Source organism: Agromyces mediolanus (assembly GCF_023715325.1).
Lineage (GTDB): Bacteria > Actinomycetota > Actinomycetes > Actinomycetales > Microbacteriaceae > Agromyces > Agromyces mediolanus_A.
The window spans coordinates 1-56630 of the sequence record NZ_JAMBNX010000012.1; the positions used below are offsets into that span (position 1 = coordinate 1).

Here is a 56630-nt window from a genome sequence, read left to right on the forward strand (position 1 = left end):
CCGCCCGCCCGCGCGCGACGATGACGGTGGCCGGCCATAGACTCCGCCGTAGACTTGGAGGTCGAGCCGGCGCATCCCGCCGGGCAGGAGGAGACTGTGGCGGCACGCACCGCGGCACGCGCCGCACCGAAGGCGAAGGCGGCCATCCCGCAGCTCGCGTGGAACGCCGTCCGGCCGGCCCCCGTCGTGCTCGTCGCCGGCGCCGAAGACGTGCTCGCGGAGCGCGCGATCAGCATGCTCCGCGACTTCCTCCGTGCCGAAGACCCCGCGCTCGAGGTGAGCGACCTCGAAGCCGATGCCTATCGTCGCGGCGAACTGTTGACGCTCGCGAGCCCGTCGTTGTTCGGTGAGCCGCGCCTCATCCGGGTCTCCGGGGTCGAGAAGGCGAGCGACGACTTCCTGCTCGATGCGCTCGACTACCTCGAGCAGACCGCGGAATCGACGACGCTCGTGCTCCGCCACCGCAACGGCCAGCGCGGCAAGAAGCTGCTCGACGCCATCCGGGCGGGCACGGGCGGCGGTATCGAGATCGTCTGCGCCGAACTCAAGAAAGACGCCGAGAAGCAGGACTTCGCCGCCACGGAGTTCCGTGCTGCCGGGCGAAAAGTGACCCCCGGCGCACTGCGCGCCCTCGTCGGGGCCTTCAGCGACGACCTCGCCGAACTCTCCGCCGCGTGCCGGCAGCTCATGGCCGACGCCCCGGGCGACATCGACGAGAAGCTCGTCGCCAAGTACTACGGCGGCCGGGTCGAGACGACGGCGTTCACCGTCGCCGACGCCGCGATCGCCGGCCGGCACGGCGAAGCGCTCATCGCCCTCCGGCACGCGCTCGACAGCGGGGCCGACCCCGTGCCGATCGTCGCCGCTTTCGCGATGAAGGTGCGCACCATGGCGAAGGTCTCGGGGGCACGTGGCGGCGGTGCGCAGCTGGCATCGTCGCTCGGCATGGCCCCCTGGCAGGTCGATCGGGCGCGTCGGGACCTCGCCGGCTGGGACGACGCCGGCCTCGCCCGCACCATCGAGGCCCTCGCGACCACCGACGCGGCCGTGAAGGGCGCAGAACGCGACCCGGTGTTCGCGCTCGAACGGCTCGTCGGCATCATCGCCTCGCGCGGCCGCGACTGATCCCCCTCAGCGCCCCGCCCCCTCAGCACACGCCCCGGCCCTGCCCACCCAGCACCCCCGGCCCCGCTGCACGCGAGTTGCACGATGAATCGCTCGGCGCGCCACTCCGGATGGCGCTCCGAGCGATTCATCGTGCAACTCGCGCCCGCGACCGAACCGCCGTGGCACGCCGCCGAACGGGCCCGGGAACGACGAAGGCCCCGCCGGAGCGGGGCCTTCGAGGTGTGCTGCTGCGACTCAGAGCGCGGCGGCCTGCTTCGCGATCGCCGACTTGCGGTTCGCGGCCTGGTTCTTGTGGATGACGCCCTTCGAGACGGCCTTGTCCAGCTTGCGGTTCGCGACGCGAACGGCGGCGGTCGCCTTGTCCTTGTCGCCACCGGCGATCGCCTCGCGCGCAGCGCGGACGACGGTCTTGAGCTCGCTCTTGACGGCCTTGTTGCGCTCCTCGGCCTTGCGGTTGGTGCGGATGCGCTTGATCTGCGACTTGATGTTTGCCACGTGGATTCTTTCGTTGTCGTGCGGTACGGGATGTGCCGCGAACGGTAGAGGGGCCGCCGCGACGTTTCGTGCGGGGTGGGACCCACACGCAAGCCAACAGGCAACGATACCAGCTCCCGGCTGGCTGCACCAAAGCGAGCAGGTGCGGCTCAGCCGGGAGACCGCGCGTCGCGCGCCGCGGTTCGCACGGCCGCCCGCCGCTCGAGTTCGGCGACGGCGCCGAGCACGACGGCCGTGAACGCCTCCGGGCGGCTGAGGCTCACGAGGTGGGTGGCGCCCGGCACCACGACGAGGCGGCCGTCCGTCACCGCGCGGGCCAGCCGGCGCTCCTCGAGCCGGAAATGGTCGAGCTGTCCGTTCACGAGCCACACCGGGCAGCGCACCGCCGAGAGGGAGGCCTCGAGATCGATCGTGCCGACCGCGGTGAGGGTGGGGCGCATGACGTCGAGCGCGACGCCACCGGCGACGACGTCGCGGGCCGCCGCGGGGGAGAGCATGAGCCGCACGAATCCGTCGTTCAGGGCCCGTCCGCGATCGGGCAGTCGGCCGATGGCCTCGGCCAGCGCCAGGTACCCCCGCAGGCCGGCGCCGCGGGGACGGGTACCGCACGACGCCGCGACGAGCCCGTCGAGGAGCTCCGGATGCCTCGCCGCGGTCTCGATCGCGAGGTAGCCACCGAGGCTCAGGCCGACGAGCAGCCGGGGGACCGCCGCCCCGTCCGCCGCCCCGCGTCCGTGCCCCTCGCGAAGCGCTTCAGCGATCGCGTCGATCGCGCCGTCCAGGGTGAACGGCTCGCCGATCCGGTCGCCGTGCCCCGGCAGGTCGATCGCCACCGCCTCGACGTCGTAGCGCGCGAGCGCCTCGAGCTGCGCGCGCCACATCGTCGACGAGGTGCGGATGCCGTGCACGAGCACGACGCGGGCGCGGCCCACGCTCAGCCCGCCCTGATCGCACCGAGCTCGCGCGCCCGCGCGACCGCGGCTGTGCGGGACCCGACGTCGAGCTTCGTGAAGATGTGCACGAGATGGCTCTTCACGGTGGCCTCGCTGAGGAACAACGCCCGGCCGATCTCGCGGTTGGAGCGCCCCTCGGCGACGAGCGTCAGCACCTCGGCTTCGCGCGCGGTGAGGCGTTGCTCCGCCCCGTCGGCGGCGGCGAGCCGGGAGGACACGGCCGGGGCGAGCGCGGTCTCGCCCGCCGCCGCGAGCCGGACCGCGGCGAGGAGTTCCTCGGGTGGCGCGTCCTTCAGGAGGTAGCCGCTGGCGCCGGCCTCGATCGCGCCGAGGATGTCGGCGTCGGTGTCGTAGTTCGTCAGGACGAGCACCCGCGGCGCGGCGGGGAGGGCGCGGATGCGCCGGGTGGCCTCCGCACCTTGCAGCTCGCCCGGGAACTGGAGGTCCATGAGCACGAGGTCGACGCCGTCGCCGGCGAGCCGGACCGCCTCGGCCGCGGTGCCGGCCTCCGCCACGACGACGAGCTCCGGGTCGGCCTCGAGCATCGCCCGGATCCCGGCGCGGACGACGGGATGGTCGTCGGCGAGCATCAGCCGGATCATGCGGGCACCACCGGGATGCGCACGACGACGGCGGTGCCCTCGCCCGGTGCCGACTCGACGTCGGCGGTGCCGCCGAGCCGCTCGGCGCGGCGCCGGATCGCCGGGAGGCCGAATCCCTCGCCCGCCTCGGCCTTCCGAGGGTCGAAGCCGATGCCGTCGTCGACGACGTCGAGCGCGACCTCGTCGCCGAGGAAGCTCAGCGTGAGCTCGGCGTGCCTGGCCCGCGCATGTCCGACGACGTTCGCGAGCGAGCCCTGCGCGATTCGGAGGAGGGTCGCCTCGACCGCCATCGGCAGCGCGGTCGGCTCGCCGCTCGTCGAGAAGCTCGCCCGCACCGCGGCGCCCGACTGCTCGGCCTGCGCGTTCGCCGAGGCGACGAGGCGTTGCAGGGCGGCCGGCAGCCCGCGGCCGTCGAGCGGGGCAGGGGTGAGCTCGCGGATGAAGCGCCGCGTCTCCTGCAGGTTCTCCGCCGCCGTCTCACGGGCGAGTTCCAGGCGTTCGCGGGTGCGGTCGTCCTGCACGTCGCGCTCGGCCGCGTGGAGGAGCATCTGGATGCTCGACAGCCCCTGTGCGACGGTGTCGTGGATCTCGCGGGCGAGCCGTTCGCGCTCGGCTTTGGTGCCCGCCTCCCGGCTCGCCGCGGCGAGCTCCTCGCGCGTGGCCATGAGATCGAGGATGAGCGCCTGGCGTTCCCGGGTCTCCTGGGCCATCGCGCGATAGCCGAGTCCGATGACGATCGCGACCCCGGCGCTGATGAACGGGCCGAGCACGCTCCCTGGCTCGAAACCGAGGTGCATCGTCGTGCTGGCCACGGAGATCGCGAAGGTGACGATCACGAGGGGCACGGCGATGGAGGCGGCGAGCACGTGCAGTTCGAGGAAGAAGAGCGGGAACGCGAGGAACGCCGCATCGGGCGTGAGTACGCTGAGCGCCGCCCAGAGCGCGAGCAGGCCGATGAGCCAGAGCACTCGCGCCCACACCGGGAGGTGCCGGTGCGCGGCGGCGACGCCCGCGCCGTACCAGGCGAGGAACACGATCGAGAGCACCGTGACGGGCACCTCGAGCCCGTCGTCCGCGACGAGCGCCCGGATCACGACGAAGAGCGTGAGCCCGACGACGAGCACGTGGAGCCCGGCGCGGAGCGCGATGAACACCGGGCGCAGCGCGGAGGGCTGCACCCGCGCTTCTGCGGGGGCTTCGAGCACGGCCATGATGGGCCTCAGCGTAGCCCCGGCGGCCTGACCGGGGCATCCGTCGAAAGTCGCACCCGAAGTCATGGGAGAATCGACCGATGTCTCCGAGAGCTGTGAACCCGCCGGTGCCTGCTGCCACCGACCCCGCGCTGATCCGCAACTTCTGCATCATCGCGCACATCGACCACGGCAAGTCGACCCTCGCCGACCGCATGCTGCAGATCACGGGGATCGTCTCCGACCGGGACATGCGGGCGCAGTACCTCGACCGGATGGACATCGAGCGCGAGCGCGGCATCACCATCAAGAGCCAGGCCGTCCGCATGCCGTGGGCGGTCGCCGACGACACCGGTCGCGATGTCGCGTACGCGCTGAACATGATCGACACCCCGGGGCACGTCGACTTCAGCTACGAGGTCTCGCGCTCGCTCGCCGCGTGCGAGGGGGCGATCCTGCTCGTCGACGCGGCGCAGGGGATCGAGGCGCAGACGCTCGCGAACCTCTACCTGGCGCTCGAGAACGACCTCGAGATCATCCCGGTGCTGAACAAGATCGACCTGCCCGCCGCCGAGCCGGAGAAGTACGCGCGCGAGCTCGCCGACCTCATCGGCGGCTCACCCGACGACGTGATGAAGGTCTCGGGCAAGACCGGTCTCGGCGTCGAGGCGCTCCTCGACCGCGTCGTGCAGCGCATCCCGGCCCCGGTCGGCGATGCCACCGCCCCGCCGCGGGCGATGATCTTCGACTCCGTCTACGACAGCTACCGCGGCGTCGTCACCTACGTGCGCATGGTCGACGGGCAGCTGAACCCGCGCGAGCGCATCCAGATGATGTCGACCAAGGCGACGCACGAGATCCTCGAGATCGGCGTGAGCGCGCCCGAGCCGACCCCCAGCAAGGGCCTCGGCGTGGGCGAGGTCGGCTACCTCATCACGGGCGTGAAGGACGTGCGCCAGTCCAAGGTGGGCGACACGGTCACCACCGCGGTGAAGCCGGCCGCCGAAGCCCTCGACGGCTACACCGAGCCGCTGCCGATGGTCTTCTCCGGGCTGTACCCGATCGACGGCAGCGACTACCCGGAGCTGCGCGAGGCCCTCGACAAGCTGAAGCTCTCGGATGCCGCGCTCGTCTACGAGCCCGAGACCTCGGTGGCGCTCGGCTTCGGCTTCCGTGCCGGCTTCCTGGGGCTCCTGCACCTCGAGATCGTCACCGAGCGGCTCCGCCGGGAGTTCGGTCTCGACATCATCGCGACCGCCCCCTCGGTGGTCTACGAGGTCACGACGGAAGACAAGAAGACGGTCACCGTCACGAACCCGAGCGAGTTCCCGACGGGCGCCAAGATCGCCGAGGTGCGCGAGCCGATGGTGAAGGCCGCGATCCTCGCGCCGAAGGACTACGTCGGCACGATCATGGAACTGTGCCAGTCACGACGCGGCACCCTGCTCGGCATGGAGTACCTCGGTGAGGACCGTGTCGAGATCCGCTACGACATGCCGCTCGGCGAGATCGTGTTCGACTTCTTCGACCACCTGAAGTCGAAGACCGCCGGCTACGCCTCGCTCGACTACGAGCCCTCCGGCGACCAGGCGGCCGACCTCGTGAAGGTCGACATCCTGCTCCAGGGCGAGCAGGTCGACGCGTTCAGCGCCATCGTGCACCGCGACAAGGCGTACGCCTACGGCGTGCTGATGACCGGGCGGCTCCGCGAGCTCATCCCGCGCCAGCAGTTCGAGGTGCCGATCCAGGCGGCGATCGGCGCCCGCATCATCGCGCGCGAGTCCATCCGGGCCATGCGCAAGGACGTCCTCGCGAAGTGCTACGGCGGCGACATCAGCCGCAAGCGCAAGCTCCTCGAGAAGCAGAAGGAGGGCAAGAAGCGCATGAAGATGGTCGGCCGCGTCGAGGTCCCCCAGGAGGCGTTCATCGCCGCGCTCTCGGGCGACACCGAGTCCAAGGACTCCAAGAAGAAGTAGGGAGCGCGTCATGAAGCGACGGAGCTCGTTCACCGACCAGTCGGTGACGTACGGGGCGATCGGGGCCACGCAGGCCCCCGATCTCCTCCGCTACCCGCCGGAGGGGTACCGCCCGGCGGAGGACAGCGTGAAGATCGGCTCGGGGCGCGAGCGCTTCGACAAGGCCGCGGAGGAGCTGATGACCTGGGGCGTCCAGCGCGGCGCCGGATTCGAGGTGCTCGACGTCACCGCCGGCACCGGCACCCAGTACACCGGCATCGCCTACGACGGCGAAGGGACGCCCGCGGCGGGTGCGCAGCCGCACACCGAGCAGCGTTTCGCCGCCGACGGCACGCCGTACCTCGCCGCGGGGATGACCGCAACGCTGCGCTCGCAGCGCCGGTTCGGGCACCACGACACGCAGGTGCTCGTGGTCTACGTCATCGACGAGCCCGACCGCATCGGCTTCGCCTACGGCACCACCGGCGGCGGCGAGGAGAGCGGCGAGGAGTCGTTCGTGCTCGAGCGCCGTGAGGACGACAGCGTGTGGCTCACGATCCGCTCGGTGCTGCAGACCGCGGGCGGCGCGCGCGCCGTCGTCGCGCCGGCTGTGCGCCGGCGTCGCCGCGAGCTCACCCAGCGGGAGCTGCGCGCGCTGCACCCCGCCTTCGTCTGAGCCGTGGCCGGACCGCTGCCGATCGGCGACCCCGCGCCGCCTGACGGGCTCCTGCCCGCGCAGTCGGTCGATGGCGCCGCCGACCGCGCGCTCGGGCTCTACGTGCACGTGCCGTTCTGCCGGGTGCGCTGCGGGTACTGCGACTTCAACACCTACACCGCGGGCGAGCTGCGCGGGGTGAAGCAGGCCGACTACGCCGAGCAGGCGGTCGGCGAGCTGCGCTTCGCCGCGGCGGCGCTCGAGGCTTCCGCGCTCCCGGCCCGCGAGCTCAGCACCGTGTTCTTCGGGGGCGGAACCCCGACGCTGCTCCCGGCGGCCCAGCTGGTCGGCGTGCTCGCGGCCGCTCGACGTGAGTTCGGCATCCAGCCCGGCGCCGAGGTGACGACCGAGGCGAACCCGGACTCGGTGGACGCCGCGTACCTCGCCGAGCTCCGCGCGGGCGGTTTCACGCGCGTCTCCTTCGGCATGCAGTCCGCGGTGCCGAGCGTGCTCGCCACCCTGGACCGCACCCACGACCCCGCCAGAGTTCCGCTCGTCGTCGAATGGGCGCGCGAGGCGGGGCTCGACGTCAGCCTCGACCTGATCTACTCGACCCCGGGGGAGCGGCTCGCGGACTGGCGCACGAGCCTCGAGGCGGCGATCGCCGCCTCACCCGACCACCTGAGCGCCTACTCCCTCATCGTGGAGGACGGCACGAAGCTCGCCCGCCAGGTGCGCCGCGGCGAGCTGCCAGCACCCGACGACGACCTCGCGGCGGACATGTACGAGCTCGCCGACGAACTGCTCGGCGGGGCGGGCTTCGCGTGGTACGAGGTCAGCAACTGGGCGCGCGGCGACGAGCACCGCTCTCGGCACAACCTCGGCTATTGGCGGGGCGACGACTGGTGGGGCGTCGGGCCCGGCGCGCACAGCCACGTCGGCGGTGTGCGCTGGTGGAACGCGAAGCACCCGGCCGCCTACGCCGAGCGGATCGCGGCGGGAGTCTCTCCCGCCGTCGGTCGCGAGACGCTCGACGCGGCGACGCGCGAGACCGAGCGGGTGCTGCTCGGCACCAGGATCCGTGAGGGGCTCGAGATCGCCTCGCTCCCGGAGGCGGGGCGCTCCGCGGTCGCCGGCCTCATCGCCGACGAGCTCGTCGAGCCGAGGGCGGCGCTCGCCGGTCGGCTGACGCTCAGCCGTCGCGGTCGGCTGCTCGCGGACGCGGTGGTCCGGCGGCTGCTCGACTGAGCTCGGGTGGCGCCGGAACGCCGAATCGCCCGCCTCCGCGGGGGAGACGGGCGATTCGAGGATGCTTCGATCAGCTCACGAACTTGATCGACATCGGGTAGACGTAGGGCTGGCCCTGGTTCGCCTTGATGGCGGCGATGATGCTGAACACGATCACCACGATGGCGACCGCGATGAGCACGAAGAAGCCGATGATGACGATGGACAGGATGCCGCCGACCACGCTCGCGATGAGCATGGTGAGCTGGAAGTTCAGCGCCGTCGCGGTGTGCGCGCGCACGAACGGGCCCTTGTCCTTCAGCAGCAGGTAGCCGAGCAGCGCCGGGATGAAGCCGAAGAAGATGCCGCCGATGTGCACGAGCGTCGCCCAGAGCTTCTCATCGGCCGGGCTGAGCGGCTGCGACTGCTGGTAGGGGCTGCCGGGCGGCGGGGCCGGCGGGCCGGGAGGCGGCGGCGTCGGCGGGGTCGGTGGGGTGGGCACGTCGGTCATGGAAGGCCTCCTGGCTGCACCGCCTGCGCGGTGGGATGGTCGGACGCCTCCATGGTGGCAGAAACGGCGCGCCGGACGGAAGGGCCCGTCCGGCGCGCCGCCGGTGCTGCTGCGGCCTGGAGCGGCCGGGGTCGACTACTTGATGAGGCGGAGGGCGAAGGGGTAGCGGTAGTGCTGGCCGTCCTTCACGCGCAGGAACGCGATGATCGAGAAGACGATCGAGATGACCCAGACGGCGAGCGAGATGAGGCCGCCGATGAGGATGATCGAGAGCACGGCGCCGATGACGTAGCCGATGAGCATCGTGATCTGGAAGTTCAGCGCCTCCTTCGCCTCGACGTTCGTGAACTGGCCGCGGTCCTTGAAGACGAGCCAGATGATGAGCGAGGGCAGGAAGCCGAGGATGCCGCCCAGGTGGGCGAACGAGGCCCACTGGATGTCCTGGTCCTGCGGGAGCGGCCCGGCGGTGGCGGCCGGCTGCGGGGGGACGGGCTGCTGGGGCGGCACGTTCGGGTCGGGCGTCTGTGCGTTGGGGTCGGTCATGGCGATGCCTTTCGGGGCTGGGGATCGGCCGCGGCTCGTGCTGACCCGTTCGGGGGACGGCTCGCGGACTCGGGATCACCGTAGCGCCGCGCGTTGGGCGTCGCAACGCCCGCGGCGCAGGATGTCGCGATAGGATTGGCACTCGAAGAACACGAGTGCCAACATGCGGGAGGAGGGGCAGATGGTCTCCGATCGAGGACTCGCCGTGCTCCGCGCGATCGTGCAGGACTACGTCGCCTCCCGCGAGCCCGTCGGCTCGAAGACGATCGTCGAGCGGCACGCCTTCGGCGTCTCCGCCGCGACGATCCGGAACGACATGGCGCTGCTCGAAGAAGAGGAGCTGATCGCGGCCCCGCACACGTCGTCGGGGCGCATCCCGACTGACAAGGGCTATCGCGTCTTCGTCGACCAGCTGAGCGAACTGCGGCCGATGAGTCAGGCCCAACGGCACGCGATCGAGACCTTCCTGGGGGAGTCGAGCGACCTCGACGAGCTCCTCGCCCGAACCGTGCGCCTGATCGCCCAGCTCACGAACCAGCTCGCCGTCGTGCAGTACCCGAGCTTCGCGAGCTCCCGGGTGCGCCACGTCGAACTCGTGGCGCTCGCGCCCGACCGCGTGCTCTGCATCCTCATCACGGATTCGGGGCAGGTCGAGCAGCGCGTCGCCGAGCTCGGCTCGCCGGTCGACGAGGAGACCCTCGCCTCGCTCCGCGCGCGCTTCAACGAGCTCGCGGCCGGGCGCACGCTCGCCGAGGCGGCACAGGCGCTCTCCGGCGAGGTGCCCGCGGTCGATCCGCGGCACGCGCAGGTGCTGCACACCCTCGCGACGACCCTGGCCGAGCAGGCGCGCGTGCAGCGAGGCGACCGCCTCGTCGTCGCCGGCGCCGCGAACCTCGTGCGCACCGAGCAGGACTTCGCCGGCTCGATCCTCGGCGTCATCGAGGCGATCGAGGAGCAGGTCGTACTGCTGAAACTCTTCGGCGAGATGGCGGCCGACCAGCACGGCGTCGCCGTCAGCATCGGACGTGAGAACGCGCCGTTCGGGCTCGCCGAGACCTCGGTCATCGCGAGCTCGTTCGCGGTCGCCGGGCGCGATGTGTCGCGACTCGGCGTCGTGGGTCCGACGCGCATGGACTACACCACGAGCATGGCGGCGGTCCGCGCGGTCGCGCGCTATCTCTCCCGCACACTCGGCGAGCACTGACCCGCCGCCGTCATCGACCGGCCGGCCTCCGGCACCCATCGAAAGGAACCGCCCTCCGTGGCAGACCACTACGAGGTCCTCGGCGTCTCCCGCGACGCCACCCCTGACGAGATCAAGAAGGCGTACCGACGCCTCGCCCGCGAGCTCCACCCCGACGTCAACCCGGGCGCCGAGGCATCCGAGCGGTTCAAAGAGGTCACGCACGCCTACGACGTGCTCTCCGACCCGAAGCAGCGTCAGCAGTACGACCTCGGGGGCCAGGGCGGGTTCGGCGGCCAGGCCGGCTTCGGCGGCTTCGGCGACATCTTCGAGACCTTCTTCGGCGGCGGCCAGCAGAGCCGCGGGCCCCGCTCGCGCCGCGAGCGCGGGCAGGACGCGCTGATCCGCGTCGAGCTCGGCCTCGAGGAGGTCATCTTCGGCACCCACCGCGAGCTCGAGGTCGACACGGCCGTCGTCTGCGAGACCTGCCACGGCAGCTGCTGCGCGCCGGGAACCTCGCCCGTCACCTGCGACATCTGTCACGGCACCGGGCAGATCCAGCGCACGGTCCGTTCGCTGCTCGGCAACGTGGTGACCTCGAGCCCCTGCGGTTCCTGCCGCGGCTACGGCACGGTCATCGCGACGCCCTGCGTCACCTGCCAGGGCCAGGGGCGGGTCCGCGCCCGCCGCACGGTTCCGGTGGACATCCCCGCGGGCGTCGACACCGGCCTCAGGCTGCAGATGCCGGGCTCCGGCGAGGCCGGCCCCGCCGGCGGCCCGAACGGCGACCTCTACCTGGAGATGAAGGTGAAGACCCACGAGGTCTTCAGCCGCGACGGCGACGACCTGCTCTGCACGCTCGAGGTCGCGATGACGGACGCCGTCCTCGGCACGAGCACCACGGTGCACGCCCTCGACGGCGATGTCGAGCTCGAGCTGAAGCCCGGCCTGCAGTCGGGCGAGGTGATCACGATCAAGGACCGCGGAGTCACCCGGCTCCGCGGCAACGGGCGCGGCGACCTCCGCATCGGCGTCCACGTGCTGACGCCGACGAAGCTCTCCGGCAAGGAGCGGGAGCTCGTCGAGAAGCTCGCGGCCTCGCGCAAGCAGAAGGCGCCCGAACTCGCGCACTTCCAGCAGGGGCTCTTCGCGAAGCTCCGCGACCGGTTCCTGGGCTGAGATGGCGAGCCTCTACCTCGACGAGGGCGCGGAGCTCCAGGCGCGCGGCGTCGGCGATGTCGTGCGACTCGGCGGTCAGGAGGCGCGGCATGCGCTGCAGGTCGCCAGAGTGCGCGTCGGCGAGCGGATCGCGATCGGCGACGGGCGCGGCACCATCGTCACCGGACCGGTGATCGAGAGTGGTCAGGGCGAACTCGCGATCGAGGTCGTCGAGGTCGACCACGAGCCGCCGACGACCCCTGCGCTCGTGCTCGTGCAAGCGCTGGCCAAGGGCGACCGGGACGAGCTCGCCGTCCAGGCGGCCACCGAGCTCGGGGTCGACCGCATCGTGCCCTGGGCGGCGGCCCGCTCCGTCTCGCGCTGGGAGGGCCCGAAAGCCGACAAAGGGCGTCAGCGCTGGGCGACGATCGCCCGCGAGGCGAGCAAGCAGTCGATCCGGGCCCGGGTGCCCGAGGTCACGGCGGCGACGCCGACCGCCCGGCTGCCTGAGCTGCTCGCCGACACCCGGCTGCTCGTGCTCGAACCGAGCGCCGAGCGCGGCCTCGCGCAGCTCGAGCTCGACGAGCGTCCGCTCGCGCTGCTCGTCGGGCCGGAGGGCGGCATCGCCCCCGAGGAACTCGCCCGACTGGCCGCCGCGGGCGCCGAGCCGGTGCGCCTCGGTCGCACCGTGCTGCGCACCTCGACCGCCGGTCCCGCCGCGATCGCCCTCCTCAGCGCCAGGCTCGGGCGGTGGTGAGGCATCCGTCGCTACGATGGAGCTATGACCGCCCCGGCCGCTGAACCCACCGTCTTCGAGCGCATCGCCGCGCGCGAGATCCCCGCGACGATCGTCGCCGAGACCGAGCGGGTCATCGCGTTCCGGGACATCGCGCCGCAGGCGCCCGTCCACGTCGTCGTGACTCCGAAGCAAGGGCACTACCGCGACGTCGTCGAGCTCGCCGCCGGCGACCCCGGGCTCCTCGCGGAGCTCGTCGAGGTCGCGCGCGGCGTCGCCGACGAGCTGGCCGACGGCCAGTTCCGACTCATTTTCAACACCGGCGAGGGTGCGGGCCAGACCGTGTTCCACGTGCACGCGCACGTCCTCGCCGGCGGCCTCGAGGAGCGCACGCTTGCCGGCTGAGCCGATGAATGACCAGGGTGCCGACGAGCGCCCCCGCCCCGACGAAGAACTGCTGCACATCGACGGCATCGAGATGGTGCGCCTGCTCGGTCCGCAGGACCGGTTGCTCGCGCAGATCCAGCGCGAGTATCCGGGCGTCACCGTGCACGTCCGCGGCAACCAGATCTCGATCCGCGGCGAGGAGGCCGAGCGGCTCCGCGCCCGGCGCCTCGTCGAGGAACTGCTGGCACTCGTCCGGCAGAACCAGGACCCGACGACGACCGAGGTGACGAGCTCGGCCCGCATCCTCGAGCAGGATCCCGCGGCGCGGCCCTCCGAGCTGCTCGGGCAGGTGATCGTCTCGAGCCGGGGCAAGCAGATCCGACCGAAGACCGAGGGCCAGCGCGCCTACGTCGACGCGATCGACGAGCACACCATCGTCTTCGGCATCGGCCCCGCGGGCACCGGCAAGACCTACCTCGCCATGGCGAAGGCCGTGCAGGCGCTCCAGCGCAAAGAGGTCAGCCGCATCATCCTCACTCGGCCGGCCGTCGAGGCGGGGGAGCGACTCGGCTTCCTGCCCGGCACCCTGACCGACAAGATCGACCCGTACCTCCGGCCGCTCTACGACGCGCTCAACGAGATGATGGACCCGGAGCTCGTGCCGAAGCTGCTCGCCTCCGGCACCGTCGAGGTCGCACCGCTCGCGTACATGCGCGGGCGCACGCTGAACGACTCCTTCGTCGTGCTCGACGAGGCGCAGAACACCACGCCCGAGCAGATGAAGATGTTCCTCACCCGGCTCGGCTTCGGCTCGAAGATGGTCGTCACGGGCGACATCACCCAGATCGACCTGCCGGGCGGAGCTTCCGGCCTGCGCATCGTCACGCGCATCCTCGACGGCATCGACGACATCGCCTTCGCCCGGCTGACGAGCGACGACGTGGTCCGGCACACCCTCGTCGGCCGCATCGTCGACGCCTACACGGAGTTCGACCAGCGCCAGCAGGCGCAGCGCTACGAGCGGGCCGAGGCTCGCGAGTTCGCCAACCGGGCCGAGCGCCGCGGGCGCGGTGCGATCGGCGGCCCCAGAGACCACCTGCCGAGAAAGGCGAAGTGAGCGAGGCATGAGCATCGAGATCAACAACGAGTCGGCGATCGAGGTCGACGAGGCCGCGATCCAGCGGCTCGCCGTCTACGCGCTCGACGCGATGCACGTGCACGTCGACGCCGAGCTCGCGATCGTGCTCGTCGACGAGGGCGCCATGGAGCAGCTGCACGTGCAGTGGATGGACGAGCCCGGCCCGACCGACGTGCTCAGCTTCCCGATGGACGAGCTCCGTCCGGGCACCGAAGACCAGCCGACCCCGCCGGGCCTCCTCGGCGACATCGTGCTCTGCCCCCAGGTGGCGGAAGCGCAGGCGAAGACGGCCGGGCACACCCTGACCGACGAGCTGCTGCTGCTGACCGCGCACGGCATCCTGCACCTCCTGGGCTTCGACCATGCCGAGCCCGCCGAGGAGAAGGAGATGTTCGGCATCCAGCGCGACCTCCTCGTCGGCTTCGCCATGCAGGAGCGACGTCGCTGACGATGGAAACCTGGTACTTCCTCGTCGCCGCCTTCGTGCTCGTGGCCTTCGGCGGCCTGATGGCGGCGGTCGACTCCGCGATCGGCTCGAGCTCCCGCGCCGACATCGTCGAGCTCGCCGAGGGCTCGCGCGCGAAGCGCTCGCTCACCGCCATCGCGGAGGACACCGGCGCGCACGTGAACGCGGTGAACTTCATGCGCATCCTCGCCGAGACGACGGCCGCCGTGCTGGTGACCCTCGCCTTCGCGAGCTTCCTCGACAACCCGTGGCTCGTGCTGCTGTGGTCCGCGCTCATCATGACGGCGGTCTCGTTCGTCCTCGTCGGCGCGAGCCCGCGCAGCGTCGGGCGGGCCCACGCGCCGGTCGTGCTGCGGCTGACCGCACCCCTCGTGCATTTCCTCCGGGTGCTGCTCGGCCCGCTCGCGGGCGCCCTCGTGCAGCTCGGCAACCGGGTCACGCCGGGCCGGATCCGCTTCGCGGGGGTCTCCAGCGAGGAGCAACTGCTCAGCATGGTCGACGAGGCGACGGAGCTGGACGTGCTCGAAGAGGGGGACCGTGAGCTCATCCACTCGATCTTCGAGTTCAACGACACGGTCGTGCGCGAGGTCATGGTGCCGCGCACCGACATGATCACGATCGACGCGACCGCGCACCTGCAGCAGGCGATGAGCGTGTTCCTGAGCGCGGGGTACTCCCGGATCCCGGTGATCGGCCTCGACTCCGACGACGTCACCGGCATCCTCTACCTCCGCGACCTCGCGAAGCTCGGCTTCGAACGTCCGCTCGACGCCGAGCACCTCACCGTGGGGCAGCTCGCCCGTCCGGCCGTGTTCGTGCCCGACTCGATGAAGGCCGACGCCCTGCTCCGCCAGATGCAGACGACCTCGAACCACCTCGCGATGGTCGTCGACGAGTACGGCGGCATCGCCGGCCTCGCCACCATGGAAGACCTGATCGAGGAGCTCGTCGGCGACATCTCCGACGAGTACGACCGCGAGACGCCCGAGGTCGAGGCGCTCGGCGACGGGCGGTACCGGGTGAGCGCGAGGCTCGCGATCGACGAGCTCGGCGAGCTCTTCGGCCTGGAGCTCGACGACGACGACGTCGACACCGTCGGGGGGCTGCTCGCCAAGGCGCTCGGCCGGCTGCCGCAGCGCGGCGACCGGGCGACGACGAGCGGGCTCGAGCTCGAGGCCGAGCGCACCGAGGGGCGGCGCCGACGCATCTCGACCGTGCTGGTCTCCGCCGACGCGGCCCTCATCGACGCCACCGCGGCCTTCGTCGGCGACGCAGAACAGGAGCACCACCGTGACTGAGTACCGTGCAGGATTCGTCTCCTTCGTCGGCCGGCCGAACGTGGGCAAGTCGACGCTCACCAATGCGCTCGTCGGTGAGAAGGTCGCCATCACGAGCTCGAAGCCGCAGACGACCAGGCGGGCCATCCGCGGCATCGTGCACCGACCGCACGGACAGCTGATCCTCGTCGACACCCCGGGCCTCCACCGGCCGCGCACCCTGCTCGGCGAGCGGTTGAACGCACTCGTGCAGACGACGCTCGGCGACGTCGACGTGATCGCGTTCTGCGTGCCGGCGAACGAGCCGATCGGCCCCGGCGACCGCTTCATCAACGAGCAGCTCGAGCAGTACCCGCGGGCGAAGAAGGTGGCGATCGTCACGAAGACCGACGCCGCCTCGAAGGCGAAGGTCGCCGAGCAGTTGCTCGCCGTCTCCGGACTGCGGGAGTGGGACGCGATCGTGCCGGTGTCTGCACCCCGCGGGGAGCAGCTCGAGGTGCTCGTCGACGAGCTGCTCTCGCTCACGCCGACATCGAGCCATCCGCTCTACCCGGAGGAGACCACGACCGACGAGGACGTGACCGAGCGCATCGCCGAGTTCGTCCGGGAGGCCGCCCTCGAAGGCGTCTCCGACGAGCTGCCGCACTCGATCGCGGTGACCGTCGACGACCTGATCGAGCGGGAGGACAAAGACCTCGTCGAGATCTACGCGAACGTCGTCGTCGAGCGCGACAGCCAGAAGGGCATCATCATCGGCAAGGGCGGCGCCCGGCTGAAGGAGGTCGGCGCGACGGCCCGGGTCGAGATCGAACGGCTGCTCGGCCGCAAGGTCTACCTCGCGCTGCACGTGAAGGTCGCGAAGGACTGGCAGCGCGACCCGAAGCAGCTCGGCCGGCTCGGCTTCTGAGCGCGGGCGATCACCGGGTGGGCGGGCGAGGGGCGGATGCCTCGGCGGTCCGTCTGCAGGATGATTCCGGCGCGAACGGCGTGAATGCCGGGGGAGCCGGGCGTACGGTGGTTCGATGCGCACGACTCTGAGCCGCGGTCGCCTGACGACCGACATCGTGCTCGCGGGCGTGTTCGCGCTCGTCTCACTCCCGCTCGCGCTCCTCGGCAACGTCTTCGACCTCGTCGCGCTCGCGGGATTCGCGGGCGCGCTGGCGGTGCGCCGGCTCTCGCCCGCGTGGTCCCTCGGCATCGCCTGGATGGCCGCCGTGGTGCAGATGGCGACGCTCCGCGAGCTGCAGCTCTACGACGTGGCGGTGCTCGGCGTGCTCTACTCGACGGCCGCGCACGGCGCCCCGATCGTGAAGTGGCTGGGCCTCGTCTCCGCCGGTGTCGGCTCCGTCGTCGCGACCCTGTACCTCGGGTTGCTGAAGCCGGCCCTCGCCCAGAGCGGCGATTTCCTGTTCGCGCAGGACAACGCCGTCGCGCTCACCCTGTGGCTCGGTGTCACCTTCGTCGCGGCGATCTCCGTGCTGGTGCTGAGCTGGACGGCGGGCCTGCTCGTGCGGGCGGTCCGCGACTCGCGGGAGATCCGCCGCCGCGAGGAGGTCGCGCTCCGCGAGCGAGAGCTGGCCGAGTACCGGTACGTGGTCGAGCAGGAGCGCAACCGCATCGCGCGCGACATGCACGACGTCGTCGCGCACTCCCTCGCGGTCGTGATCGCCCAGGCGGACGGCGCCCGGTTCGCGGCCCGCACCAGGCCTGAGACCGCGGTCGAAGCGCTCGGCACCATCGCGGGCGTGGCCCGTGGAGCGCTCGGCGACGTTCGGATGCTGCTCGCGGAGCTCCGCCACGCGGAGACCGACACGCCCCAGCCCGTGCTCGACGACCTCGAGGAGCTGCTCGCGCAACTGCGCGCCGCGGGGCTCGAGGTGGAGCTCGTCGAACAGGGCCCGCGGATCGAGCTCGGCACCGGCCACCAGATCGCCGTCTACCGCATCGTTCAGGAGGCGCTCACGAACGCGCTCCGGCACGGCGACGCCGAGCGGCCCGTCGACGTCGTGCTCGCCTGGCAGCAGGACGGTGTCGTCGCCACCGTCACGAACCACACTCATCCGGGAGCGGAGCCCGTCGCCGGGCGCGGCGCCCGGCACGGCATCCCGGGCATGCGCGAGCGCGCACAGCTCACGGGCGGCCAGCTCACGATCGAGACCGAAGACAACCGGTTCCGGGTGATCGCCCGGATCCCGGCGCAGCATGGGAGCACCCGATGACCGAGATCCGCGTCTGCCTCGTGGACGACCAGGCCCTGTTCCGTGCGGGCATCCGCATGCTCATCGAGTCGCAACCCGACCTCTCCTTCGCCGGGGAGGCCGCCGACGGGGCCGCCGGGGCGGCGCTCGCGAACCGGGCACGGCCCGACGTCGTGCTGATGGACGTGCGGATGCCCGTGCTCGACGGCATCGCGGCCACCGAGCGGATCCTCGCCGACGCCGATCGTGATGGCTACCCCGCGCCGCGGGTGCTCGTGCTCACGACCTTCGACCTCGACGAGAACGCGGCGCGGGCGATCCGGGCCGGCGCGAGCGGCTTCGTGCTGAAGGACGCCGACCCCGAGTTCCTGCTCGCCGCCATCCGCACCGTGCACCAGGGCAATGCCGTCATCGCGGCGAACGCGACCCGCAACCTCATCGCGCACGCCGGCCGGGGCAGCGAGCGCAGCCCGGCACCGCCCGCGTGGGGCGAACTCACGCCGCGCGAGCGCGAGATCTTCGCCCTCGCCGCGAAGGGGCTCTCGAACTCGGAGATCGCGACGAGTGAGTACCTGAGCGAGGCGACCGTGAAGACGCACGTCAGCCGCATCCTCGCGAAGCTCGGGCTGCGCGACCGGGTGCAGCTCGTCGTCTTCGCGTACGAGCACGAGCTCTGAGCGTCATCCTGCCGCCTGCCGCCTGCCGACGGTCATCCTGCAGGATGACGGCGGACCATCCGCCGGCCGGATGACCGGGGCGAGCCGGTTCCGTAGCGTCGAAGACATGCAGATCCAACCCTCAGACCTCGGCCTCATCGCCCGCGTCGCCGCCCTCGGCAAGCGCTACGGCAGCGGCGCCGGTCAGGTCACCGCGCTCGACGACGTCTCGCTCGGGCTGCGCCGCGGCGAGTTCACCGCGATCATGGGGCCGTCCGGTTCCGGCAAGTCGACGCTCATGCACATCATGGCCGGACTCGACACGCCGAGCTCCGGGCAGGTGTGGCTCGGTGATACCGAGATCACCTCGTTGCCCGACAGCGCCCTGACCGTGCTCCGCCGTCGCCGCGTCGGCTTCATCTTTCAGTCCTTCAACCTCGTCCCCACGCTCGACGTGCGCGGCAACGTGCTGCTCCCGTTCGAACTCGACGGTCGCAAGCCGAGCCTCGACGAGCGCATGTGGATCGAGGAGCTCTACGAGGTGCTGGGCCTGAAGAGCCGGCTCGGCCACCGCCCGCACGAGCTCTCCGGCGGGCAGCAGCAGCGGGTGGCGATCGCCCGGGCGCTCGCCACCCGGCCCGACCTCGTCTTCGCCGACGAACCGACCGGCAACCTCGACTCCCGCACCGGGCGCGAGGTGCTGGGCCTGCTCGCCGGGGCGAGCGCCGGCTACGGCCAGTCGATCGCGATGGTCACCCACGACCCGATCGCCGCGAGCCACGCCGATCGCATCCTCTACCTCGCCGACGGGCGGATCGTGCGCGACGCCGGGCGTTCGACGCCCGAGGAGATCGCCTCGTTCATGCTCTCGATGGAAACCGCGGCCTGATGCGCGCCCGGCTGAAGGACCAGGTCCCCACATTCCTCGTGGCGCTGCTCGCGGGCACCTTCGGTGTCCTGCTGCTGCACGTCACCGGCATGCTCGCCGTCGCGATCGCCGCGGACTCCGTCACGGGCGACAGTGACACGGTGGCGCTCATGCTGCCGATCGTCGCGTGGGTGTTCATCGTGATCGCGATCTACGTGAGTGCGGTCGTGACGACGAACACGGTGGCCACCGTCGTCGCCGGCCGGACCCGCCTCATCGCGCTCCTGCGACTCATCGGCTCCTCGGCGCGCGCCGAGCGGGGACGCATCGCACGCGAGGGCCTCGCGGTCGGGTTCGCCGGCGCCGCCGCGGGCATCGTGCTCGGCACCGCGGCAGCATTCGGCCTGCAGCGTGTCGCGGTCGCGACCGGGGTCATGCCGGACGTCGCCTACCAGTACGCGAACGTCTCCGTGCTGCTGCCGGCCATCGCCGTCGTGCTCACCACGTGGCTCGCCTCGTGGGTCGGGTCCCGCCGCGTGCTGCGGGTGCGCCCGATCGAGGCGATCGGCCAGTCGGTCGAGTCCGACCGCGAGGAGCTCGTCCGCCGACGCGGCCGCAACATCGCCGCGGTGGTGCTCATCGTGCTCGGCACGGGGCTGCTCGCGGTGGGCATCGTCGTCGGCCTCGTCCGACCCGAGGGAGTGCTCATCGGCTTGCTCGGCGGCATCCTCTCCTTCTCCGGCATCGTGCTCGCGGCCCACATCGTCATGCCCCCGGTGCTCCGCCTCGTCGGCCGACTGTTCGGCCGGACCCCGGCGGCGCGCATCGCCGCGGAGAACGCGGTGCGGAACCCGGAGCGCTCCTCACGGATGACGATCGGCCTCGTGATCGGCGTCACCCTCGTCACCACCTTCTCCGTGACGATGGAGTCCTACCGCGCCATGATCCACGCGGCGATCGAGGCGCAGCCCGAGGTGTTCGCCGGCGTCGAAGGCATGCTGAACGTGACCATCGCGATCTTCGCCGTGCTCATCGGGTTCAGCGCCCTGATCGCCGCCATCGGCCTGGTGAACACCCTGTCGCTCAGCGTGCTGCAGCGCACCCGCGAGCTCGGGCTGCTGCGTGCGCTCGGTTTCGAGGCGCGGCAGCTGCGCGGCATGATCGTCGCCGAGGCGGCGGCGCTCACCATCGCGGCGACGATGACCGGGCTCGTGCTCGGCTTCGTCTACGGCTGGGCGGGCGCGCAGGCGCTGCTCGGCGGGGCGCAGGGGCAGCCGGTGTTCATCCTCCCCGGCATCCCGTGGGCGATGATCGGCATCCTGATCGTCGCCGCCGGCCTGCTCACGGCGATCGCGTCGATCGCCCCGGCGCGCCGGGCCATGCGGGTGTCGCCGGTCGTGGCGCTCGCCGCCGACTGACGTCGGCCACCAGACCGGGCACCAGGGGGGTGCCCGCCGGGCGGGACCGGGGCTCCGTGGGGGATGCTCCGGTTCCGCCCCTCTCCGTCGCGGTGCTACCCTGGTTCCGTGCTTCACGGCCTGCTTCTCCTTAGCTGCCGCAGCGAGTCCTCGTTCTAGGCCTCCCTCGCTGCGGAGTTCGTCGTCGGCTGCCACCGGACTGAAGCGAGAAGAGAGCACCATGCAGAACACCCAGAAGCCGTCCCCGATGCCCGTGCACCGGTACCGTCCGTACCACGAGCAGCTCCGCGTCGAGCTGCCCGACCGCACCTGGCCCGACCAGCGCATCACCGAGGCGCCGCGCTGGTGCGCGGTCGACCTCCGCGACGGCAACCAGGCCCTCATCGACCCGATGAGCCCCGAGCGCAAGCGCATCATGTTCGAGCTGCTCGTGAAGATGGGCTACAAGGAGATCGAGGTCGGCTTCCCGAGCGCCAGCCAGACCGATTTCGACTTCGTCCGCCAGCTCATCGACGACGGCGCCATCCCCGACGACGTCACGATCCAGGTGCTGACCCAGGCGCGCGACCACCTCATCGAGCGCACCTACGAGGCGATCGCCGGTGCGAAGCAGGCGATCGTGCACCTCTACAACTCGACGAGCGTGCTGCAGCGCGAGGTCGTGTTCCGCACCGACCGCCAGGGCATCGTCGACATCGCCCTGCACGGCGCGCGCAAGTGCCGCGAGATGGAGTCGACCGTCCCGGGCACGACCGTCTACTACGAGTACTCGCCCGAGAGCTACACGGGGACCGAGCTGGAGTTCGCGGTCGAGGTCTGCAACCAGGTGCTCGAGATCTTCGAACCGACGCCCGAGCGCAAGGTCATCATCAACCTGCCCGCGACGGTCGAGATGGCCTCGCCGAACGTCTACGCCGACTCGATCGAGTGGATGAGCCGGCATCTCGCGCACCGCGAGAACGTCATCCTCTCGCTGCACCCGCACAACGACCGCGGCACCGCGATCGCCGCGGCGGAGCTCGGCTACCTCGCGGGCGCCGACCGCATCGAGGGCTGCCTCTTCGGCAACGGCGAGCGCACCGGCAACGTCGACCTCGTCGCCCTCGGCATCAACCTGTTCACGCAGGGCATCGACCCGCAGATCGACTTCAGCGACCTCGACGGGATCAAGCGCACCGCCGAGTACTGCAACCAGCTGCCGGTGCACGAGCGCAGCCCCTGGGCCGGCGACCTCGTCTACACCGCGTTCAGCGGCTCGCACCAGGATGCCATCAAGAAGGGCTTCGAGGCGATGGAGGCGAAGGCCGAGGCGGCCGGCGTGACCGTCGACGAGCTCGAGTGGGCGGTGCCCTACCTCCCGGTCGACCCCAAGGACCTGGGCCGCAGCTACGAGGCCGTCATCCGGGTGAACTCGCAGTCGGGCAAGGGTGGCGTCGCCTACCTGCTGAAGAGCGACCACGCGCTCGAGCTGCCGCGCCGGCTGCAGATCGAGTTCTCCGGCGTCGTGCAGGCGAAGACCGACGCCGAGGGCGGCGAGGTCACGAGCGACGAGATCTGGCGCATCTTCACCGACGAGTACCTGCCCGCGCCCGAGTCGCGCCCCGACGAGAAGTGGGGCCGATTCGAGCTGCTGAGCCTCCGCACCGAGAGCGACCTCGACGGCATCGTGAACGTGCGGGTCGGCCTCCGCGACGGCGCCGAGCGCGTCGACGCGGATGCGAGCGGCAACGGGCCGATCTCGGCGTTCCTCGCGGTGCTCGGTGCCGAGGGCGTGCAGGTGAAGCTCCGGGACTACGTCGAGCACACGCTCGCCGCGAGCGGCGACGCCGTCGCGGCCGCGTACGTCGAGCTCGAGGTCGAGGGCCGCGTGCTCTGGGGCGTCGGCATCGATGCGGATATCTCGACCGCCTCGCTGAAGGCCGTGGTCTCCTCGGTGAACCGCGCGCTGCGCGGGGTCTCGGTCGAGCCGGAGCCGGAGCTCGCCGCCGTCTGAGCCGATCCACGAGCTGTCGAGTCGCCCGCGTCCGCCCGGACCCGGGCGACTCGCCATTTCCAGAGTTGCCCAACTTTCATGAAAGTTGGGCAAGTCGGATTTGGGTGAGTCCCAGGTTGCCCAACTTTCATGAAAGTTGGGCAAGTCGGGGGTGGGGGTCAGCGGCGGATGACGGGGAGCACGCCGGTCTCGGTGGCGACCTTGCGCCGGTAGAGCATGCGCTGCTCGGGCAAGGAGAGGTCGAAGATCACGGCGAGCCAGCGGATGATGCTCGTCACCACGACGCACGCGACGCCGGCGATGAAGATGGGCACGCCGAAGAGCTCGAGCATGACGAGCACGAGGCATCCGGCCCCCGCGGCGACCGCGTAGAGCGAGCCGACGTGCATGATCGCGACGGGCAGGCTCATCAGCATGTCGCGGAGGATGCCGCCGCCGACCGCCGCGGCGACACCCACGAAGACGGCGGGCAGGATCGGCAGTCCGAGGCCGAGGGCCTTCGAGGTGCCGAAAGCGCCGAACATGCCGATCACGACCGCGTCGAGGCCCACGATGACCCCGTTCAGTCGACTGAGCGGCCCGGCGAGCAGCATGCCGACGAGCGACGCGGCGACCGCGGTGACGAGGTACCAGTTGCTCTGCAGCGCCCCGATGGGCTGGTTCAGCAGCAGATCGCGGATGATTCCGCCGCCGAAGCCCATCACGATGCCGACGATGGCGACGCCGAGCAGATCGAGGCGGCGTTCGCCGCGGAAGCCGGAGGCGAACAGCGCGCCCTGCACGCCGCCGAGGCCGACGGCGGTGAGGTCCAGCCAGAGCGGGATCATGAACTGCGAGGTCTCCACCCGCCTATTCTCGCAAGCGGATGCCTCGGATGGCCCCGTGTTCCGGCGGTTCGCCCGGGCTGAGGTGGGAGAATCGTCTGGTGCCCGTGTACCGAGATGAAGCCGTCGTGCTGCGCACCCACAAGCTGGGCGAGGCCGATCGCATCGTCACGCTGCTCTCGCGGCGGCACGGCAAGATCCGGGCGGTCGCGAAGGGCGTGCGCCGCACCGCGTCGAAATTCGGGGCCCGGCTCGAACCGTTCATGGTCGCCGACCTCCAGCTCTACGAGGGCCGCACGCTCGACGTGATCACCCAGGCGGAGTCGCTCGGTTCCTACGGCGCCGAGATCTCGCAGGACTACGCGGCGTACACCGCGGCGAATGCGATGGTCGAGACCGCGGACCGGGTCACCGAGGCCGAGGGCTCGCTGCAGCAGTACCTCCTGCTCGTCGGGGCGCTCCGCTCGCTCGCCAGGCGGGAGCACGGGCCCGGTCTCACGCTCGACTCGTATCTGCTGCGCGCGCTCGCCCTCGCCGGCTGGGCGCCGAGCTTCGAGGACTGCTCCCGCTGCGCGCGGCCCGGCGAGCACCGCGCGGTCGTGGTGCAGCTCGGCGGCATCGTCTGCGACGAGTGCGCGCCGCCGGGCTCGCCCCGCATCGAGCGCTCCACGATCGCGCTCCTCGGCGCGCTGCTGACGGGCGACTGGGCGCGCGCCGAGGCGGCGCCCGAGCGCGACCGCAACCAGGCCTCCGGCATCGTCGCCGCCTACGCCCAGTGGCACCTCGAACGAGGGCTCCGCTCGCTGCCGCACGTCAGCCGCGATGCCGACGAGTCCGCGAGGCGTCCGCTGCCGGACCGCGAAGCACCGGGCGCCCCAGCCCAGACAGGAACCCCGTGACCCCGAAGCCCTACACGCACCGCGACGCGGTGCCGTACCGTCCGCTCGACTGGACCGGTCTCTACCCGCCGGAGCTGCCGCGCGGCGCCGTGCCGAACCATGTCGCGGTCGTGATGGACGGCAACGGGCGTTGGGCGAACCGCCAGGGGCTCACCCGCATCGAAGGGCACAAGGCCGGTGAGGCGGCCCTCCTCGACGTCGTCGCCGGGGCCGTGCAGATCGGCGTGAAGCACTTGTCCGTCTACGCGTTCTCGACGGAGAACTGGAAGCGGAGCCCGGACGAGGTGCGCTTCCTGATGGGCTACAACCGCGATGTGCTGCACCGCCGGCGCGACCAGCTGAACGAGTGGGGCGTGCGCATCCGGTGGGCCGGCCGCAAGCCGCGGCTGTGGAAGTCGGTCATCGAGGAGCTGCAGTACGCCGAGCGGCTGACCGCGGGCAACGACGTACTCACCCTCACCATGTGCGTGAACTACGGCGGGCGCAACGAGATCACGGACGCCGTGCGGGCGATCGCCGACGATGTCGCCGCCGGGCGTCTCCGCCCCTCCGCCGTGAGCGAGAAGCAGATCGCGAAGCGGCTCTATCAGCCCGACATGCCCGACGTCGACCTCTTCGTGCGGAGCTCGGGGGAGCAGCGCACCTCCAACTTCCTGCTCTGGCAGTCGGCCTACGCCGAGATGGTGTTCCTGGACACGCTCTGGCCGGACTTCTCCCGCGTCGATCTCTGGCGTGCGGTCGAGCTGTACGCGCGGCGCACCCGTCGGTTCGGCGGCGCCGTCGACGCTCCGACCGCGGGCTGACTCAGCCGAGCCCGAGCCCGAGCCCGAGCCCGAGCTCGTCGCGGAGCGTGCGTGCCTTGACGAGGGCGGCGGACGAGCCCTTCCGCGCCGCGAGTTCGGCGAGGCCGGGCCACGCGGCGTCCTCAGCGGGGATCCGGCCGGCGGATGCCGCGGCGCGAAGCACCGGGGCCCGCAGCAGGGCGACGTCGAGCACCCGGTTCAGCCAGGCCGGCGGCTTCGGCTGAGCCGCGGCGAACCGCACCGACTCGGTCAGCAGCGGCCAGAGCACGGGCAGCGCGCGCAGCTCGCGCTCGATCGACCCCATCATGCGTGCCGGCGTCAGCTCGGGCAGCGGCACGAGTCGTCGGGCGGCGAGCCGCACCGAGGCCGCGGAGAACTTGCGGGCCGCCACCATCGCGTCGACGCTGTAGCGCGATTCGACGTCCGAGCAGAGCGAGGCGAGCACGACGGCCACCATGAGCACCGTGAGCGGCGGTTCGAGGCCGTCGCTGCGCGGCCCGGCGCCGCCGGTGCTGCGGTCGCGGAACTCGGAGACCGAGAGTCGCCCCGCCGCGGCGTCCCACTCGATCCAGCGGCGCTCGTCGCCGTCGACCGTCTCGGCGTCGAGCTGTCCCTCGCGGTCGAGGGCGTACGCCCAGGTCATGAGCGCGCGGTAGCGCACGCCAGGATCCTCGGCAATCGTGAACTCCAGCGGCACGAATCGCTTCGAGCCGCGGGTGACGACGGTCGCGGTCGGTTCGACGCCGTCGTCGATCGCCTCACCTGTGCCGTCGTCGGGCGGCCACACGGCGTCGAGGTCGATCGCCGGCTCGGCATCGGCCGGCGGCGGCACCGACGGTGCGCTCGGTTCCGGAAGGCGGGCGACGACCGCCCGGGCGGCGACGACGGCGCGCGAAGTCCCGCTCCGTTCGGCGAGCGCGCGGGTTGCCGGCACGTCGAGCACCGCGGGCTCGGCGACGCCGGAGGCGACGGCGGCCAGCGCCGAGGGCAGCAGGGCGTCGATCGCCTCGACGAGCTCCGCGGTGCCCGGAATCATGCGGACGCCCGCGAGGGATGCCTCGACGGTTCCGTCGAGGAGCGGCCAGACGAGCGCGCCCAGCCCGGCCTCGGCCAGCTCACCGGCGACTCGGGCGAGCTGCGCCGCGCCGCTCGGGCCGCCGCGGTCGATGAGCCGGAGCTCGGCCACGCCAGGGAGGAGGAGGCCGCGCTCCCACGCTTCGAGCACGGCTTCGAACATGGCGCCGGCCGCCTGCTCGTGCGGCGAGCGGAGGCCGCCGAGCAGCGCCGCGGCCTGCCGTGGTCCGAACGGTCGGGCGCGTCGGGCGAGCTGACGCCAGGTGTAGCCGCTCGCCGCTTCGAGCCAGTCGCCCGAGTGCGTGCCGTCGCCCCAGCCCGGCAGTTCGACCGGGGAGCCCCAGCCGTAGCGGCTCGGGTCGAGCCGCGGCGGGAAGGCCGCGAGGGAGGCCGGGAGGGACGTTTCGGCGCGGGACCAGTCGCCGTCCTCGTCCTGCACGAGTGCCGGCTCGAGGAGCGGATCCAGCAGGTAGGCGCGAGCGGTGGGACCCGCGTCGCTCGCCATCCGCTCGCCGGACTGCAGCAGCACCGGCACATCCAGCGTGGCGAGTTCGTCGAGCTGCGGCTGGGTGACGAGCGAGCGGTCGACGCGCAGCAGCGCGAGCAGCAGGTCCGCTTCGCTCGCGGCGGCGCCGGTGTCGCGGTAGGCGCGCAGCCGCCCCATGAGCTCGCCGGGATCGATCCGCAGGTCGTCCCAGCTCGGCGTCGACAGCAGCGTCGGCACCTCGCCGAGGCGCTGGGCGACGGCGGCTTCGCGCGCGGTCACGGGCGGGTAGTGCACGTCGCGGCGCCACTCGTCGCCGCCGGGGCCGACGAGGCGGTCCAGCGAACGGATCGGCGCCTCGGCGACCCAGTCCGACACGGCGCCGACGCCGGCGCGCCAGCCGGGCTTCAGCCCGCGGAGTGCGAGGCGCGCCCGATCGGGTTCGTTGCGGGCGACGGCGTTCGCGAGCTCGAGGAAGCGGTCGACCTCGAGGTCCATGGCGTTCTCCGGGCGGGATGCGAGTCGTTCGGCGGCCACCGACAGCGCCTCGATCGTCGCGGGAGCGGGGGTGAACCTCGGCACCTCCCACAGCGGCGGAGTCGGGGCCCAGGCGGTGGGAGGTGCCCCGGCGGGCTGCGCCGGCTCGTCTTCGTCGGCCAGGCCCCAGCGTTCGAGCAGTGCCGTCGCGGCCTTCGCGAGACCCGCGTCGCGCCCGGAGGCCACCGTCGCGAGCGCCGGCCGCACCGTCTCGCCCGCGGCGCCCGAGATCGGACGCGTCCGCCGCTCGGCGGCGTCGAGCACCGCGCGACGGGCAGCCTTCGGCTTCGTACCGAGGGCGAGTGACAACGCCTCGGCCGCGTCCGCCTCGTCGCCGTGCTCCACGAGCGCGGGCGCGAGCGCGACGACGACGGGCGCTTCCGCGTGGCTCAGCGCGCCCAGCAGGGAGCCGGCCCGTGCGGCGAGTTCGGCGTCGCTTAGGCCGAGCGCTCCGACGAGCGTGCCGGCCCAGGCCTTCCGGTCGCCCGGGCGCTGCGCCGCATCCAGGGCGAGCAGCACGAGCTCGACCGCCTCGTCCCGCCCGATCCAGTCCGCCGCGGCCCCCGCGGCGACCGCCCGGCCGAACGGGCCCGTCGCCGGGGCGCCGACCGCGATCCCGGTGCGGACGTGCTCGACGAAACGGGAGCGGATGAGGTCGGCGTCGATCAGGCCGCGGTCGTTCGGGAACAGCTCGGCCTCCTCGCCGAGGGCGAGGGCGGCGTACACGGACCAGTCCTTCAGGTACTCCACGCTCTCGGGCACCGGAAGCCCGTGCCGGTGCACGAGCCGCACGGCGCGGCCGGCGTGCACGGAGCTGGAATGCTCCCACGCGCGGCGGTTCGAGCGGCAGGCGCGGGCCACGAACGTCGTCGCGAACTCGGCGCCGCGGCTCGCGAGCACCTCCGCGGCGAGTTCGTCGGGCACCGTGCCTGCACCGCCGAGCACGTCCTCGGCCCGTCTGGCGTCGATGCCGGTGCGGATCGCGAAGAGGGCGAGCATCCCGTGATCGGCGTCGCCGACGAGGGAGGTCCTCACGAAGCCGCCGTCGTGTTCGGCCCATTCGGTCCAGTCGCCGCGGCGGAGCCCCGCCCGTGCCTCCCGCTGCTGCGCCTCGGTGCCGATGGGCAGCATGGGCGCGTCGGCGATCGGGGCGTCGGCCCAGCCGAGCTCGCGGAACAGCTCGAGCGAGCGGGTGAGGGCGTCGGTCATGCGGTCTCCTCCATCAGGATGTGTACGGCGAGCACGTGCGCGCAGGGGCCTCGATCCCGGCTGCCGCCGAGCTGCCAGGTGCAGCTGCATCGGCCGCCGGCATCCCCGATCCGTACCAGGTAGCGCACCGGCTCCGCAGCGCTGCCGCCGTCGACGAACCATTCGCCCGCGCCTTCGGCCGGAGTGACGCGCCGTTCGGCGGCGAGGCGGCGGGCGGTCCGCACCCGCGGATGGTCGCGCGTGACGCGCTCGGGGTCGTCGGGCAGCTCGCGGTGGAAGTGGGCGTCGTTCCGCACGTCCCAACCGACGCGGCCCGAGGCGGCGAGCACGGCGATGCCGGACTCGGTCTGAGCGCGACTCAGGCCGGACTCGCGCTGCAGTCGATCGACGTCGATGACGGGCTCGAAGGCCAACAGGGCGGAGAGCAGCGCCGCGTGCTCGGCGACGTCGGCGGGGGCGAGGGCGCTCACGAGCGAGCCCTCGCCGGAGAACCCGCGCCATGGCTCGACGGTGAGCCCGAGGAGCAGACGGGCGTGGGGGAGCGACACCTCGACGGCGCTCGGCCCGGGTTCGCCGTCCGCCGGTCCGTAGACGGCGAGGCCCTGCACCTGGGGGAGCAGCCGCTTCAGCGCGGCGAGCCGGTGCAGGCCCTGCACGTGCACCGCGGCGCCGGTGCGGCGAGGCGCGAGCCGGGCCCCGTTCGGCGTCGGCGTGAGCCAGCCGCTCGCCCCGGACGCGGTCGTCGCGGGGAGGGAGCCGATCAGCGCCCGGGCGCCTGCCCGATCGAGCTCGAACGCGAGGCGCAGTCGGCGATGCAGCTCGGCGACGTTGCCGAGCGCGGGGATCCAACGCGCCGGCATCTCCACGGGCCGCTCGATCGCGGTGGTGCCGGGCGTCGCGAGGGTGAGCCCCTCCACCCCGACCTCGAGGTGGAAGAGCTCGGCACGACCGACGGAGGTGAGCGCCTGTCTGGTGGCGAGGCCGAGGTCGACGTTCGTCGTGCCGTGCGACACTTCGCCGCCGTCGAGTCCGCTCGCGAGCAGGTCCAATCGGGCGTACACGCTGTTGCAGGCGGAGAACACCTCGGCACGGAGTCGATCGCCGTGCGCGGTCAGGACGGGGTCGCGCTGCGTCGTCGGCGTGTACTTGAAGTACCGGGTCGCCGTGAGGTCGGCGAGGGTCAGCAGGCCGCGCGCCACGAGTTGCGGCTCGGTCGCGAAGCCGTGGAAGAAGCTCGGCCGCGGATCGGGCCCCTCGGGGGCCAGTCCCGGCGCGAGGGCGAGCGCGAGTCCGTTCGCGGTCGCCGCCGACGCCGACGCGAATCCGCGATCCCCCATGCAGGCAGCCTAGCCGAGCGCTACCTCGGGCCGCGCCGTCCGAAGAGCCCGGCCAGGAGGGCGTGCAGCAGCGGCAGCGCGGAGAGCCCCACGAGGGTCCAGCCGAGCGCCGGGTTCGAGGCGACGAGCACCGCGCCGCCGATGAGGAGTGCGGCGAACAGCACGGCCGAGACCACCCGCCGGGCGACGCCCTCCAGGCGGTCGAGGCGCCGTTCCAAACGGGAGGTGTCGAAGGACAGCCGGCCCTGCTCGATCTTGGAGACGACGGAGTCGAGGCGCTGCGGCATGCCCCAGAGGATCCCGGCGCTCGACATCGCCTGGTCGAGGAAGCCGCGGGCGACCCCGCTCCCCTCCTCGCGCAGGAGCTGGCTGGCATACGGTTCGACCGCGTCCCAGACGTTGAACTCGGGATCGAGTCCGCTGCACATGCCGGAGGTGAGCGCCATCGCGCGGATGAGGAGCAGCAGATGCTCGGGCAGTTGGAGCGGGAGCGAGCGCACCACGTCGCCGAACTCCGCGCCGAACTCGCGGAACTCCCGCGGGTCGACGTCCTTCAGCTGGGCGAACCCCATGCCGCCGAAGCGCTCGAACAGCTGGGAGAGGGCGCGCTCCAGCTCGCCGGTGTCCGCGCTCGGCAGGAGCACGCCGATCTCGCGGGCGGCCTCGATCATGCCGCGGCCGTCGCGGGCGGCGACCGCGATCACGAGCGTGCGGAGGCCGCTGCGGAGTTCGGCCGGCACTTCGGCCATCATCCCGAAGTCGACGAAGGTGAGTCGCCAAGCTGGCGGAGCGGCGTCCGGCGTCGCGGGGGAGACGGGCGTGACGAAGAGGTTGCCGGGGTGCGGGTCGGCGTGCACGAAACCGTGAGTGAAGACCTGGTCGAACATGATCTCGGCGAAGACGCGCGCGACGTCGGACGGGTCGATGCCCGCGGCCCGCAATGCGACGGTGTCGTTGATCTTGATCGCCGTGACATCCTCGAGCGTCAGCACCCGACGGGTCGTGCGCGCCCAGACGACGGCGGGGGCGTCGACGCGCGGCTCGGCGGCGAAGGACTCGGCGAAGCGCTCGGCGTTCGCCGCCTCGTGCAGGTAGTCGATCTCCTCGAGGCTCGTCGTGGCGAACTCCTCGACGAGGGCCGGGGCATCCACTCGATCGGCGACGATGCGCACGCGCCGCAGCCAGCCCGCGATACGGCGGAGTGCGGAGAGGTCCACGGCGACGATGCGGTCGATGCCGGGGCGCTGCACCTTCACGACGACCTCGGCGAAGCCGGCGTCCTCGGTGTCGGGGGCGGCGAGGCGGGCACGATGCGCCTGGCCGAGCGAGGCCGCGGCGACCGGGGTCTCGTCGAAGGCGGCGTACACCGCGCCGAGCGGGGCGCCGAGCTCCTGCTCGGCGACGGCCCGGATCTCGGGGAAGGCGACGGCGGGCACCTCGTCCTGCAGGCCCTCCAGCTCGGAGGTGATCTCGGGCGGCAGCACATCGAGTCGGGAGGAGAGGAACTGCCCGACCTTGATCATCAGGCCCCCGAGCTCGACGGCGAGGCCGCGGAAACGCGAGGCGAGCCGCTGCATCCGTGCCGCGCGGGTGCGCTCGGCGATCCCGCCGAGGCCGAGTTTCGGCAGGGCGAGTTCGAACCACCAGAGCTGGATCAGCTGTCGGGCGGCGAAGCCGAGGATGCGGCGCGAGCGGCTTCGTCGCGCGCGCTCGTCGCCCGCGGCGGTCGGCCGGGCGCCGTCGGCGACGCTCGGGGTCACCCGCTCAGCCCTGGGCGAGGATCGAGTAGAGGCGTCGGCGGGTGTCGTCGAGCTCGCGCACGGCCTGCTCGAGCTGTTCCGGCGTGCCCGTGCGGCCGAGCTGGGCGGCGGCCGATGCGAGCTCGATGCCGGCTTTGGAGAGGGCCGCGTGGGGGGCGGCGCCGCGGCTGCCGGTCTCCCACGGCGCCGGGCGATCGGCGCCCTCCGCGGCCTCGGCCCGGCCGGCCTCGGTGAGGGAGTAGGTCTTGCGGCCGCGCAGCTCTTCGGCGGCGATCAGGCCCTCGTCGGCGAGCAGTTGCAGGGTCGGGTAGACCGAGCCGGCGCTCGGCTTCCAGCTGCCGCCGCTGCGCTCCTCGATCTCGCGGATGATCTGGTAGCCGTGCATCGGCTCCTCGGCGAGCAGGACGAGCACCGCCTGGCGCACGTCGCCGCGCGCCATGCGGGAGGCGCCGCCGCGCGGGTCGAGGGAGGAGCGCAGCTGCGACATCGCCTCCCAGAGCATCTGGCCGGGGCCCTCACCGGGGAAGCCCGTGCCGCCGAATCCGCCGCTCGGGCGCTGTCCGTTCATGGTGACCTCCATGCTGAGCTACGAACGATACTCAACGATATATCGTTCAGGCTCGGAACGGAAGAACGAACGGGCCCGGCTACTGCGCCGTCTCCGCCCCCGGGACGAAGCAGACGTCGCCCTCGCAGACCATGGCGCCGGGGGCGCCGGTCACCATCGTGAAGGGCGATGCGGATGCCTCCGCCGCGGGTGCGCCCGCCGAGGCATCCGTCGTCGTCACCGCGGTCGAGCCCTCGGCGGCGGTCACGCGACCGCTCCGTCCCGCTCGCCGGCCACCTGGGTGAGCACCTGGCCGAAGACCTCGGCGGGCTGCGCGCCGGAGACGCCGTATTTGCCGTCGATCACGAAGAACGGCACGCCGTTGATGCCGTAGGCGCCCGCCTGCGCGATATCGGCCTGCACGGCGTCGGCGAAGCGACCGGACTCCAGCGCCTCGCGCGCGGCGTCGGCGTCGAGCCCCGCGTCCGCGGCGAGCGCGACGAGCTCGTCGACCCGGCCGACGTGGCGGCCCTCGGTGAAGTAGGCCTTGAAGAGCCGCTCGGCGAGTTCGAGCTGCCGGCCCTCGGACTTCGCGAAGTGCAGCAGCTCGTGCGCCTTCAGCGTCTTGGTGTGCTGGAGGGCGTCGAAGTCGTAGTCGAGTCCCGCGTTCGCGGCGACGCCGGTGACCTGCTGCAGCATCTGCTGCACCCGCTCGGCGGGCATGCCCTTGTGCTTCGCGAGGAAGTCGATCTCGCTGCCCTCGAAGTCGACGGGCGTGTCGGGGGCGAGCTCGAAGGAGTGGTACTCGACCTCGATCTCGGGGGCGTCGTCGCCGAGGGCTGCGACGCCGGCTTCGAAGTGGCGCTTGCCGATGTAGCACCACGGGCAGGCGATGTCGGACCAGATGTCGATCTTGATGGGAGTGCTCACATCGATGCGAACGCACGGACCGTGCGCAGCATTCCCGTCCCGGCGACCGAGTCCGCGGGACGGGCTCCCCGGGTTCCGGGACGACGGGCTACTCGGGGTCGCTCAGGTCCGCGACGGTCGCGCCGTAGGCGGCGATGAGGGCGTCGGCGTCGACGAAGAGGCTTCGGCCGTGCTCACCGGCGCCCATCGAGACGCGGCGCCCGGCGATCGTCTCGTCGGCGTAGACCGGCCAGGCGGTCGTCGAGCCGAGCGGGGTGATGGTGCCGCGCTCGTAGCCCGTCGCGGCGAGTGCGAGCGAGGCGTCGGGCAGCTGCAGTTTGTTGACACCGACGAGGGCGCGGAGCTTCGGCCAGCTGATCTTGCGGCCGCCGGGGACGAGCGCGAAGAGGTAGGTGTCGTCGCTGCGCTTCACGACGAGCGACTTCACGATGTCGCCGGGGGAGATGCCGAGGAGCTCGGCGGCCTCCTCGAGGCTGCGAGCGGCGGGGCGTTCGATGACCTCGATCTCGAGTCCGCGGGCTTCGGCGTCGGCCTGCACCCGTTCGACGCCGGAAAGGGGCGTGTCCGTCATCTCGTCCTCCACATCGCTCGATCCGGTTCGAATCCTACGCGCCGCACCGGATCGGGCGGCCGCTCGGCCGGGATCTGGAAGAATCGAAGCGATGTCAACGATCCCCACCGCCGCCAAGCCGCTCACGATCGGCGCCCTCGAGCTCGACGTGCCCGTCGTGCTCGCCCCGATGGCGGGCATCACGAACACCGCGTTCCGCCGGCTCTGCCGCGAGTTCGGCGCAGGGCTCTACGTCTCCGAGATGATCACGAGCCGGGCGCTCGTCGAGCGCACGCCCGAGTCGATGCGGCTCATCACGCACCACGAGTCCGAGACACCGCGCTCCATCCAGCTCTACGGCGTCGACCCGAAGACCGTGTCCAAGGCCGTGACGATGCTCGTCGCCGAAGACCGCGCCGACCACATCGATCTGAACTTCGGCTGCCCCGTACCGAAGGTCACCCGTAAGGGCGGTGGTGCCGCGCTGCCGTGGAAGAACGGGCTGTTCCGCGACATCGTCGAGGGCGCGGTGCGGGCCGCGGGCGACATCCCGCTCACGGTGAAGATGCGCAAGGGCATCGACGCCGACCACCTGACCTACCTCGAGGCGGGTCGCATCGCCGAGGGCGCGGGCGTCGCCTCGATCGCGCTGCACGCGCGCACCGCGGCCGAGTTCTACTCGGGCCACGCCGACTGGTCGGCGATCACGAAGCTGAAGGAGACGGTCACCTCGGTGCCCGTGCTCGGCAACGGTGACATCTGGTCGGCCGACGACGCGCTCCGCATGGTCGCCGAGACCGGCTGCGACGGCGTGGTCGTCGGACGCGGATGCCTCGGCCGCCCCTGGCTGTTCGGCGACCTCGCCGCGGGCTTCCGCGGGCAGCTCGCCGACGGCAGCGCGGCGCTCTTCCAGCCGAGCCTCGGGCAGGTCGCGCAGACCTTCCGCCGGCACGCGGAGCTCCTCGCCGAGTTCTTCGACAGTGAGGAGCGCGGCTGCCGCGATATCCGCAAGCACGTCGCCTGGTACTTCAAGGGCTATCCCGTCGGCGGTGAGCTGCGTGCCCGGCTCGCGACCGTCGAGTCGCTGCAGATGCTCGACGACCTGCTCGGCACGCTCGACTGGTCGATGCCGTACCCGGGCGAGGGCGCCGAGGGGCCGCGCGGCCGGGCCGGCACGCCGAAGAACCCGGCGCTGCCCGACGGCTGGCTCGCCTCGCAGGAGCTCGCGGGGCACGACCGGGTGACCCTCGTCGACGCCGAACTCGACACGAGCGGCGGCTGAGCGTGACGATCCCGGCCTACGGCGACCGCCTCTTCGGCGGCGCGCAGATGTTCGGCGACACCGGCTTGTTCGGCGGCTACGGCGAGGCCGACGCCGAGCGCCAACTGCCCGAGGAGCACTCCTCGAGGCGAAGCGACTTCGCACGCGACCGGGCGCGCCTGCTGCACTCGAGCGCGTTGCGGCGGCTCGCGGCGAAGACCCAGGTGCTGAGCCCGACGGCCGGCCTCGACTTCGCGCGCAATCGGCTCACGCACTCGCTCGAGGTCGCCCAGATCGGTCGCGAGCTCGCCGCCAACCTCGCGCTCGACCCCGACGTCGTCGATACGGCGTGCCTCGCGCACGACCTCGGCCACCCGCCGTTCGGGCACAACGGCGAGAAGGCGTTGAACGCCTGGTCGGCCGACATCGGCGGGTTCGAGGGCAATGCGCAGACGCTCCGCATCCTCACCCGGCTCGAGCCGAAGGTGTTCGACGCCGACGGACGCAGCTACGGGCTGAACCTCACCCGGGCAAGCCTCGACGCGAGCTGCAAGTATCCGTGGCCCGAGGAGCAGGGGGTCACCGATCCCTCCGGACGGCAGAAGTTCGGCTTCTATCACGACGACGTCGCGGTGTTCGAGTGGCTGCGGGCCGGGGCTCCCGAGCGCCGGCTCTGCATCGAGGCGCAGGTGATGGATCTGTCCGACGACATCGCCTACTCCGTGCACGACTTCGAGGACGCGGTCGTGAACGGCTACCTCGACGTCGAGGCGCTCGGCCGGCGGGTCGACCACGACGAGCTCGTCGCCTCGATGTACGAGTGGATCGGCGGGCAGCACTCGCACGACGAGCTGATGGCCGCCTTCGACCGGCTCGACTCGCTCGAGCCGTGGCTCGACACGTGGAGCGGGAGTCGGCTCGACCAGGCCCGGCTCAAGAACCTCACGAGTCAGCTCATCGGGCGCTTCGCCCACGCGGCGACCGAGGCGACGCGGGCGGCGTTCCCCGTCGCGAGCCTCATCCGCTTCGACGGCGACGTCGTCGTGCCCCGCGAGATCCAGGCCGAGATCGCCGTGCTGAAGGGCATCGTCGCGGCCTTCGTGATGTCCCGCAACACGCGCCAGCCGATCTACCGGCAGCAGCGCGAGGTGCTGACCTCGCTCGCGGAGGTGCTCCTCGGGACGGGGGAGCAGCACCTCGACCCGGGCCTCGCCGAGGACTGGCGGGCCGCCGGCGACGACGCCGCGCGCAAGCGGGTCGTCGTCGACCAGGTGCAGAGCCTCACCGACCAGTCGGCGCTCGCCTGGCACGAGCGGCTCGTGCAGCGCTGAGCCGAGGCGACGACTCGGTGCGAACGGGCCCTCGCCGGCCCGGCTGAGCATAGGATGTGAGCATGGCGGGCCGAATTCGACAGAGCGATGTCGAAGAGGTGAAATCCCGCACGAACATCGCCGACATCATCGGCGAGTACGTGAGCCTGAAGTCCGCCGGCGTCGGCTCGATGAAGGGCCTCTGCCCCTTCCACGACGAGCGCAGCCCGAGCTTCAACGTGCGCCCGGGCGTCGGCTTCTACCACTGCTTCGGCTGCGGCGAGTCGGGCGACGTCTACAGCTTCCTGCAGAAGATGGACCACGTCTCGTTCACCGAGGCCGTCGAGCGCCTCGCCGGGCGCATCGGCTACGAGCTGCACTACGAGGACGGCGGCCAGGCGAGCGACCACGGCAACCGGGCCCGGCTCCTCGCGGCGAACCAGGCGGCGGCCGAGTTCTTCGCCGAGCAGCTGTTGCAGCCCATCGCCGAGGTCGGCCGCAGATTCCTCGGCGAGCGCGGCTTCGACGCCGAGGCCGCCAAGCGCTTCGGGGTGGGCTTCGCGCCGAAGAGTTGGGACGCGCTGACGAAGCATCTCCGAGGCCGTGGCTTCTCGACCGAGGAACTCGCGGCGGCCGGCCTCGTCTCGCAGGGCGACCGCGGCGTGTACGACCGCTTCCGCGGGCGCCTCGTCTGGCCGATCCGCGATGTCACCGGGCAGACGGTGGGATTCGGTGCCCGTCGGCTCCTCGACGATGACAACGGGCCGAAGTACCTGAACACCCCGGAGACGGCGATCTACCACAAGGCGCAGGTGCTCTACGGGCTCGATCTCGCCAAGCGCGACATCTCCCGCTCCCAGCGCGTCGTGGTCGTCGAGGGGTACACCGACGTCATGGCCTGCCACCTCGCGGGCGTCACCACCGCCATCGCGACCTGCGGCACCGCGTTCGGCGTCGATCACATCAAGGTGCTCCGGCGGGTCCTCGGTGACGACTCCGGGGTCGGCGAGGTCGTGTTCACCTTCGACGGTGACGAGGCGGGGCAGAAGGCCGCGATGCGCGCCTTCGCCGAGGAGCAGCGCTTCGCCGCGCAGACCTTCGTCGCCGTCGCGCCCGACGGGCTCGACCCCTGCGACCTGCGGCTGGCCCGCGGCGACCACGCGGTGCGCACGCTCGTCGACACCAAGGTGCCGATGTTCGAGTTCGTGCTGCGCCAGATCGTCGCCCGCTACGACCTCGACACCGTCGAGGGCCGGGTCTCGGCGCTGCGCCAGTCCGCGCCGGTCGTCGCCGAGATCCGCGACCCCGCGCTGCGCCCCGGCTACTCGCGCGAGCTCGCGCGCATGCTCGGCATGGACCTCGGCGAGGTCGGCCGTGCGGTCAAGGCGGCGACGAGCCGCAGCCGCTCGGGGGAGCGCGACCGGGGCCAGGGCGAGCGGCGCGCGCCGGGAGAGGGCGGCCAGACCGGCGGCCAGGCGGATGCCGCGGCGCGACCGTTCTCGATCGCGGAGCTGCCGAACGATCCTTCGACGCGGCTCGAGCGCGAGGTCCTCCAGGCGATGCTGCAGTACCCGGGTTCCGCCGAGCCCGCGCTCCTCGCGCACGCCGTCGAGGCGCGCTTCGAGAACCCCTCGCTCGCGGTCGTGCGCGACGGTGTCGCGGCGGCGCTCGCGGGCGGTGTCGAGGCGATCACGGTCGACCGGGTGATCGCCCAGGTGCCGGCGCCCTTCGCGAGCATCGTGCAGCAGCTCGCGGTGCTCCCCGTCCCGCAGCGCAACGAGGCCGCGATCGCCGGCTGGGTGCGCGGGGTGCTCTCCTCCCTTGTCGACCGGGAACTGCTGCGGCAGAAGGTCGAGCTGATGGGCCGGCTGACGCGGCTCGCGGGGGAGGACCGGGCGAGCTACGAGATGCTGCAGCGCGCCATCGTCGAGATCGATCGCGAACGAGTGGCCCTCCGCGCCGAATGAGGCGGGCCATCCGTCCATCCGTGCAAACACGCGCATCCCTTGCGCGCTTGATTGCAGATCGGTAAACATTCCTCCGTCGAGGCGTCCTATCCTGCACGTTTCCATTCCCCGTGTGCTAGGTCTTGGGGATATCGAATCGCGGGCATGCGCCGGACCGGGCGCCGGCCCGCGATGAACTCTGACAGGAAGAGGGACCCGGATATGACATCCGCATCCACCACCGCGCGTCGCGGCATCGTCGCCGTCGCCGGCCTCTCGATCGCAGCGCTCGCGCTCGCGGGCTGCTCGGCCGGCGGTTCGAACACCTCGGGAGGCGGCGGTGACTCGATCACCATCGGCACGACCGACAAGATCACGACGCTCGACCCGGCCGGTTCGTACGACAACGGCTCGTTCGCCGTGATGAACCAGGTGTTCCCGTTCCTCATGAACACCCCGTACGGCAGCCCCGACGTCGAGCCCGACATCGCGGAGTCCGCGGAGTTCACCGCGCCGACCGAGTACACCGTGACGCTGAAGCCGGGCCTCAAGTGGGCGAACGGCAACGACCTCACCTCCTCCGACGTGAAGTTCTCCTTCGACCGTCAGCTGAAGATCGCCGACGAGAACGGCCCGTCGTCGCTGCTCTACAACCTCGATTCGGTCGAGGCCGTCGACGACACCACCGTCGTCTTCCACCTGAAGAGCGAGAACGACCAGATCTTCCCGCAGATCCTCTCGAGCCCGGTCGGCCCGATCGTCGACGAGGACGTCTTCTCGGCCGACGCGCTGACCAGCGACGACGAGATCGTCAAGGGCGAGGCCTTCGCCGGTCAGTACGTCATCACGAGCTACAAGATGAACGAGCTCATCTCGTACGCGGCCAACCCCGACTACGAGGGCATCCTCGGCGCGCCGAAGACCGACAAGGTCAACGTCAAGTACTACGCCGACTCGTCGAACCTGAAGCTCGACGTGCAGGAGGGCAACATCGACGTCGCGTTCCGGAGCCTCTCCGCGACCGACATCGACGACCTCAAGAAGAACGACAAGGTGAAGGTCGTCGACGGCCCCGGCGGCGAGATCCGCTACATCGTCTTCAACTTCAACACCCAGCCGTACGGCGCGACGACGCCCGAGGCCGACCCGGCCAAGGCGCTCGCCGTCCGCCAGGCGGTCGCGGACCTCATCGACCGCGACGAGATCGCCACGCAGGTCTACAAGGGCACCTACACCCCGCTGTACTCCTACGTCCCGGCGGGCCTCACCGGCCAGGTCGACGCGCTGAAGCCGCTCTACGGCGACGGCAACGGCGGCCCCGACGCCGACAAGGCGAAGGCGAGCCTCGAGGCTGCCGGCGTGACCGTCCCGGTCGAGCTGAACCTGCAGTACTCGAACGACCACTACGGCCCGTCGTCGGGTGACGAGTACGCGCTCATCAAGGACCAGCTCGAGGCATCCGGCCTCTTCAAGGTGAACCTGCAGACCACCGAGTGGGTGCAGTACTCGAAGGACCGCAGCGCGGACGTGTACCCGGCCTACCAGCTCGGCTGGTTCCCGGACTACTCGGACGCCGACAACTACCTCACGCCGTTCTTCCTGATCGAGAACTTCCTGGCGAACCACTACGAGAACCAGGAGGTCAACGACCTCATCCTGCAGCAGGCGGTGACGGCCGACCCGGCCGAGCGCACCGCGCTCATCGAGCAGATCCAGGAGAAGGTGGCGGCCGACCTGTCGACCGTGCCGTACCTCCAGGGCGCCCAGGTGGCGGTCGTCGGAGCCGACGTGACGGGCGCCGAGGACACCCTCGACGCGTCGTTCAAGTTCCGCTACGCCGCGCTGGCCAAGGGCTGATCCCCGACAGCCGGTAAGGTTTCTGAAGAACCGAACGGGCGGCCCGCCTCTTCCGAGGGCGGGCCGCCTTTCGTTCCGTCCCGACGATAGGCGAACATGAGCTCAACGACGACCGCGCCGCCGACCACCCCGGGTGGCGCCCCCCGACGCCAGGAGAGATCCTCCGGCGGCAGCAGCCTCGGCAGGTACATCGCGATGCGCGCCCTGCTGATCATCCCGACCGTCTTCATCCTGGTGACGGTGGTCTTCATCGTCATGCGGGCGACCGGCGACCCGATCACCGCGAAGCTCGGCGACAAGCTGCCGCCCGCGCAGCTCGCCGAGGCGATCCACAACGCGGGGTACGACCGGCCGTGGATCGTGCAGTACGTCGAGTACCTCGGCCAGATCTTCACCGGCAACTTCGGCACCACGGGCGACAACCGACCGGTCGTCGAAATCCTCGTGACGTACGGCACCGCCACCCTCGAGCTCGCGTTCTACGCCCTGCTCGTGGCCTTCATCGTCGGCATCCCGCTCGGCATGGTCGCCGCCTACGTGCGCGACCGCTGGGGCGACGCGGTGCTGCGCGTCTTCGCGATCCTCTGCTACGCCACGCCGGTGTTCTTCGCCGGCATGCTCCTGAAGCTCGTCTTCTCGGTGTGGCTCGGGGTCCTCCCGGTCGCGGGCCGGGCCTCGACCGGCTCCGAGCTCGAGATGCAGTTCCTGCCGTTCACCACCGGCATCTACACGATCGACGCGATCCTGACCGGCGACCCCGCGGTGCTCGGAGACGTGCTCCGGCACGCGGTGCTGCCCGCGATCGCGCTCGGCCTGCTCACGGCCGGCGTCTTCCTCCGGCTCGTCCGCACGAACGTGATCGGCACGCTGTCGACCGACTACGTCGACGCGGCCCGCTCCCGCGGCGTCGCCGAACGCCGCCTCGTGACCAAGCATGCCTACCGGCCGGCGCTCATCCCGATCGTGACCGTCATCGGCCTGCAGATCGCGCTCCTCCTCGGCGGGGCGGTGCTCACCGAGACCACCTTCGAGTGGAAGGGGCTCGGTTTCATGCTCGCCGAGTTCCTGAAGGCCCGCGACTTCGCCGCCGTGCAGGGCATCGTCGCCATGCTCGCCGTCATCGTCGCGCTCACCAACTTCGTCGTCGACATCATCGCGGCGCTCATCGACCCGAGGGTGAGGTACTGAGATGACCGCCACCACGACCTCCGCGACGCCCGTCGCCGTGCCGAAGCGCCGGCTGCGCGACCGCCTCCCCGTCGTGCATCAGCTGCGGCAGAGCGTCGGCCTCCAGCGAGGCATGCTCGTCGCGGGCCTCATCATCACCGGGCTCTTCATCCTCACGGCGATCTTCGCCCCGCTGCTCGCCCCGTACGGCTTCGCGCAGCTGCGCGGCGACGACGGGGCGTTCGGCAGCCAGCAGCCGCCCTCGGCCGAGCACCTCTTCGGGACCACCGTCGGCGGCTACGACGTGTTCTCCCGCGTCATCTGGGGCGCGCAGACCGCCCTCCTCGTCATCATCGTCGCGGTCATCGCCTCGATCATCGCGGGGGTGCTGCTCGGCCTCGTGTCCGGCTACTTCGGCGGCTGGTTCGACCGAGTGCTCGTGGTCGTCTGCGACGCGATCTACGCCTTCCCCTCGCTGCTGCTCGCGATCGCGCTGTCGATCATGATCTCCGGCGGGCAGTCGAGTCTCTGGGGCGGCATCCTCGCCGCGGCGCTCTCGATCACCGTCGTGTTCATCCCGCAGTACTTCCGGGTGATCCGTGCGGAGACCGTGCGGATCAAGGCGGAGGCCTACGTCGAGTCGGCGAAGGTGCTGGGCGCCTCGAACGGGCGCATCATGTTCCGGCACGTGCTGCGCAACGCGACGCGCACGCTGCCGCTCATCTTCACGCTGAACTCCTCGGAGGCGATCCTCACGCTCGCCGGCCTCGGCTTCCTCGGCTTCGGCATCGAGCCGACCGCGGCCGCCGAGTGGGGCTACGACCTGAACAAGGCGCTCTCCGACGTCACGAGCGGCATCTGGTGGACCTCGCTCTACCCGGGTCTCGCCATCGTCCTGGCGGTGCTCGGCATCACGCTCGTCGGCGAGAGCCTGAACGACCTCGCCGATCCGCGTCTGCGCGGACGGCGCCGGGTCGCTCAGGCCGCGGGTGAGGTCGCCGAGACCTCGGTCGTGCCCGGCGGCACCCTCACGGCCGGACCCGGTGGCCTCGACGGCCTCGAGAACGGCGAATCCTTCGACGAACACGGAATCGAGGTCAAGCGATGAGCGCGGTCGTCGAGATCAAGAACCTTGGCGTGTCCTTCGCCACCGACGCCGGCGCGGTGAAGGCCGTCGACGACGTCTCGCTCGAGGTGGCCCGCGGCGAGGTGCTCGCCATCGTCGGCGAGTCCGGCAGCGGCAAGACCGTCACGGCCAAGACCATCCTCGGGCTGCTGCCGGAGACGGCCACCACGCGCGGCGCGGTGCTGCTGTCGAACCGGGAGGGGACGCGCGAGCGCGACGTCATCTCCCTCGGCCGCCAGCAGTTGCGCGAGATCCGGGGCACCGACGTGGCGATGGTGTTCCAGGAGCCCTCGACCGCCCTGAACCCGGTGTACACCGTCGGCTGGCAGATCATGGAGGGCCTCCGCGCGCACGGAGAGGTGTCGAAGAAAGAGGCGCGCGAGAAGGCGATCGAGATGCTCGCCAGGGTCGGCATCCCCGATCCCGAGACGCGGATCGATCACTACCCCCACCAGTTCTCGGGCGGCCAGAAGCAGCGCATCGTGATCGCGATGGCACTCGTGCTCGACCCGGGCCTCATCGTCGCCGACGAACCCACGACCGCGCTCGACGTGACCGTGCAGGCCGAGATCCTCGACCTGCTGCGTCGCTGCCGCGACGAGTTCGGCACCGCGATCGTGCTCATCACGCACAACATGGGCGTCGTCGCCGATCTCGCCGACCGCGTCGCCGTGATGTACCAGGGCAAGCTCGTCGAGCAGGCCGGCGTGCGCGAGCTGTTCGCCGCCCCGCAGGCCGACTACACGAAGGCGCTGCTCGCCGCGGTCCCGCACGTGGGGCACGGCACCGCGCGCGCCGCGGAGCGCGTCGCCGCCCGCGCCGAGGGCTGGGCCGGTGCCGCACCCGTCGTCGAGGCCCGCGGGCTCGAGATCGTCTACCCCGGCCGCTTCGGCCGGCCCGGCTTCCGCGCGGTGGACGGCGTCGACCTCGTCATCCGCCCGGGTGAGGTGCTCGGACTCGTCGGCGAGTCCGGCTCCGGCAAGACCACGATCGGTCGCGCCATCGCCGGTCTCACGAAGGTGACCGGCGGGTCGCTCCAGGTGCTCGGGCACGAGATGAACGGCATCCGTGAGCGGGACTTCCGCCCCACCCGGAGCCGGATCGGCTTCGTCTTCCAAGACCCGGCGTCGAGCTTCAACCCGCTGCTCACGATCGCGGAGTGCGTCGCGGAGCCGCTCGTGATCCACGGCCGCGCGGCGGATGCCGCCGAGGCGCGCGGGCGGGTGGACGAGCTGCTGGAGGCCGTCCAGCTGCCGCGGGCGTACGGCGACCGGTACCCGCACGAGCTCTCCGGCGGTCAGCGTCAGCGCGCGAGCCTCGCCCGCTCGCTGGCCCTCGAGCCGGAACTCCTGATCGCCGACGAGCCGACGAGCGCCCTCGACGTGTCGGTGCAGGCGCGCGTGCTCGAGCTGTTCCGCGAGCTGCAGCAGGAGTTCGGCTTCGCGTCGCTGTTCATCAGCCACGACCTCGCGGTCGTCGACCTCTTGGCCGACCGCATCGCCGTGCTCTACCACGGCAAACTCGTCGAGGAAGGCACCGGCGCCGAGGTGCTCGGGGCACCGTCCGACCCCTACACCAAGCGCTTGCTGGCTTCGCTGCCCGTGCCCGATCCGATCGAGCAGGCCGCGCGCCGGGCGGAGCTCCGTCGCCTCCGGGAGGCCGACTGAGGATGCGCAACGCCGCCCATTCGAACCCCGTCGTGCTGAGCGACCTCTCGATCGAGTATCCGGCGAAGGGGCCGAGCCCGGCGCACGTCGCCGTGCACGGGCTCTCGCTCTCGCTCGCCCCGGGGGAGGTGCTCGGACTGCTCGGCAGCGCCGGCAGCGGAAAGTCGACGCTCGCCCGCGTGCTGTCCGGCGCGTTCCTCGACCAGCGCGCGGGCGACGGCCAGCCGGTGATCACCGGCGGCGACGCCACGGTGCTCGGCCACGGGCTGCGCAAGCTGCCCCGGCGCAAGCAGGCGGCCTTCTCGTTGCATGTCGGCTACCTCGCGCAGGGCGCCGCCGACTCGTTGCCCGCCGATCGTTCGGTGCGCGAGATCGTCGCGGGGCCGATCCTGGAGCGCGACCAGCACTACAACGCGCGAGCGCTCGCGACGCGGGTCGCGACGATGGTCGACTCGGTGCGGCTGCCGCTCGGCTTCCTCGACAAGTACCCGTACGAGCTCTCGGCCGGACAACGGCAGCGCGTCGCGCTGGCCCAAGCGCTGGTACTCGAGCCGAAGCTGCTGATCGCCGACGAACCGACCGCCGGCATCGATCTGACGGTGCGCGATTCGGTGGCGCAACTCGTGAACGAGCTCGGTCAGGGGCACACCTTCTCGGCCATCGTGGTCACCCATGATCTGCCCGTGCTGCGGCGGATCGCCGACCGCATCGCGGTGCTCGACCACGGCGGGCTCGTCGCGCTCGGCACCATCGACGAGGTGCTCTCGGACCCGCGGCATCCGTACGTGCGAGCCTTGGCCGGCGCGCTCGACGACGGGCATGCGGTCATCGACGACCTCGAGTCGCCGCTCGCATGAGCGTTCCCGGCGGTCCGCGGCACCGTCCGGTGCGGGGCGCCGCGGACGCGGCGCCCCGCGGCGCCGTCGTGCCGGCGGGGGAGCACCCCGCGCCGGGGCCGATCGCGGTGCTGCCGGATGCCTCGGCCGAGCTCGTCCGCGCGGTCGGATCCGCCGGCGGCGTGCTCGCGCCGCTCGGGGACGACACCCGGGGGCTCGTCTGGACGTCGAACACCGGGGTCGCCGAGCTCGCGGCGACCCTGCGCGACCGACCGGGCATCAGTTGGGTCCAGCTGCCCTGGGCCGGGGTGGACGCGTTCTCCGAGCTGATCGCCGCCGCGCGCGGCGACGGCCGCATCTGGACGAGCGGCAAGGGCGCGTACGCGCAGCCGGTCGCGGAGCACGCGCTCGCCCTCGCCCTCGCGCTGCTCCGGGAACTGCCGCGACGCGCCGCCGCGACCGGATGGCAGCCCGACGAACGTGGGCGCAGTCTCTACGGCGCCGAGGTCGTGGTCGTGGGCGCGGGCGGTGTGGCGGTCGAGCTGTTGCGGCTGCTGGAGCCGTTCGGGGTGCAGGCGACCGTGGTGCGCCGGCGGGGCGGCGACGTCCCGGGTGCGGTGCGGACGGTCCCGGCATCGGAGCTCCCGTCGGTCGCCCGCGGCGCGGAACTGCTGTTCGTCGCCGCCGCGCTGACCGAGCAGTCACGAGGTCTGGTGGATGCCGAGGTGCTGGCCGCACTCGCACCCGGCGCGATCGTCGTGAACGTCGGTCGTGGTGCCGTCATCGACACGGCGGCACTCGTCGCCGCCCTCGAGTCGGGCGCGCTCGGTGGCGCCGGGCTCGACGTCACGGATCCGGAGCCGTTGCCGGCGGGGCATCCGCTCTGGGCGATCGAGCACTGCCTGATCACTCCGCACGTCGCCGACACCGAGGAGATGACCGCACCGCTCTACGCCGAGCGGGTGGCGGAGAATGTGCGCGCCTTCGTCGGCGATGGGCCGTTCGTCGGCCGGATCGACCTCGAGCACGGCTACTGAGTGGCGAGCTTCGCTCGGATTGGGAGAGTGAGCGCGGCTTTGCTAGAGTAGTCGTCGCTGAACAAGCGATCCTCCATAGCTCAATTGGCAGAGCAATCGGCTGTTAACCGATAGGTTCTTGGTTCGAGTCCAAGTGGGGGAGCATCTGCGGCCCGGTCTCTTCGGAGGCCGGGCCGTTTCGGTTTTCCGCGTGGTGCGCGAACGCGCGCGGTCCCACGCGGGTCAGGTGCCGCGCACCACGAGCGGGGCGGGCAGTCGTTCGATGCGCGGCTCGCCGGGCCGGTTCGGCTCGAGCAGCAGTGCACCCATCATGCGCGCCGCCTGCATGCCGTAGCCATAGGGGTTCAGGTCGATCGCGGTGATCGGCGGCGTGTGGAACTCCATCATCGTGCTGTCCACACCTGAGACGAGAGGGAACCCGTCCTCGGGGGAGCGGCCGATCGTGCGCAGCAGGCCGGCGATGCGCGGGGCCACGGCGTCGCCGGCGACGAACAGGCCGTCGCACGGGACGTCGGCGCCGAGTTCGCGCTCGAGGAGCTCGAGGATCTCCTCGTTGCTCTGCCTCGCGCTGATCGCGATCACTGCGGGCTCGACGCGGTGCTCCGAACACCATTCGCGGTAGCTCGCCTCGATCGTGCGGCTCCACTCCGAGACGGTCTCGATCGTGAGGAGCCCGGGCCGGGCAGCCCCTCGCGAGACGATGTGGCGGAGACTGTCGCGGGTGGCGGACGGGGCGTCCGCCTCGACGACGCCCCAGGGGGCGGCGGCGGAAGGGGGTGGGGGGTCGATGCAGACCGTCGGGCGTCCGCTGCGAAGCAACTCGAACATGCCCAGGTCGTCTGAGTGGGGTTCGACGACGACGACGCCGTCGACCTCCGGGAAGTCGCGCACCTGCCCGGTGCGGCCCGCCGAGGGGAGGAGCAGCGGGGAGAGCTCGGTGTCGGCGAAGCCGGCCACGATGCCGCGCATGATCTCGGCGAAGTAGAGCGAGTACTCCATCACCGTCGACGGGAAGTAGACGCCGATCGTGTTCGTCCGGCTGAGCCGGAGCGCCTGCCCGGTGCGGTTCGGCCGGTACCCGAGTTCCTCGGCGGCGCGACGCACCTCCTCGCGCGTCTGCTCCGACACACCGGGCTTGCCGTTGAGCGCCATCGAGACGGCGGCGGCCGAGATGCCGAGGTGTCCTGCGAGGTCTTTGAGTGTCGTTCCCACGCCTGCCTTCCGGGGTGCCGAGGTCGAGCTGCGGGGACCGGGGTCGTCGTCGAGCGCTTTGACAAGGCCGGTGCCCGTCAATAAGCTACCCGCCATACCTTAAACGATTAAGTTCACCGGAATGCCAACGGTTGTCAGAGTACCAAGGAGTCAGGGTTGACCGACGCACTCGATCTCGCGTTCACGAACGGCGCACTCTTCGACGGTGAGCGCTACCACCCGGGGCCGACGCACGTCGGAGTCTCGGGCGGGCGGATCGCGCTCGTCGGCGAGGCGGTGCTCGCGGCGATCGGCCCGCGCACCGAGGTGGTCGAGCTCGACGGCCGGCTGCTGCACCCCGGGATGAACGACGCGCATGTGCATCCGGTCGAAGCGGGCATGGAGATGCTCGGCTGCGACCTCTCCGAGGGCTACACCCGCGAGGACTACCTCGAGCGCGTGCGCGACTACGTCGAGCGGAACCCGGACGTCGAGTGGATCGTCGGTGCCGGCTGGCAGCAGGCCGCGTTCCCGGGCGGCGCGCCGCTCGGTGCCGATCTCGACGCGATCTGCGCCGACCGCCCGATCATCCTGTCGAACCGCGACCACCACAGCGCGTGGGTGAACGCCGAGGCGCTCCGCCGGTGCGGCATCGATCGCGACACACCCGACCCGGCCGACGGACGCATCGAGCGCGACCCCGCGGGCGAGCCCACCGGTACCCTGCACGAGGGCGCGCGGATGCTCGCGCTGCGCCACGCACCCGAGCCCGACTTCGACGAGATGTACGCCGGCTTCCGCGTCGGGCAGCAGAGGCTCGTCGGCTACGGGATCACGAGCTGGCAGGACGCCCTCATCGGCCAGTACGGCAATCACAGCCCGCTGTTCTACGACGTGTACCGCCGTGCCGAGGAGCGCGGCGAGCTCATCGGCCGGGTGAACGGTGCGCTCTGGTGGGAACGCTCGCTCGGGCTCGAGCAGATCCCGGCGTTCCTCGAGAAGCGCGCCGCGGTCGCCGGGGGGCGGTTCCGGGCCGAGACGGTGAAGATCATGCAGGACGGCGTGGCCGAGAACCAGACGGCCGCCATGATCGAGCCCTACCTGGTGCCGGGGCCGGAATGCCGCCACAGCGACAACACGGGCATCGCGTTCGTCGATCCCGCGAAGCTGCCGGAGTACGTCACCGAACTCGACCGGCTCGGCTTCCAGGTGCACTTCCACGCCCTCGGCGACCAGGCGGTGCGCGGAGCGCTCGACGCGATCGAGGCGGCCCGCCGGGCGAACGGCCCGGCCTCGACGACGATGCACCTGCTCGCGCACATCCAGATCATCGACCCCGCCGACGTGCCGCGCTTCGCCGAGCTCAACGCCTCGGCGGACATGCAGCCGCTCTGGGCGAGCTACGACCCGCAGATGGTCGAGCTCACCGTGCCCTTCCTCGGCGAGGATCGCGCGGGCCACCAGTACCCGTTCGGCTCGCTGCACCGCGCCGGGAGCCACCTCTGCGGCGGCTCCGACTGGCCGGTGACCTCCGCAGACCCCTGGCTCGGCATCCACGTCGCCGTGAACCGCCAGGTCCCCGCCGACCATCCCGACTACAGCGAGCGGGTCTTCCTCGACGACGAGCGGCTCGAACTCGACGTCGCGCTCCGGGCCTACACGCTCGGCGGCATCGAGGCGAACGGCCGGGCCGAAGAGCTCGGGCGCATCGCCCCCGGCCAGCTCGCCGACCTCGTCGTCGCCGACCGCGACCCGTTCGCCGCGCCGGCCGCAGAGCTCCACCTGACGCGCGCAGCCCTGGTCTACGTGGACGGTGCGCTCGTGCACGCCGCCGACGTCGTCCCGGCCTGAGCACCTCGCACCATCGCACCACGCACTGCACCGTCCATCCCCCTCAACAGAAGGAATCCCGAATGAAGAAGCGCCTCATCGCCGCGGCCGCCCTCACCGTGCTCGCCCTGAGCGGATGCACGGCCGCGGCCGACGCCGAGCAGCAGGCCGCAGAGGGCGGCACCGCCTCCGCCGACTCCGCGGTCGACCTCTCGAAGATCGAGAAGAGCGAGGCGGCGGCGAAGCTGCTGCCGGCCGACATCGCCGAGCGCGGCACCTTCGTGCTCGCCGTCGACGCGACCTACCCGCCGAACGAGTTCAAGGACGACGCCGGCAACCCGATCGGGTGGGAGGTCGACCTCATGAACGCGGCGATCGTGAAGCTCGGCCTCGAGCCCAAGAACGAGATCTCGAAGTTCGAGAACATCATCCCGAAGATCGAGCTCGGCACGTACGACTCCGGCATCGCCGGCTACTACGACACGGTGAAGCGCCAGGCGAACTTCGACATGGTCGACTTCTTCCTCGCCGGCAACCAGTTCGGCTCGCTGAAGGAGAACCCGATCGGCGACGAGCTCGACATCTGCGGGCAGAAGATCTCCGTGCCGAACGGCGGATCCGCGCCCCTCTACTACCTGCCCGAGGTCGAGAAGCGCTGCGTCGCGGAGGGGAAGGGCTCGATCGAGGTCATGGGCTACGACACGACCGACGAGATGGTCGCCGCGGTGACCCTCGGCCGCGCGTTCGCGTTCGTCGCCGACTCGCCCGTCGTCAGCTACGCCGTGAAGAACAGCGGCGGCAAGCTCGTCGGCTCGGAGATCTACGAGACGCTCCCCGCCGGCGCGCCGTTCAAGAAGGGCAACGACGAGCTCGTCGCGGCCTTCGCGGCCGCCGTGCAGGAACTGCACGACGACGGCACCTACGACGAGATCCTCGAGTTCTGGGGCGTCGAGGCCGGGCGTCTCGACGCCATCACGGTCAACGCCGGCACCGAGTAGGCCCAGCCGTGTCCGAGATCACCCGCGCCGTCCCCGTGGCGCGGCCGAGACCCATCCAGGCGGTGCCGTTGCGGCATCCCTGGCGGAACCTCCTGGCCTTCGCGCTGATCTTCCTGCTGCTCGCGTTCATCATCGACGCGGCGCAGCGGGAGGCCTATGACTGGCCCGCCTTCGCGCTCTACCTGTTCGACGTCCGCGTCGTCCAGGCGGCGGGCGTGACGCTCGCCCTGACCTTCCTCGCGATGCTCGGCGCCGTCGTCGTCGGCATCGTGCTCGCGGTCATGCGCGAGACGGACAACCCCGTGCTGCGGGCGATCGCCTGGGGCGTCATCTGGTTCTTCCGCGGCACCCCGGTGTACGTCCAGCTCGTGTTCTGGGGCCTGCTCAGCTCGATCTACCAGACGATCAACCTCGGCCTGCCGTTCATGGAGCCGTGGCTCGTGCTCGAGACCGCCGACGTGATCCCGCTGTTCTGGATCGCTGTGCTCGGGCTCGCCCTGAACGAGGCCGCGTACATGGCCGAGATCGTCCGCGCCGGCCTGCTCTCGATCGACCCGGGCCAGACCGAGGCCGCTTCCGCGCTCGGCATGGGCTGGTGGCTCACGATGCGGAAGGTCGTGATCCCGCAGGCGATGCGGGTGATCATTCCGCCGACGGGCAACGAGGTGATCTCCATGCTGAAGACGACCTCCCTCGTCACGGCGGTGCCGTTCAGCTGGGACCTCTGCACGCGCACGCGCGACATCTCGGCGGCGACGCTGAACCCGATCCCGCTGTTGCTCGTCGCCTCGGTCTGGTACCTCTTCTTCACCTCGATCATGATGATCGGCCAGAGCCGCTTGGAGAAGCACTTCTCGCGCGGGCAGCTCGGGCACGGCACGACGCCGAAGCGCCGCAAACACCGGGAACCCGCCGAACGCGGCCCGATGGTGTTGGCGAGCCCCGAGGCCGTCGCCGCACCGGGCGGGGGCGCAGGGGCGCCGGACGGCGCAGGGATGCCGGAAGGAGGCGGCCGATGAGCGACATCAAGGTGAGCGCCCAGGAGGTGCACAAGTCCTTCGGCGACACGCACGTGCTGAAGGGCATCGACCTCGAGGTGCGTCGCGGCGAGGTGAGCTGCCTGCTCGGTCCGTCGGGCTCGGGCAAGTCGACCTTCCTGCGCTGCATCAACCACCTCGAGTCGATCGACTCGGGTCGGATCGAGGTCGACGGCACGCTCATCGGCTATCGCGAGCACGGCGAGCGGCTGCACGAGCTGAAGCCCGCCGAGGCCGCCGCGCAGCGCGAGAACATCGGCATGGTGTTCCAGCGGTTCAACCTGTTCCCGCACATGACCGCGCTCGAGAACATCACGTGCGCGCCGGTCTTCGTGAAGCGCACCCAGCGTTCCGAGGCGCGGCAGCGCGCGCTCGAGCTGCTCGACCGGGTGGGGCTCGCCGACAAGGCGGACGCCTACCCGCGCGAGCTCTCCGGCGGGCAGCAGCAGCGCGTCGCGATCGCGAGGGCGCTCGCGATGACGCCCGACCTCATGCTCTTCGACGAGCCGACCTCGGCGCTCGATCCGGAGCTCGTGGGGGAGGTGCTGGACGTCATGAAGTCCCTCGCCGAGAGCGGCATGACCATGATCGTCGTGACGCACGAGATGGGATTCGCCCGAGAGGTCGCCGACACCGTGACCTTCATGGACGGCGGGGTCGTCGTGGAGCACGGCACCCCCGAGGAGGTCCTCGTCCGACCGCAGCACGGGCGCACGAAGGCCTTCCTCTCCAAGGTGCTGTGAGCCGATCGCGGCCCGGACCGGACGCACCCGTCCGATCCGGGCCGATGGCATTCCGGTGACTCGGGCTCGCCGCGGCGCGTCCCGCGTTCGGGTGGCGGCGAGGGGCGGGCGTGCGCCCATAGGATCGCGGGATGGACCCGTTTCCGCCGCCCCAGGGACTGCCGCCGCACGTCCCGCCGTCCCCTCGCGTTCGCGAGGTGGGCGGCGGAGCCATCGCCGCGATCGTGTGCGGCGCGGCCGCGCTCTTCCTCATCCTCCTCGTGCCGGTCGGCCTCGCCGCCTCGAGCTTCGCTCAGCAGCTCGCCGTCGTGGTCGGTGCGCAAGGCGCCGGCGCCGCGCCGGCCGGTTCGGAGCTCGTCGACCGGCTCCAGTCCGGCGAGACGCGGTACACCTTTCCCGCGGCACTCGAGAACTACGGCGACGGGCGCTACAGCGCCCAGTGCCCGTCGAGCTACGTGGAAGGCTGCTGGCAGAGCGCGGTCTTCACCGAAGCGGACTGCGGGAACGTGCTGATCACGCTCGGCTTCTCGAACGATCCCGATGGGTTCGAGGCGGAGCGCACCGACTCGATGGTGCTGCGCGACGTCGTCGCGAACGAACCCACCCCGGTCGTCTTCGGCAACGACGGGTACGAGTTCGGCTGGGTCGCGGACGTGGTCTGCCAGCTCGCGGAGAGCTGACCGGCCGAGCGCCCCGCGCTCGGGTTCGGTGCCGCGGCGGCGACGGCAGTCCGCGGCCGACGGCCGAGGCCCTGCACGCCCGGTATGCTGCGAACCGGCGCACGGGTGCGCGCGAGGAGGTGCAGTGGAGGAACGGCCAGCCGGCGAGGACGCCGCCGGACTCGCGCCCGACGCCGTCGATGAGGCGCTCGAGCGCTCTCGGGCGATCCGGGAGAGCGTCGCCGTCGGGGTCGCGACCGCGATCTACGGCATCTCCTTCGGTGCGCTCTCCGTCGCCGCTGGGCTCGATGTGTGGCAGACCGTCTTCCTCAGCCTCGTCATGTTCACCGGCGGCTCCCAGTTCGCGCTCGTCGGCGTCCTCGCCGCTGGCGGAGCGGCCGCGGGCGGTTCCGCCATCGCGACGGCCGCGATGCTCGGCATCCGGAACGTCGTCTACGGCATGCGGATGAAGCCGCTCGTCGGCGGCCGCCCGGCGCGGAACGTCCTCGCCGCGTGGATCACGATCGACGAGTCCACCGCCGTCGCCCTCGCGCAGAAGCTGCCGGGCAACGCCCGCCTCGGCTTCTGGCTGACCGGGGCGATCGTGTTCGTCGGCTGGAACCTGACCACGCTCGCCGGCGCGCTCATCGGCGACGCGATGGGCGACACGAGGGCTTGGGGACTGGATGCCGCGGCCGGGGCGGCCTTCCTCGGCCTGCTCTGGCCCAGGCTGAAGCGATTCCAGGCGGGCGCCGTGGCCGTCGGCGCGGCCGTGGTCGCGGCGATCGTGATGCCGTTCGTCATGCCCGGGCTGCCCGTGCTCATCGCGGCGCTCGTGGCGCTCCTCGTGGGCTGGTTCAACCTCTTCGACCGGAGGCGCCGCGCATGACGACCTGGCACCTCATCCTCATCGCCTCGGCGGCGACGCTGGCGTTGAAGCTCGGCGGCTACCTCGTGCCGGTCGGCTTCCTCGAGCGCGAACGCCCGGCCCGCATCGCGGACCTCCTCACGGTCGCGCTGCTCGCCGCGCTGATCGTCGTGCAGACGCTCGGCGCGGGGCAGGCGCTCGTCGTCGACGCGCGGGTGCCCGCACTGATCGTCGCAGCTGCGCTCTACGCGATCCGGGCGCCGTTCATCGTCGCGGTCGCGGCGGCCGCGGTCGTCGCGGCAGCGATCCGCGCCTTCGGCTGAGGCTCAGCCCTCGAGGTCGTCGACGCCCGGCATCCACGAGACGCCCGGGCGGCCCCAGCCGAGCTTCTTCGTGATCTTCCCCACGATCTTGCGGTCGGCGTGCGAGAGCCGGTCGGTGTAGAGCACCCCGTCGAGGTGGTCGTACTCGTGCTGGAAGATGCGCGCGAGCCAGCCCTGCGCGTCGGTCTCGTACCGCTCGCCGTCGAGGCCGGTGGCGCGGAGCACCGCGCGCTCGGCGCGGCGGAGCCCGAACCGCTCGCCCGGGAACGACAGGCACCCCTCGGACTCCTCATCGAGGTCGGGCTCGCCGGGCGGCGGGGGAGAGATGAGGAGCTCGGGGTTGATGGCCACCCCGCGCCAGCGGACGCCCTCCTCGTCGGTCCAGCCGTACGTGAAGACCCGCAGGTCGACGCCCACCTGCGGAGCGGCGAGGCCGACTCCCGGCGCGGCATCCATCGTCTCGAAGAGGTCGGCGACGAGGGTGCGGACCTCGTCGTCGATCGTCTCGACGGGGCGGGCGGGGGAGTGCAGCACCGGGTCGCCGGTGATTCGAATGGGGAGCACGGCCATTCGGCAAGGATATCGAGGTGCGAGCGGGTAGGGTCGAGGTCGTGGATCCGGACCTGAGCGAGCTCACCGAGCAGATCGCGCTCGACCCGCAGCAGTTCATCGGCATTCCGCTCGCGCTCGCGGGCGCGGTGTTCCTGTCGCTCGGGGCGCAGTTCCAGCACCGCGGCGTCGTCAAGGTCGAGTCGCACACCACCGACAGCCTCGGCAAGGGCCTGAGCCTCAAGCAGCTCGCCCTTCTGCTCGCCCGGCCTTCGTGGGTGCTCGGCACGCTCATGCTCGGCCTCGCGGTCGTGTTCCAGTTGTCGAGCCTCTACTTCGCGCCGCTCATCGTCGTGCAGCCGCTCGGCGCGATCGCCCTCGTGATCACCTCCATCGTGAACTCGAAGGTGAACCACGTGAAGCTGAACCGCAAGGCGATCACCGCGATCGCGCTGTGCGTCGGCGGCGTGTTCCTCTTCGTGGGCGTCGCCGCGTTCACCGCGGTCGACAAACCCGTGACGGAGCAGCAGCTCATCACGATCCTCGTGATCCTCGCGGTCGTGCTCGTGCTCGCCGGCCTCGCGTTCGTCTTCTTCCGCCACCGCGTGCGCGCGATCTTCTACGTCATCATGGCCGGCGTCGTCTACGGCTTCGTGGCGACCCTCGCGAAGGTGGTGCTCGGGCGCATCCAGCAGGGCGCCTTCGAGTGGATCACCCTGATCTGCGTCATCGCCCTGCTCGCGGCGACCGGGCTCGGCGCCTACTTCGTGCAGAACGCCTACGCCTCGGGCCCGCCCGACCTCGTCATCGCCGGCCTCACGGTCGTCGACCCGATGGTCGCGGTCGCGATCGGCATCATCGTGCTCGGCGAGGCATCGCAGGCGCCGATCTGGGCGATCCCGGTGTTCATCCTCGCCGGGGCCATCGCCGTTTTCGGCGTGTTCATGCTCGCCCGGAACCATCCGCAGACGCGGCTCTGAGGCACTGGCGACCATCCGTCATCCTCCAGGATGACCTGCGCGCGGCGAGCCGTTCGCCGCGCCCTGCGTAGACTAAAGTCGGTTGCAGCCGCGCCGACCTCGCGCGCCCACCTGGGGGACGAACCGTTCCCGACGCTCGAACTGTGAGGAACCTCCCACGTGTCAGATTCTTCCGATCCGGCGCCCGCCGAGCTCGGCAGCGCCTCGAAGCGACCGCTCCGCATCCTGATCGGGGCCGACACCTTCGCCCCCGACGTGAACGGCGCTGCCCGCTTCGCGGAGCGTCTCGCCGCCGGCCTCGTCGAGCGTGGACACGAGGTGCACGTCGTCGCACCGGCCGCGAGCCGCAAGCACGGCACGTGGAACGAGGTGCACGAGGGGCAGGAGATGGTCGCCCATCGCCTCTACAGCTGGCGCTGGTACCCGCACGATTGGCTGCGCTTCGCGCTGCCGTGGCGCATCAAACGGAACTCCGCCCGCATCCTCGACGAGGTGCAGCCCGACGTCGTGCACTTCCAGTCGCACATCGTGGTGGGCCGCGGCCTCTCGATCGAGGCCGAGAAGCGCGGCATCCGCATCGTCGGCACGAACCACTTCATGCCCGAGAACATGCTCGAGTTCACGCTCATCCCGAAGGCCTGGCAGGAATGGGCCGTCGGGCTCGCCTGGAAGGCCGCGAAGCGCACCTTCGGTCGCGCCGAGTCGGTGACCACGCCGACCCGCCGCGCCGCCGAGTTCCTCGAGCGCTACACGGGCCTCCGCGGCGTGCACGCCATCTCCTGCGGCATCGACGCGCACAAGTACTCCCCGAACTGGGAGCCGCGCACCGAGAACCGCATCCTCTTCGTCGGCCGGGTGACGGGCGAGAAGCAGATCGACGTGCTGCTGCGCGCCGCGCTGCTGCTGCCCGCCGAGCTCGACGCGAAGATCGAGATCGTCGGTGGCGGCGACCAGCTGAAGGCGCTGCAGCACCTCGCCGACGAGCTCGGCATCGCCGACCGCGTCACCTTCACCGGGCGCGTCACCGACGAGGAACTGCGCGACGCGTACCACCGGGCGACCGTGCTGGCGATGCCGTCCATCGCCGAGCTGCAGTCGATCGTGACGATGGAGGCGATGGCCTCCGCGCTGCCCGTCGTCGCGGCGAACGCGATGGCGTTGCCGCACCTCGTGCACGACGGCGAGAACGGCTACCTCTTCGAGCCCTCGAATCCCGAGGACCTCGCGGCGAAGCTCCGGACGGTGCTCGAGGCCGATCCGGCCGAGCTGCGTCGCCTCAAGGAGGGCTCGATGCGGCTCATCGAGGCGCACGACATCCAGCGAACGCTCACCACCTTCGAGAGTCTGTATCGTGGTGAGGCGGTGGCCGACCCGGCCACCGATCCGGCGTCGGCGGCCCGCGAGGACTAGCCGGCGCAGGGGGCGGTAGCTCAGCTGGTCAGAGCAGTGGACTCATAATCCATCGGTCACGGGTTCAAGTCCCGTCCGCCCTACCTCGAGATGCTGCTCCCGCAGCTCCTCGACGACGCCGGTCCCGCTAGGGTTCTCGCATGA

At 71.5% G+C, this 56630-nt stretch carries 53 protein-coding genes and 2 tRNA genes; 39 read left to right on the forward strand and 16 right to left on the reverse strand.

Features of this window, described 5'->3' with window-relative positions; translation table 11 throughout:
* The first annotated feature begins 96 nt into the window (after positions 1 to 96).
* Positions 97 to 1125: a DNA polymerase III subunit delta gene (gene holA / locus M3147_RS17170; protein WP_251204642.1), complete on the forward strand. Its 1029-nt coding sequence runs from the start codon at positions 97 to 99 to the stop codon at positions 1123 to 1125.
* 237 nt (positions 1126 to 1362) lie between these two features.
* On the opposite strand, the gene rpsT is transcribed toward holA, so the two are convergent.
* From rpsT to M3147_RS17190, 4 genes are all read right to left on the reverse strand, one after another.
* Entirely contained in the window at positions 1363 to 1623 is a 261-nt protein-coding gene (gene rpsT, locus M3147_RS17175; protein ID WP_189086488.1) for a 30S ribosomal protein S20, read from the reverse strand.
* A gap of 149 nt (positions 1624 to 1772) precedes the next feature.
* Positions 1773 to 2555, reverse strand: coding sequence for an alpha/beta fold hydrolase (locus tag M3147_RS17180; RefSeq protein WP_251204643.1), 783 nt, complete (start codon positions 2553 to 2555; stop codon positions 1773 to 1775).
* Between the two features lie 2 nt (positions 2556 to 2557).
* Positions 2558 to 3178 (reverse strand): response regulator, encoded by a 621-nt coding sequence (locus M3147_RS17185; protein ID WP_251204644.1) that lies wholly within the window; start codon positions 3176 to 3178, stop codon positions 2558 to 2560.
* Positions 3175 to 4389: a sensor histidine kinase gene (locus tag M3147_RS17190; protein WP_251204645.1), complete on the reverse strand. Its 1215-nt coding sequence runs from the start codon at positions 4387 to 4389 to the stop codon at positions 3175 to 3177. The genes M3147_RS17185 and M3147_RS17190 overlap by 4 nt, the downstream gene beginning before the upstream one ends.
* An 80-nt stretch (positions 4390 to 4469) precedes the next feature.
* Between M3147_RS17190 and lepA the strand changes: the two genes are divergently transcribed.
* Genes lepA through hemW form a run of 3 tightly spaced genes read left to right on the forward strand, consistent with a single transcriptional unit; the run spans position 4470 to position 8226 of the window.
* A complete protein-coding gene (lepA, locus tag M3147_RS17195; protein ID WP_251204646.1) occupies positions 4470 to 6344 on the forward strand; it encodes a translation elongation factor 4 in 1875 nt (624 codons plus the stop codon).
* Positions 6345 to 6354: 10 nt separating this feature from the next.
* Positions 6355 to 6999 (forward strand): DUF1990 family protein, encoded by a 645-nt coding sequence (locus tag M3147_RS17200; protein WP_251204647.1) that lies wholly within the window; start codon positions 6355 to 6357, stop codon positions 6997 to 6999.
* Between the two features lie 3 nt (positions 7000 to 7002).
* Positions 7003 to 8226: a radical SAM family heme chaperone HemW gene (gene hemW, locus M3147_RS17205; RefSeq protein ID WP_251204648.1), complete on the forward strand. Its 1224-nt coding sequence runs from the start codon at positions 7003 to 7005 to the stop codon at positions 8224 to 8226.
* Positions 8227 to 8296: 70 nt separating this feature from the next.
* On the opposite strand, the gene M3147_RS17210 is transcribed toward hemW, so the two are convergent.
* A complete protein-coding gene (locus tag M3147_RS17210; RefSeq protein ID WP_251204649.1) occupies positions 8297 to 8716 on the reverse strand; it encodes a DUF4870 domain-containing protein in 420 nt (139 codons plus the stop codon).
* A gap of 135 nt (positions 8717 to 8851) precedes the next feature.
* Positions 8852 to 9259 carry a DUF4870 domain-containing protein gene (locus M3147_RS17215; RefSeq protein WP_251204650.1) on the reverse strand — a complete coding sequence of 136 codons (408 nt, stop codon included), beginning with the start codon at positions 9257 to 9259 and terminating at the stop codon, positions 8852 to 8854.
* Positions 9260 to 9440: 181 nt separating this feature from the next.
* Here M3147_RS17215 and hrcA point away from each other — a divergent pair, with 181 nt between their 5' ends.
* The 13 genes from hrcA (at position 9441) to leuA (ending at position 22737) form a co-directional block, all read left to right on the forward strand.
* Entirely contained in the window at positions 9441 to 10463 is a 1023-nt protein-coding gene (hrcA, locus tag M3147_RS17220) for a heat-inducible transcriptional repressor HrcA (protein ID WP_251204651.1), read from the forward strand.
* Between the two features lie 57 nt (positions 10464 to 10520).
* Entirely contained in the window at positions 10521 to 11621 is a 1101-nt protein-coding gene (dnaJ, locus tag M3147_RS17225) for a molecular chaperone DnaJ (RefSeq protein WP_251204652.1), read from the forward strand.
* 1 nt (position 11622) lies between these two features.
* A complete protein-coding gene (locus M3147_RS17230; protein ID WP_251204653.1) occupies positions 11623 to 12357 on the forward strand; it encodes a 16S rRNA (uracil(1498)-N(3))-methyltransferase in 735 nt (244 codons plus the stop codon).
* Positions 12358 to 12381: 24 nt separating this feature from the next.
* Positions 12382 to 12741, forward strand: a complete 360-nt coding sequence (locus M3147_RS17235) for a histidine triad nucleotide-binding protein (RefSeq protein ID WP_251204654.1) — start codon at positions 12382 to 12384, stop codon at positions 12739 to 12741.
* A gap of 4 nt (positions 12742 to 12745) precedes the next feature.
* On the forward strand, positions 12746 to 13840 hold the full coding sequence (locus tag M3147_RS17240) for a PhoH family protein (RefSeq protein WP_251204655.1): 1095 nt from the start codon (positions 12746 to 12748) through the stop codon (positions 13838 to 13840).
* A 7-nt stretch (positions 13841 to 13847) separates the two neighbouring features.
* Positions 13848 to 14309, forward strand: a complete 462-nt coding sequence (gene ybeY, locus M3147_RS17245) for an rRNA maturation RNase YbeY (protein WP_251204656.1) — start codon at positions 13848 to 13850, stop codon at positions 14307 to 14309.
* A gap of 2 nt (positions 14310 to 14311) precedes the next feature.
* On the forward strand, positions 14312 to 15625 hold the full coding sequence (locus M3147_RS17250) for a hemolysin family protein (RefSeq protein WP_251204657.1): 1314 nt from the start codon (positions 14312 to 14314) through the stop codon (positions 15623 to 15625).
* The gene (gene era / locus M3147_RS17255) at positions 15618 to 16511 is read left to right on the forward strand and encodes a GTPase Era (protein WP_251204658.1); all 894 of its coding nucleotides are present in this window, start codon (positions 15618 to 15620) and stop codon (positions 16509 to 16511) included. The genes M3147_RS17250 and era overlap by 8 nt, the downstream gene beginning before the upstream one ends.
* A gap of 115 nt (positions 16512 to 16626) precedes the next feature.
* Entirely contained in the window at positions 16627 to 17823 is a 1197-nt protein-coding gene (locus M3147_RS17260) for a sensor histidine kinase (protein ID WP_251204659.1), read from the forward strand.
* Positions 17820 to 18479 carry a response regulator gene (locus tag M3147_RS17265; protein WP_251204660.1) on the forward strand — a complete coding sequence of 220 codons (660 nt, stop codon included), beginning with the start codon at positions 17820 to 17822 and terminating at the stop codon, positions 18477 to 18479. Before M3147_RS17260 ends, M3147_RS17265 begins: the two co-directional genes overlap by 4 nt.
* 106 nt (positions 18480 to 18585) lie before the next feature.
* Positions 18586 to 19347: an ABC transporter ATP-binding protein gene (locus tag M3147_RS17270; RefSeq protein ID WP_189086470.1), complete on the forward strand. Its 762-nt coding sequence runs from the start codon at positions 18586 to 18588 to the stop codon at positions 19345 to 19347.
* Positions 19347 to 20744, forward strand: coding sequence for an ABC transporter permease (locus M3147_RS17275; RefSeq protein WP_251204661.1), 1398 nt, complete (start codon positions 19347 to 19349; stop codon positions 20742 to 20744). Before M3147_RS17270 ends, M3147_RS17275 begins: the two co-directional genes overlap by 1 nt.
* A 220-nt stretch (positions 20745 to 20964) precedes the next feature.
* Entirely contained in the window at positions 20965 to 22737 is a 1773-nt protein-coding gene (gene leuA, locus M3147_RS17280; protein WP_251204662.1) for a 2-isopropylmalate synthase, read from the forward strand.
* Between the two features lie 158 nt (positions 22738 to 22895).
* On the opposite strand, the gene M3147_RS17285 is transcribed toward leuA, so the two are convergent.
* Complete coding sequence (locus M3147_RS17285) at positions 22896 to 23564, reverse strand: trimeric intracellular cation channel family protein (protein WP_251204734.1); 669 nt, start codon at positions 23562 to 23564, stop codon at positions 22896 to 22898.
* Between the two features lie 98 nt (positions 23565 to 23662).
* On the opposite strand from M3147_RS17285, the gene recO reads away from it, so the two are divergent.
* Both recO and M3147_RS17295 read left to right on the forward strand, forming a co-directional pair.
* A complete protein-coding gene (gene recO / locus M3147_RS17290; RefSeq protein WP_251204663.1) occupies positions 23663 to 24460 on the forward strand; it encodes a DNA repair protein RecO in 798 nt (265 codons plus the stop codon).
* Positions 24457 to 25263: an isoprenyl transferase gene (locus M3147_RS17295; RefSeq protein WP_251204664.1), complete on the forward strand. Its 807-nt coding sequence runs from the start codon at positions 24457 to 24459 to the stop codon at positions 25261 to 25263. Before recO ends, M3147_RS17295 begins: the two co-directional genes overlap by 4 nt.
* Before the next feature lies 1 nt (position 25264).
* Here the strand turns inward: M3147_RS17295 and M3147_RS17300 are convergent, their stop codons facing one another.
* From M3147_RS17300 to M3147_RS17330, 7 genes are all read right to left on the reverse strand, one after another.
* Positions 25265 to 28567 (reverse strand): DUF7824 domain-containing protein, encoded by a 3303-nt coding sequence (locus tag M3147_RS17300; protein ID WP_251204665.1) that lies wholly within the window; start codon positions 28565 to 28567, stop codon positions 25265 to 25267.
* On the reverse strand, positions 28564 to 29904 hold the full coding sequence (locus M3147_RS17305) for an SWIM zinc finger family protein (protein ID WP_251204666.1): 1341 nt from the start codon (positions 29902 to 29904) through the stop codon (positions 28564 to 28566). The genes M3147_RS17300 and M3147_RS17305 overlap by 4 nt, the downstream gene beginning before the upstream one ends.
* 20 nt (positions 29905 to 29924) lie before the next feature.
* Complete coding sequence (locus M3147_RS17310) at positions 29925 to 31664, reverse strand: ABC1 kinase family protein (RefSeq protein ID WP_251204667.1); 1740 nt, start codon at positions 31662 to 31664, stop codon at positions 29925 to 29927.
* A 4-nt stretch (positions 31665 to 31668) separates the two neighbouring features.
* Positions 31669 to 32232: a PadR family transcriptional regulator gene (locus M3147_RS17315; RefSeq protein ID WP_251204668.1), complete on the reverse strand. Its 564-nt coding sequence runs from the start codon at positions 32230 to 32232 to the stop codon at positions 31669 to 31671.
* Positions 32233 to 32311: 79 nt separating this feature from the next.
* Positions 32312 to 32479 (reverse strand): hypothetical protein, encoded by a 168-nt coding sequence (locus tag M3147_RS17320; protein WP_251204669.1) that lies wholly within the window; start codon positions 32477 to 32479, stop codon positions 32312 to 32314.
* Positions 32476 to 33141 carry a DsbA family oxidoreductase gene (locus M3147_RS17325; protein ID WP_251204670.1) on the reverse strand — a complete coding sequence of 222 codons (666 nt, stop codon included), beginning with the start codon at positions 33139 to 33141 and terminating at the stop codon, positions 32476 to 32478. The genes M3147_RS17320 and M3147_RS17325 overlap by 4 nt, the downstream gene beginning before the upstream one ends.
* An 88-nt stretch (positions 33142 to 33229) precedes the next feature.
* A complete protein-coding gene (locus tag M3147_RS17330) occupies positions 33230 to 33712 on the reverse strand; it encodes an aminoacyl-tRNA deacylase (protein WP_251204671.1) in 483 nt (160 codons plus the stop codon).
* A gap of 91 nt (positions 33713 to 33803) precedes the next feature.
* On the opposite strand from M3147_RS17330, the gene dusB reads away from it, so the two are divergent.
* The 10 genes from dusB to M3147_RS17380 all read left to right on the forward strand — a co-directional run bounded on the left by dusB (position 33804) and on the right by M3147_RS17380 (position 46040).
* Positions 33804 to 34973: a tRNA dihydrouridine synthase DusB gene (gene dusB, locus M3147_RS17335; protein WP_251204672.1), complete on the forward strand. Its 1170-nt coding sequence runs from the start codon at positions 33804 to 33806 to the stop codon at positions 34971 to 34973.
* A gap of 47 nt (positions 34974 to 35020) precedes the next feature.
* Positions 35021 to 36283 (forward strand): deoxyguanosinetriphosphate triphosphohydrolase, encoded by a 1263-nt coding sequence (locus M3147_RS17340; RefSeq protein ID WP_251204735.1) that lies wholly within the window; start codon positions 35021 to 35023, stop codon positions 36281 to 36283.
* Positions 36284 to 36345: 62 nt separating this feature from the next.
* Positions 36346 to 38229 carry a DNA primase gene (gene dnaG / locus M3147_RS17345; protein ID WP_251204673.1) on the forward strand — a complete coding sequence of 628 codons (1884 nt, stop codon included), beginning with the start codon at positions 36346 to 36348 and terminating at the stop codon, positions 38227 to 38229.
* Between the two features lie 201 nt (positions 38230 to 38430).
* Positions 38431 to 40065 carry an ABC transporter substrate-binding protein gene (locus M3147_RS17350; RefSeq protein WP_251204674.1) on the forward strand — a complete coding sequence of 545 codons (1635 nt, stop codon included), beginning with the start codon at positions 38431 to 38433 and terminating at the stop codon, positions 40063 to 40065.
* A gap of 96 nt (positions 40066 to 40161) precedes the next feature.
* Positions 40162 to 41253 carry an ABC transporter permease gene (locus tag M3147_RS17355; protein WP_251204675.1) on the forward strand — a complete coding sequence of 364 codons (1092 nt, stop codon included), beginning with the start codon at positions 40162 to 40164 and terminating at the stop codon, positions 41251 to 41253.
* A 1-nt stretch (position 41254) separates the two neighbouring features.
* Positions 41255 to 42340, forward strand: coding sequence for an ABC transporter permease (locus M3147_RS17360; RefSeq protein ID WP_251204676.1), 1086 nt, complete (start codon positions 41255 to 41257; stop codon positions 42338 to 42340).
* Positions 42337 to 44025: an ABC transporter ATP-binding protein gene (locus M3147_RS17365; RefSeq protein ID WP_251204677.1), complete on the forward strand. Its 1689-nt coding sequence runs from the start codon at positions 42337 to 42339 to the stop codon at positions 44023 to 44025. The genes M3147_RS17360 and M3147_RS17365 overlap by 4 nt, the downstream gene beginning before the upstream one ends.
* A 2-nt stretch (positions 44026 to 44027) precedes the next feature.
* A complete protein-coding gene (locus tag M3147_RS17370; protein WP_251204678.1) occupies positions 44028 to 44882 on the forward strand; it encodes an ATP-binding cassette domain-containing protein in 855 nt (284 codons plus the stop codon).
* Entirely contained in the window at positions 44879 to 45898 is a 1020-nt protein-coding gene (locus M3147_RS17375; protein ID WP_251204679.1) for an NAD(P)-dependent oxidoreductase, read from the forward strand. The genes M3147_RS17370 and M3147_RS17375 overlap by 4 nt, the downstream gene beginning before the upstream one ends.
* A gap of 69 nt (positions 45899 to 45967) precedes the next feature.
* Positions 45968 to 46040, forward strand: a tRNA-Asn gene (locus M3147_RS17380).
* An 80-nt stretch (positions 46041 to 46120) separates the two neighbouring features.
* Here M3147_RS17380 and M3147_RS17385 read toward each other — a convergent pair.
* Positions 46121 to 47110: a LacI family DNA-binding transcriptional regulator gene (locus M3147_RS17385; protein ID WP_251204680.1), complete on the reverse strand. Its 990-nt coding sequence runs from the start codon at positions 47108 to 47110 to the stop codon at positions 46121 to 46123.
* A gap of 156 nt (positions 47111 to 47266) precedes the next feature.
* Between M3147_RS17385 and M3147_RS17390 the strand changes: the two genes are divergently transcribed.
* From M3147_RS17390 to M3147_RS17420, 7 genes are all read left to right on the forward strand, one after another.
* On the forward strand, positions 47267 to 48940 hold the full coding sequence (locus tag M3147_RS17390) for an amidohydrolase (RefSeq protein WP_251204681.1): 1674 nt from the start codon (positions 47267 to 47269) through the stop codon (positions 48938 to 48940).
* 62 nt (positions 48941 to 49002) lie between these two features.
* Positions 49003 to 49917, forward strand: coding sequence for an ABC transporter substrate-binding protein (locus M3147_RS17395; RefSeq protein WP_251204682.1), 915 nt, complete (start codon positions 49003 to 49005; stop codon positions 49915 to 49917).
* Between the two features lie 8 nt (positions 49918 to 49925).
* A complete protein-coding gene (locus tag M3147_RS17400; protein ID WP_251204683.1) occupies positions 49926 to 50936 on the forward strand; it encodes an amino acid ABC transporter permease in 1011 nt (336 codons plus the stop codon).
* A complete protein-coding gene (locus M3147_RS17405; RefSeq protein WP_251204684.1) occupies positions 50933 to 51697 on the forward strand; it encodes an amino acid ABC transporter ATP-binding protein in 765 nt (254 codons plus the stop codon). Before M3147_RS17400 ends, M3147_RS17405 begins: the two co-directional genes overlap by 4 nt.
* Positions 51698 to 51828: 131 nt before the next feature.
* Positions 51829 to 52377 carry a hypothetical protein gene (locus M3147_RS17410; RefSeq protein WP_251204685.1) on the forward strand — a complete coding sequence of 183 codons (549 nt, stop codon included), beginning with the start codon at positions 51829 to 51831 and terminating at the stop codon, positions 52375 to 52377.
* Positions 52378 to 52582: 205 nt separating this feature from the next.
* Positions 52583 to 53245 (forward strand): AzlC family ABC transporter permease, encoded by a 663-nt coding sequence (locus M3147_RS17415; protein WP_251204736.1) that lies wholly within the window; start codon positions 52583 to 52585, stop codon positions 53243 to 53245.
* Complete coding sequence (locus tag M3147_RS17420) at positions 53242 to 53547, forward strand: AzlD domain-containing protein (RefSeq protein ID WP_189086432.1); 306 nt, start codon at positions 53242 to 53244, stop codon at positions 53545 to 53547. Before M3147_RS17415 ends, M3147_RS17420 begins: the two co-directional genes overlap by 4 nt.
* A 3-nt stretch (positions 53548 to 53550) precedes the next feature.
* On the opposite strand, the gene def is transcribed toward M3147_RS17420, so the two are convergent.
* Positions 53551 to 54117 (reverse strand): peptide deformylase, encoded by a 567-nt coding sequence (def, locus tag M3147_RS17425; RefSeq protein ID WP_251204686.1) that lies wholly within the window; start codon positions 54115 to 54117, stop codon positions 53551 to 53553.
* Between the two features lie 17 nt (positions 54118 to 54134).
* Between def and M3147_RS17430 the strand changes: the two genes are divergently transcribed.
* From M3147_RS17430 to M3147_RS17440, 3 genes are all read left to right on the forward strand, one after another.
* Positions 54135 to 55076 (forward strand): DMT family transporter, encoded by a 942-nt coding sequence (locus M3147_RS17430; protein WP_251204687.1) that lies wholly within the window; start codon positions 54135 to 54137, stop codon positions 55074 to 55076.
* 159 nt (positions 55077 to 55235) lie between these two features.
* Positions 55236 to 56486: a glycosyltransferase gene (locus M3147_RS17435; RefSeq protein WP_251204688.1), complete on the forward strand. Its 1251-nt coding sequence runs from the start codon at positions 55236 to 55238 to the stop codon at positions 56484 to 56486.
* A 9-nt stretch (positions 56487 to 56495) separates the two neighbouring features.
* A tRNA-Ile gene (locus M3147_RS17440) sits at positions 56496 to 56569 on the forward strand.
* Positions 56570 to 56630 lie beyond the last annotated feature (61 nt).

Excerpts from the sequence above, each read along its gene's own strand:
- M3147_RS17230 (WP_251204653.1), top strand. The coding sequence starts at position 11,623 with ATGGCGAGCCTCTACCTCGACGAGGGCGCGGAGCTCCAGGCGCGCGGC.
- M3147_RS17395 (WP_251204682.1), top strand. The coding sequence starts at position 49,003 with ATGAAGAAGCGCCTCATCGCCGCGGCCGCCCTCACCGTGCTCGCCCTG.
- M3147_RS17260 (WP_251204659.1), top strand. The coding sequence starts at position 16,627 with ATGCGCACGACTCTGAGCCGCGGTCGCCTGACGACCGACATCGTGCTC.
- M3147_RS17405 (WP_251204684.1), top strand. The coding sequence starts at position 50,933 with ATGAGCGACATCAAGGTGAGCGCCCAGGAGGTGCACAAGTCCTTCGGC.
- M3147_RS17420 (WP_189086432.1), top strand. The coding sequence starts at position 53,242 with ATGACGACCTGGCACCTCATCCTCATCGCCTCGGCGGCGACGCTGGCG.
- M3147_RS17285 (WP_251204734.1), bottom strand. The coding sequence starts at position 23,564 with ATGATCCCGCTCTGGCTGGACCTCACCGCCGTCGGCCTCGGCGGCGTG.
- M3147_RS17210 (WP_251204649.1), bottom strand. The coding sequence starts at position 8,716 with ATGACCGACGTGCCCACCCCACCGACCCCGCCGACGCCGCCGCCTCCC.
- M3147_RS17270 (WP_189086470.1), top strand. The coding sequence starts at position 18,586 with ATGCAGATCCAACCCTCAGACCTCGGCCTCATCGCCCGCGTCGCCGCC.
- M3147_RS17360 (WP_251204676.1), top strand. The coding sequence starts at position 41,255 with ATGACCGCCACCACGACCTCCGCGACGCCCGTCGCCGTGCCGAAGCGC.
- lepA (WP_251204646.1), top strand. The coding sequence starts at position 4,470 with ATGTCTCCGAGAGCTGTGAACCCGCCGGTGCCTGCTGCCACCGACCCC.
- M3147_RS17215 (WP_251204650.1), bottom strand. The coding sequence starts at position 9,259 with ATGACCGACCCCAACGCACAGACGCCCGACCCGAACGTGCCGCCCCAG.
- M3147_RS17200 (WP_251204647.1), top strand. The coding sequence starts at position 6,355 with ATGAAGCGACGGAGCTCGTTCACCGACCAGTCGGTGACGTACGGGGCG.
- M3147_RS17370 (WP_251204678.1), top strand. The coding sequence starts at position 44,028 with ATGCGCAACGCCGCCCATTCGAACCCCGTCGTGCTGAGCGACCTCTCG.
- M3147_RS17275 (WP_251204661.1), top strand. The coding sequence starts at position 19,347 with ATGCGCGCCCGGCTGAAGGACCAGGTCCCCACATTCCTCGTGGCGCTG.
- M3147_RS17240 (WP_251204655.1), top strand. The coding sequence starts at position 12,746 with ATGAATGACCAGGGTGCCGACGAGCGCCCCCGCCCCGACGAAGAACTG.
- M3147_RS17355 (WP_251204675.1), top strand. The coding sequence starts at position 40,162 with ATGAGCTCAACGACGACCGCGCCGCCGACCACCCCGGGTGGCGCCCCC.
- M3147_RS17365 (WP_251204677.1), top strand. The coding sequence starts at position 42,337 with ATGAGCGCGGTCGTCGAGATCAAGAACCTTGGCGTGTCCTTCGCCACC.
- M3147_RS17375 (WP_251204679.1), top strand. The coding sequence starts at position 44,879 with ATGAGCGTTCCCGGCGGTCCGCGGCACCGTCCGGTGCGGGGCGCCGCG.
- M3147_RS17250 (WP_251204657.1), top strand. The coding sequence starts at position 14,312 with ATGGAAACCTGGTACTTCCTCGTCGCCGCCTTCGTGCTCGTGGCCTTC.
- M3147_RS17185 (WP_251204644.1), bottom strand. The coding sequence starts at position 3,178 with ATGATCCGGCTGATGCTCGCCGACGACCATCCCGTCGTCCGCGCCGGG.
- M3147_RS17330 (WP_251204671.1), bottom strand. The coding sequence starts at position 33,712 with ATGACGGACACGCCCCTTTCCGGCGTCGAACGGGTGCAGGCCGACGCC.
- M3147_RS17410 (WP_251204685.1), top strand. The coding sequence starts at position 51,829 with ATGGACCCGTTTCCGCCGCCCCAGGGACTGCCGCCGCACGTCCCGCCG.
- M3147_RS17350 (WP_251204674.1), top strand. The coding sequence starts at position 38,431 with ATGACATCCGCATCCACCACCGCGCGTCGCGGCATCGTCGCCGTCGCC.
- M3147_RS17305 (WP_251204666.1), bottom strand. The coding sequence starts at position 29,904 with ATGGGGGATCGCGGATTCGCGTCGGCGTCGGCGGCGACCGCGAACGGA.
- def (WP_251204686.1), bottom strand. The coding sequence starts at position 54,117 with ATGGCCGTGCTCCCCATTCGAATCACCGGCGACCCGGTGCTGCACTCC.
- M3147_RS17190 (WP_251204645.1), bottom strand. The coding sequence starts at position 4,389 with ATGGCCGTGCTCGAAGCCCCCGCAGAAGCGCGGGTGCAGCCCTCCGCG.
- M3147_RS17265 (WP_251204660.1), top strand. The coding sequence starts at position 17,820 with ATGACCGAGATCCGCGTCTGCCTCGTGGACGACCAGGCCCTGTTCCGT.
- leuA (WP_251204662.1), top strand. The coding sequence starts at position 20,965 with ATGCAGAACACCCAGAAGCCGTCCCCGATGCCCGTGCACCGGTACCGT.
- M3147_RS17235 (WP_251204654.1), top strand. The coding sequence starts at position 12,382 with ATGACCGCCCCGGCCGCTGAACCCACCGTCTTCGAGCGCATCGCCGCG.
- M3147_RS17300 (WP_251204665.1), bottom strand. The coding sequence starts at position 28,567 with ATGACCGACGCCCTCACCCGCTCGCTCGAGCTGTTCCGCGAGCTCGGC.
- hrcA (WP_251204651.1), top strand. The coding sequence starts at position 9,441 with ATGGTCTCCGATCGAGGACTCGCCGTGCTCCGCGCGATCGTGCAGGAC.
- M3147_RS17315 (WP_251204668.1), bottom strand. The coding sequence starts at position 32,232 with ATGAACGGACAGCGCCCGAGCGGCGGATTCGGCGGCACGGGCTTCCCC.
- M3147_RS17340 (WP_251204735.1), top strand. The coding sequence starts at position 35,021 with ATGTTCGGCGACACCGGCTTGTTCGGCGGCTACGGCGAGGCCGACGCC.
- dnaG (WP_251204673.1), top strand. The coding sequence starts at position 36,346 with ATGGCGGGCCGAATTCGACAGAGCGATGTCGAAGAGGTGAAATCCCGC.
- ybeY (WP_251204656.1), top strand. The coding sequence starts at position 13,848 with ATGAGCATCGAGATCAACAACGAGTCGGCGATCGAGGTCGACGAGGCC.
- dusB (WP_251204672.1), top strand. The coding sequence starts at position 33,804 with ATGTCAACGATCCCCACCGCCGCCAAGCCGCTCACGATCGGCGCCCTC.